Origin of the sequence: Streptomyces sp. NPDC048643, assembly GCF_040650615.1 — a bacterium.
Taxonomy (GTDB): domain Bacteria; phylum Actinomycetota; class Actinomycetes; order Streptomycetales; family Streptomycetaceae; genus Streptomyces.
Genome location: NZ_JBEZHO010000015.1, coordinates 1 through 55,178, shown reverse-complemented (window position 1 = coordinate 55,178; position 55,178 = coordinate 1). Strand labels below are relative to the sequence as shown.

General features: G+C 71.7%; 56 protein-coding genes and 2 tRNA genes (1 of these 58 running past the window's edge). 21 read left to right on the top strand and 37 right to left on the bottom strand.

Going from position 1 to position 55,178, the window contains the following annotated elements; all coding sequences use genetic code 11:
- Positions 1 to 1,316, top strand: partial view of a S41 family peptidase gene (locus tag AB0C62_RS17395; protein WP_362973958.1) — the 3' portion only. The gene continues 1,957 nt to the left of window position 1, outside the view; the window shows 1,316 of its 3,273 coding nt (coding positions 1,958–3,273); its start codon lies off the left edge, out of view; it ends in the stop codon at positions 1,314 to 1,316.
- Between the two features lie 103 nt (positions 1,317 to 1,419).
- Here the strand turns inward: AB0C62_RS17395 and AB0C62_RS17390 are convergent, their stop codons facing one another.
- The 4 genes from AB0C62_RS17390 to AB0C62_RS17375 all read right to left on the bottom strand — a co-directional run bounded on the left by AB0C62_RS17390 (position 1,420) and on the right by AB0C62_RS17375 (position 5,102).
- Positions 1,420 to 1,605, bottom strand: a complete 186-nt coding sequence (locus tag AB0C62_RS17390; RefSeq protein ID WP_267051063.1) for a hypothetical protein — start codon at positions 1,603 to 1,605, stop codon at positions 1,420 to 1,422.
- A 148-nt stretch (positions 1,606 to 1,753) separates the two neighbouring features.
- On the bottom strand, positions 1,754 to 2,638 hold the full coding sequence (locus tag AB0C62_RS17385; RefSeq protein WP_164374025.1) for an SDR family oxidoreductase: 885 nt from the start codon (positions 2,636 to 2,638) through the stop codon (positions 1,754 to 1,756).
- Positions 2,635 to 3,573, bottom strand: a complete 939-nt coding sequence (locus tag AB0C62_RS17380) for an alpha/beta hydrolase (protein ID WP_362973955.1) — start codon at positions 3,571 to 3,573, stop codon at positions 2,635 to 2,637. The genes AB0C62_RS17385 and AB0C62_RS17380 overlap by 4 nt, the downstream gene beginning before the upstream one ends.
- Positions 3,570 to 5,102 (bottom strand): NAD(P)/FAD-dependent oxidoreductase, encoded by a 1,533-nt coding sequence (locus tag AB0C62_RS17375; RefSeq protein WP_362973953.1) that lies wholly within the window; start codon positions 5,100 to 5,102, stop codon positions 3,570 to 3,572. Before AB0C62_RS17375 ends, AB0C62_RS17380 begins: the two co-directional genes overlap by 4 nt.
- A 298-nt stretch (positions 5,103 to 5,400) precedes the next feature.
- On the opposite strand from AB0C62_RS17375, the gene AB0C62_RS17370 reads away from it, so the two are divergent.
- Positions 5,401 to 6,033, top strand: a complete 633-nt coding sequence (locus AB0C62_RS17370) for a MerR family transcriptional regulator (protein ID WP_362974137.1) — start codon at positions 5,401 to 5,403, stop codon at positions 6,031 to 6,033.
- 62 nt (positions 6,034 to 6,095) lie between these two features.
- On the opposite strand, the gene AB0C62_RS17365 is transcribed toward AB0C62_RS17370, so the two are convergent.
- A complete protein-coding gene (locus AB0C62_RS17365) occupies positions 6,096 to 6,899 on the bottom strand; it encodes an exodeoxyribonuclease III (protein ID WP_362973951.1) in 804 nt (267 codons plus the stop codon).
- A gap of 138 nt (positions 6,900 to 7,037) precedes the next feature.
- On the opposite strand from AB0C62_RS17365, the gene AB0C62_RS17360 reads away from it, so the two are divergent.
- A complete protein-coding gene (locus tag AB0C62_RS17360; RefSeq protein ID WP_362973949.1) occupies positions 7,038 to 7,514 on the top strand; it encodes a GNAT family N-acetyltransferase in 477 nt (158 codons plus the stop codon).
- Between the two features lie 135 nt (positions 7,515 to 7,649).
- Here the strand turns inward: AB0C62_RS17360 and AB0C62_RS17355 are convergent.
- From AB0C62_RS17355 to galU, 7 genes are all read right to left on the bottom strand, one after another.
- Positions 7,650 to 7,723 (bottom strand) — tRNA-Ala (locus AB0C62_RS17355).
- A 97-nt stretch (positions 7,724 to 7,820) separates the two neighbouring features.
- Positions 7,821 to 9,083 (bottom strand): gephyrin-like molybdotransferase receptor GlpR, encoded by a 1,263-nt coding sequence (glpR, locus tag AB0C62_RS17350; RefSeq protein WP_362973947.1) that lies wholly within the window; start codon positions 9,081 to 9,083, stop codon positions 7,821 to 7,823.
- A 173-nt stretch (positions 9,084 to 9,256) separates the two neighbouring features.
- On the bottom strand, positions 9,257 to 9,946 hold the full coding sequence (locus AB0C62_RS17345) for a GNAT family protein (protein WP_362974135.1): 690 nt from the start codon (positions 9,944 to 9,946) through the stop codon (positions 9,257 to 9,259).
- Positions 9,943 to 10,476, bottom strand: coding sequence for a MogA/MoaB family molybdenum cofactor biosynthesis protein (locus AB0C62_RS17340; RefSeq protein ID WP_362973945.1), 534 nt, complete (start codon positions 10,474 to 10,476; stop codon positions 9,943 to 9,945). The genes AB0C62_RS17345 and AB0C62_RS17340 overlap by 4 nt, the downstream gene beginning before the upstream one ends.
- On the bottom strand, positions 10,473 to 10,985 hold the full coding sequence (gene moaC / locus AB0C62_RS17335) for a cyclic pyranopterin monophosphate synthase MoaC (protein ID WP_362973943.1): 513 nt from the start codon (positions 10,983 to 10,985) through the stop codon (positions 10,473 to 10,475). Before moaC ends, AB0C62_RS17340 begins: the two co-directional genes overlap by 4 nt.
- A 161-nt stretch (positions 10,986 to 11,146) precedes the next feature.
- Positions 11,147 to 12,469: a gephyrin-like molybdotransferase Glp gene (gene glp, locus AB0C62_RS17330; protein ID WP_266614426.1), complete on the bottom strand. Its 1,323-nt coding sequence runs from the start codon at positions 12,467 to 12,469 to the stop codon at positions 11,147 to 11,149.
- A 5-nt stretch (positions 12,470 to 12,474) separates the two neighbouring features.
- A complete protein-coding gene (gene galU / locus AB0C62_RS17325; protein ID WP_362973941.1) occupies positions 12,475 to 13,377 on the bottom strand; it encodes a UTP--glucose-1-phosphate uridylyltransferase GalU in 903 nt (300 codons plus the stop codon).
- A 133-nt stretch (positions 13,378 to 13,510) separates the two neighbouring features.
- Here galU and AB0C62_RS17320 point away from each other — a divergent pair, with 133 nt between their 5' ends.
- Positions 13,511 to 14,086, top strand: coding sequence for a 5-formyltetrahydrofolate cyclo-ligase (locus tag AB0C62_RS17320; protein ID WP_362973939.1), 576 nt, complete (start codon positions 13,511 to 13,513; stop codon positions 14,084 to 14,086).
- Positions 14,087 to 14,186: 100 nt separating this feature from the next.
- On the opposite strand, the gene AB0C62_RS17315 is transcribed toward AB0C62_RS17320, so the two are convergent.
- Entirely contained in the window at positions 14,187 to 16,943 is a 2,757-nt protein-coding gene (locus AB0C62_RS17315) for a penicillin acylase family protein (RefSeq protein ID WP_362973937.1), read from the bottom strand.
- A 199-nt stretch (positions 16,944 to 17,142) separates the two neighbouring features.
- Between AB0C62_RS17315 and AB0C62_RS17310 the strand changes: the two genes are divergently transcribed.
- From AB0C62_RS17310 to mscL, 6 genes are all read left to right on the top strand, one after another.
- Positions 17,143 to 18,738, top strand: a complete 1,596-nt coding sequence (locus AB0C62_RS17310) for a potassium/proton antiporter (protein WP_362973935.1) — start codon at positions 17,143 to 17,145, stop codon at positions 18,736 to 18,738.
- 262 nt (positions 18,739 to 19,000) lie between these two features.
- Complete coding sequence (locus tag AB0C62_RS17305) at positions 19,001 to 20,263, top strand: MFS transporter (protein WP_362973933.1); 1,263 nt, start codon at positions 19,001 to 19,003, stop codon at positions 20,261 to 20,263.
- Between the two features lie 68 nt (positions 20,264 to 20,331).
- A complete protein-coding gene (locus tag AB0C62_RS17300; protein WP_362973931.1) occupies positions 20,332 to 20,655 on the top strand; it encodes an FmdB family zinc ribbon protein in 324 nt (107 codons plus the stop codon).
- A 139-nt stretch (positions 20,656 to 20,794) separates the two neighbouring features.
- Positions 20,795 to 21,673, top strand: a complete 879-nt coding sequence (locus tag AB0C62_RS17295) for an S-methyl-5'-thioadenosine phosphorylase (RefSeq protein WP_362973929.1) — start codon at positions 20,795 to 20,797, stop codon at positions 21,671 to 21,673.
- Positions 21,674 to 22,059: 386 nt separating this feature from the next.
- Positions 22,060 to 22,695 carry a hypothetical protein gene (locus AB0C62_RS17290; protein ID WP_362974133.1) on the top strand — a complete coding sequence of 212 codons (636 nt, stop codon included), beginning with the start codon at positions 22,060 to 22,062 and terminating at the stop codon, positions 22,693 to 22,695.
- Positions 22,696 to 22,809: 114 nt separating this feature from the next.
- Positions 22,810 to 23,280 carry a large conductance mechanosensitive channel protein MscL gene (gene mscL / locus AB0C62_RS17285; protein WP_362973927.1) on the top strand — a complete coding sequence of 157 codons (471 nt, stop codon included), beginning with the start codon at positions 22,810 to 22,812 and terminating at the stop codon, positions 23,278 to 23,280.
- A gap of 22 nt (positions 23,281 to 23,302) precedes the next feature.
- Here the strand turns inward: mscL and AB0C62_RS17280 are convergent, their stop codons facing one another.
- Positions 23,303 to 23,485, bottom strand: a complete 183-nt coding sequence (locus AB0C62_RS17280) for a hypothetical protein (protein ID WP_081217781.1) — start codon at positions 23,483 to 23,485, stop codon at positions 23,303 to 23,305.
- 124 nt (positions 23,486 to 23,609) lie between these two features.
- Here AB0C62_RS17280 and AB0C62_RS17275 point away from each other — a divergent pair, with 124 nt between their 5' ends.
- The 4 genes from AB0C62_RS17275 to AB0C62_RS17260 all read left to right on the top strand — a co-directional run bounded on the left by AB0C62_RS17275 (position 23,610) and on the right by AB0C62_RS17260 (position 28,233).
- Positions 23,610 to 24,833, top strand: a complete 1,224-nt coding sequence (locus AB0C62_RS17275) for a low temperature requirement protein A (protein ID WP_362973925.1) — start codon at positions 23,610 to 23,612, stop codon at positions 24,831 to 24,833.
- Positions 24,834 to 24,896: 63 nt separating this feature from the next.
- Positions 24,897 to 25,925, top strand: coding sequence for a P1 family peptidase (locus AB0C62_RS17270; protein ID WP_362973923.1), 1,029 nt, complete (start codon positions 24,897 to 24,899; stop codon positions 25,923 to 25,925).
- Positions 25,926 to 26,150: 225 nt separating this feature from the next.
- Positions 26,151 to 27,326 (top strand): Ig-like domain-containing protein, encoded by a 1,176-nt coding sequence (locus AB0C62_RS17265; protein WP_362974131.1) that lies wholly within the window; start codon positions 26,151 to 26,153, stop codon positions 27,324 to 27,326.
- Positions 27,327 to 27,483: 157 nt separating this feature from the next.
- Positions 27,484 to 28,233 carry a DUF6227 family protein gene (locus AB0C62_RS17260; RefSeq protein WP_362973921.1) on the top strand — a complete coding sequence of 250 codons (750 nt, stop codon included), beginning with the start codon at positions 27,484 to 27,486 and terminating at the stop codon, positions 28,231 to 28,233.
- A 54-nt stretch (positions 28,234 to 28,287) separates the two neighbouring features.
- Here the strand turns inward: AB0C62_RS17260 and AB0C62_RS17255 are convergent, their stop codons facing one another.
- The 5 genes from AB0C62_RS17255 to AB0C62_RS17235 form a co-directional block, all read right to left on the bottom strand.
- Positions 28,288 to 28,545, bottom strand: coding sequence for a hypothetical protein (locus tag AB0C62_RS17255; protein ID WP_362973919.1), 258 nt, complete (start codon positions 28,543 to 28,545; stop codon positions 28,288 to 28,290).
- 109 nt (positions 28,546 to 28,654) lie between these two features.
- Positions 28,655 to 30,826, bottom strand: a complete 2,172-nt coding sequence (locus AB0C62_RS17250; RefSeq protein ID WP_362973917.1) for a fructose-specific PTS transporter subunit EIIC — start codon at positions 30,824 to 30,826, stop codon at positions 28,655 to 28,657.
- A gap of 112 nt (positions 30,827 to 30,938) precedes the next feature.
- Entirely contained in the window at positions 30,939 to 31,892 is a 954-nt protein-coding gene (gene pfkB / locus AB0C62_RS17245; RefSeq protein WP_362973915.1) for a 1-phosphofructokinase, read from the bottom strand.
- Between the two features lie 117 nt (positions 31,893 to 32,009).
- On the bottom strand, positions 32,010 to 32,771 hold the full coding sequence (locus AB0C62_RS17240; RefSeq protein WP_362973913.1) for a DeoR/GlpR family DNA-binding transcription regulator: 762 nt from the start codon (positions 32,769 to 32,771) through the stop codon (positions 32,010 to 32,012).
- 260 nt (positions 32,772 to 33,031) lie between these two features.
- A complete protein-coding gene (locus AB0C62_RS17235) occupies positions 33,032 to 34,585 on the bottom strand; it encodes an MFS transporter (protein ID WP_362973911.1) in 1,554 nt (517 codons plus the stop codon).
- Positions 34,586 to 34,647: 62 nt separating this feature from the next.
- On the opposite strand from AB0C62_RS17235, the gene AB0C62_RS17230 reads away from it, so the two are divergent.
- The gene (locus tag AB0C62_RS17230) at positions 34,648 to 35,622 is read left to right on the top strand and encodes a YafY family protein (protein ID WP_362973909.1); all 975 of its coding nucleotides are present in this window, start codon (positions 34,648 to 34,650) and stop codon (positions 35,620 to 35,622) included.
- A gap of 48 nt (positions 35,623 to 35,670) precedes the next feature.
- Here the strand turns inward: AB0C62_RS17230 and AB0C62_RS17225 are convergent, their stop codons facing one another.
- Together AB0C62_RS17225 and AB0C62_RS17220 are read right to left on the bottom strand one after the other, a co-directional pair.
- Complete coding sequence (locus AB0C62_RS17225) at positions 35,671 to 36,327, bottom strand: TetR family transcriptional regulator (RefSeq protein ID WP_362974129.1); 657 nt, start codon at positions 36,325 to 36,327, stop codon at positions 35,671 to 35,673.
- A gap of 629 nt (positions 36,328 to 36,956) precedes the next feature.
- Positions 36,957 to 37,955: a sigma-70 family RNA polymerase sigma factor gene (locus AB0C62_RS17220; protein ID WP_362973907.1), complete on the bottom strand. Its 999-nt coding sequence runs from the start codon at positions 37,953 to 37,955 to the stop codon at positions 36,957 to 36,959.
- 168 nt (positions 37,956 to 38,123) lie between these two features.
- On the opposite strand from AB0C62_RS17220, the gene AB0C62_RS17215 reads away from it, so the two are divergent.
- On the top strand, positions 38,124 to 38,648 hold the full coding sequence (locus AB0C62_RS17215; protein ID WP_362973905.1) for an N-acetyltransferase family protein: 525 nt from the start codon (positions 38,124 to 38,126) through the stop codon (positions 38,646 to 38,648).
- 114 nt (positions 38,649 to 38,762) lie between these two features.
- Here the strand turns inward: AB0C62_RS17215 and AB0C62_RS17210 are convergent, their stop codons facing one another.
- Positions 38,763 to 39,569, bottom strand: a complete 807-nt coding sequence (locus AB0C62_RS17210) for a class III extradiol ring-cleavage dioxygenase (protein WP_362973903.1) — start codon at positions 39,567 to 39,569, stop codon at positions 38,763 to 38,765.
- A gap of 142 nt (positions 39,570 to 39,711) precedes the next feature.
- On the opposite strand from AB0C62_RS17210, the gene AB0C62_RS17205 reads away from it, so the two are divergent.
- Complete coding sequence (locus tag AB0C62_RS17205; RefSeq protein WP_362973901.1) at positions 39,712 to 40,221, top strand: MarR family transcriptional regulator; 510 nt, start codon at positions 39,712 to 39,714, stop codon at positions 40,219 to 40,221.
- 146 nt (positions 40,222 to 40,367) lie between these two features.
- Here AB0C62_RS17205 and AB0C62_RS17200 read toward each other — a convergent pair whose 3' ends face one another.
- Complete coding sequence (locus AB0C62_RS17200; RefSeq protein WP_362973899.1) at positions 40,368 to 41,912, bottom strand: MFS transporter; 1,545 nt, start codon at positions 41,910 to 41,912, stop codon at positions 40,368 to 40,370.
- Positions 41,913 to 42,189: 277 nt separating this feature from the next.
- Positions 42,190 to 42,837, bottom strand: coding sequence for a TetR/AcrR family transcriptional regulator (locus tag AB0C62_RS17195; RefSeq protein WP_362973897.1), 648 nt, complete (start codon positions 42,835 to 42,837; stop codon positions 42,190 to 42,192).
- A gap of 487 nt (positions 42,838 to 43,324) precedes the next feature.
- Here AB0C62_RS17195 and AB0C62_RS17190 point away from each other — a divergent pair, with 487 nt between their 5' ends.
- The 4 genes from AB0C62_RS17190 (at position 43,325) to AB0C62_RS17175 (ending at position 47,936) form a co-directional block, all read left to right on the top strand.
- Entirely contained in the window at positions 43,325 to 44,599 is a 1,275-nt protein-coding gene (locus AB0C62_RS17190) for a M6 family metalloprotease domain-containing protein (RefSeq protein ID WP_362973895.1), read from the top strand.
- 152 nt (positions 44,600 to 44,751) lie between these two features.
- Positions 44,752 to 46,794, top strand: a complete 2,043-nt coding sequence (locus tag AB0C62_RS17185; RefSeq protein WP_362973893.1) for an IclR family transcriptional regulator C-terminal domain-containing protein — start codon at positions 44,752 to 44,754, stop codon at positions 46,792 to 46,794.
- A 167-nt stretch (positions 46,795 to 46,961) separates the two neighbouring features.
- On the top strand, positions 46,962 to 47,678 hold the full coding sequence (locus tag AB0C62_RS17180) for a ScbR family autoregulator-binding transcription factor (RefSeq protein WP_362973891.1): 717 nt from the start codon (positions 46,962 to 46,964) through the stop codon (positions 47,676 to 47,678).
- A gap of 185 nt (positions 47,679 to 47,863) precedes the next feature.
- Positions 47,864 to 47,936, top strand: a tRNA-Arg gene (locus tag AB0C62_RS17175).
- Positions 47,937 to 48,007: 71 nt separating this feature from the next.
- Here the strand turns inward: AB0C62_RS17175 and AB0C62_RS17170 are convergent.
- The 13 genes from AB0C62_RS17170 to AB0C62_RS17110 all read right to left on the bottom strand — a co-directional run.
- Entirely contained in the window at positions 48,008 to 49,159 is a 1,152-nt protein-coding gene (locus AB0C62_RS17170) for a site-specific integrase (protein WP_362973889.1), read from the bottom strand.
- A complete protein-coding gene (locus AB0C62_RS17165) occupies positions 49,159 to 49,347 on the bottom strand; it encodes a helix-turn-helix domain-containing protein (RefSeq protein WP_362973887.1) in 189 nt (62 codons plus the stop codon). Before AB0C62_RS17165 ends, AB0C62_RS17170 begins: the two co-directional genes overlap by 1 nt.
- Positions 49,344 to 50,726 (bottom strand): replication initiator protein RepSA, encoded by a 1,383-nt coding sequence (repSA, locus tag AB0C62_RS17160; RefSeq protein WP_362973885.1) that lies wholly within the window; start codon positions 50,724 to 50,726, stop codon positions 49,344 to 49,346. Before repSA ends, AB0C62_RS17165 begins: the two co-directional genes overlap by 4 nt.
- On the bottom strand, positions 50,723 to 50,926 hold the full coding sequence (locus AB0C62_RS17155; RefSeq protein ID WP_362973883.1) for a hypothetical protein: 204 nt from the start codon (positions 50,924 to 50,926) through the stop codon (positions 50,723 to 50,725). The genes repSA and AB0C62_RS17155 overlap by 4 nt, the downstream gene beginning before the upstream one ends.
- Entirely contained in the window at positions 50,926 to 51,111 is a 186-nt protein-coding gene (locus AB0C62_RS17150; RefSeq protein WP_351486175.1) for a hypothetical protein, read from the bottom strand. The genes AB0C62_RS17155 and AB0C62_RS17150 overlap by 1 nt, the downstream gene beginning before the upstream one ends.
- A 90-nt stretch (positions 51,112 to 51,201) precedes the next feature.
- Positions 51,202 to 51,759 carry a GGDEF domain-containing protein gene (locus AB0C62_RS17145; RefSeq protein WP_362973881.1) on the bottom strand — a complete coding sequence of 186 codons (558 nt, stop codon included), beginning with the start codon at positions 51,757 to 51,759 and terminating at the stop codon, positions 51,202 to 51,204.
- An 89-nt stretch (positions 51,760 to 51,848) separates the two neighbouring features.
- Positions 51,849 to 52,157 (bottom strand): SpdD-like protein, encoded by a 309-nt coding sequence (locus AB0C62_RS17140; protein WP_362973879.1) that lies wholly within the window; start codon positions 52,155 to 52,157, stop codon positions 51,849 to 51,851.
- Between the two features lie 23 nt (positions 52,158 to 52,180).
- The gene (locus AB0C62_RS17135) at positions 52,181 to 52,336 is read right to left on the bottom strand and encodes a hypothetical protein (RefSeq protein ID WP_190034180.1); all 156 of its coding nucleotides are present in this window, start codon (positions 52,334 to 52,336) and stop codon (positions 52,181 to 52,183) included.
- 10 nt (positions 52,337 to 52,346) lie between these two features.
- Positions 52,347 to 52,538, bottom strand: a complete 192-nt coding sequence (locus AB0C62_RS17130; RefSeq protein WP_190034181.1) for a mobile element transfer protein — start codon at positions 52,536 to 52,538, stop codon at positions 52,347 to 52,349.
- 18 nt (positions 52,539 to 52,556) lie between these two features.
- Positions 52,557 to 53,219 (bottom strand): DUF2637 domain-containing protein, encoded by a 663-nt coding sequence (locus AB0C62_RS17125; RefSeq protein WP_362973876.1) that lies wholly within the window; start codon positions 53,217 to 53,219, stop codon positions 52,557 to 52,559.
- The gene (locus tag AB0C62_RS17120; protein WP_362973874.1) at positions 53,219 to 53,410 is read right to left on the bottom strand and encodes a hypothetical protein; all 192 of its coding nucleotides are present in this window, start codon (positions 53,408 to 53,410) and stop codon (positions 53,219 to 53,221) included. Before AB0C62_RS17120 ends, AB0C62_RS17125 begins: the two co-directional genes overlap by 1 nt.
- Before the next feature lie 79 nt (positions 53,411 to 53,489).
- On the bottom strand, positions 53,490 to 54,845 hold the full coding sequence (locus AB0C62_RS17115; protein WP_362973872.1) for an FtsK/SpoIIIE domain-containing protein: 1,356 nt from the start codon (positions 54,843 to 54,845) through the stop codon (positions 53,490 to 53,492).
- 2 nt (positions 54,846 to 54,847) lie between these two features.
- Positions 54,848 to 55,178: hypothetical protein (locus AB0C62_RS17110; protein ID WP_362973870.1), on the bottom strand; the 331-nt coding region annotated here is incomplete at its 5' end.

The window sequence follows — 55,178 nt, the reverse complement described above, 5'->3', positions numbered from 1 at the left end:
ACCTGCGCGCCGTCCCCGCCACCGAGTCCGGCGACAGCGACTCCACCGTCTGGATCGACCTGCGCCGCATCCTGCACGAGGTCGACCCGCCCGCCGAGTGGCGCCAGGCCTACGACGAGGCCGGCCGCATCACCCGCGCCTACTTCTGGGACCCGGACATGTGCGGCATCGACTGGGACGCGGTGCTCGCGCAGTACCGCCCGCTGGTCGAACGGGTCGCCTCCCCCGACGAGTTCGCCGACCTGCTGCGCGAGGTCCTCGGCGAACTGGGCACCTCGCACGCCTACGTCAGCGCCGCCCGCCGCAACGAGGGCCCCGCCCACTACCAGCGCTGGCAGGGCCTGTTGGGCGCCAACCTCGTCCGCCGCGACGGGAACTGGATGCTCAAGCGGATCCTGCCCGGCGACTCCTCCGACTCCAAGGCGCGCTCCCCGCTGGCGGGCACCGGCATCCGCGTGGGCGCCGTTCTCACCCACGTCGACGGACGCCCGGTGGACCCGGTCACCGGCCCCTACCCCCTGCTCGCCGGCGCGGGCGGCACCACCGTGGAACTGACCTTCCGGCCGGCCGAGGGCGAGGGCCGCTCCCGCCGGGTCGCGGTGGTCCCGCTGATCGACGAACGCCCGCTGCGCTACCAGGACTGGGTGGCCAAACGCCGCCAGGTGGTGCGGGAGTTGAGCGGCGGCCACTGCGGCTATCTGCACATCCCGGACCTCGGCGGCTCGGGCTGGGCCCAGTTCAACCGCGACCTGCGGATGGAGGTCTCCCGCCCGGCCCTCATCATCGACGTGCGGGGCAACGCGGGCGGCCACATCAGCGAGCTGGTCGTCGAGAAACTGACCCGCACCATCCTCGGCTGGGACCTCACCCGCAACGCCCAGCCCGTCTCGTACGCCTCCAACGCCCCCCGCGGCCCGATCGTGGCCCTCGCCGACGAGGCGACCTCCTCCGACGGCGACATGATCACCGCCGCGTTCAAACTGCTGAAGCTCGGCCCCGTGGTGGGGCAGCGGACCTGGGGCGGTGTCGTCGGCATGACCGGCCGGCACCGGCTCGGCGACGGCACCGTCATCACGGTGCCGATGAACGCCGCCTGGTTCGACGCCTACGGCTGGTCCGTCGAGAACCACGGCGTCGCCCCCGACCTGGAGATCCTGCGCACCCCGCTCGACTGGGCGGAGGGCCGCCACGCCCAGCTCGACGACGCCATCCAGCTCTCCCTGGACCTGCTGCGCAGCCAGCCGGCCGCGTCCCCGCCGGACTACTCGAACGTCCCGGACCGGACGCGCCCGCAGCTCCCTCCGCGCCCGGACTGACAGCGCCGACAGCGCCCGTTCCGACGGCAGCCGGCGGGCCGACAGCAGAGCGGGGTGCCCTCCGTGCGGAGGGCACCCCGACTCATGCAGAACGGAAGGCCGATCAGGCGTCGAAGTCCTGGTCGAAGCGGTCCTGCGCCTCCTGCCGGGCACGGTCCGTGGCCGGCATGGCGTGGTCGCGCTCCTGCGGGGAACGCTCGCTCGCCTCGTCACGCGCGGCGCCCGGCTTGCCCTTGGCCTTCTGCTGAAGACGCTCGGCCTTGTCCTTGAACTGGTCCTGCATGCCCATGAGATTCACTCCCGTAGTGGGTGAGGGGGGTCGGCCCGATCCCGTCGATCCCGTTGCGAGGGACGGGTGTTCGGGCCTCGATCAGACTGACACGCAGGGACGTACCGCGCATTTCGATCAGTCACGCTCCGTGAGACCCCCCGGTGAATCAGGGTGCCGACGCCTCCCGCTCCTGCTCGTCGGCCGCTCCGCCGGCCCCGACGAGCCCCGTCCGCACGGTGCCGAGCCGCGGCTCGAACCGCCGCATCTCCCGCTGCCCGACGGCGCCGATGATCCCGGGCAGATACCCGCGGATGCCCTGCATCCCGCGCAGCCACCACTGCGCGTACACATGGCTGGAGCGGCGCTCGATCCCCGCCACGATCCGGTCGACGGCCGGACCCAGCGGATACGTCTTGTTCGACGGCCACGGCAGCCGCTGCCGCAGCTCCCGCATCACCTCGTCCTGGTCGGCGCCCCGCACCATGTCCGTGTCCGTCCACGACAGGTACCCGACGCCCACCCGGACGCCCTTGTAGCCGACCTCGGCCCGCAGGCTGTGCGCGTACGCCTCCACACCCGACTTGGACGCGCAGTACGCCGTCATCATCGGAGCCGGCGTGATCGCCGCCAGCGAGGCGATCTGGAGCAGGTAACCGCGGCTCTCCATCAGCACCGGCAGGAACGCCCGCGCCGTCACCGCCGACCCGATCAGGTTCACCTCGATCACCCGCCGCCAGGCGACCGGGTCGGAGTCCAGGAACGGACCCCCGCTCGCCACCCCGGCGTTGGCGACGACGATGTCGACCTTGCCGAACCGCTGCTTGACCTCCTGGGCGACCCGCGCCATCGCCTCGTGGTCGGTGACGTCGGCGTACCAGTGGTCGCTCTCGCTGTGCAGCCGCTCCGAGACCTGCTTCAGCGCGTCCGCCTCCAGGCCGACCAGGGCGATCTTCGCCCCGCGCGCGGAGAGCTTGCGCGCGAGCAGCTCCCCGACGCCGCGCGCCGCCCCCGTGACGACCGCGACCTGTCCTTCGAGACTCACCTTGCTCATGCGCCCTCCTTGATCTCTTCGATCTTCCCGGCGGTCTGCGTGTACGTCGTGACGAGTTCCCGGATCCGGGCGGTCACGAGCTCCGGCGCCTCGATCGGCGTCATGTGCCCGACCCCCGCGAGTTCGGTGCTGCCGACGCAGTTCGGCAGGGCCGCCACCAGGGCCCGCGCGTGCACGACCGGGGTCAGCCGGTCCGCCGTCCCCGCGATCACCGCCGTCGGCACCCGCAACTCCCGTACGCCGTGGTCGAGATCGAGCGACTCCAGGACCGCCGACCAGGCGTGCCGCACGGTCCGCGGGCAGGCGTGCACGATCCGCGCGCAGGCGTCCACCATCAGCGGGGACGAACCGGCGCCCATGGTCGCGTACTTGAGGATCCGGCGGGCGACCGGTGTGACGGGCCCGAGCGGCGCGCGGGAGCCGAGCACGGCTCCGGTGACCCGCGTCCGGAGCCGGCCGGCCCGCAGCGGGACGACCCGCGACTCGGCGACCAGCCGGGTGCTCCCCGTGCTGCACAGCAGCGCCGCCGCCGCGTGCTCCGTGAAACGGGGCCGGGTGGACGCCGCCATCAGCGTCATCCCGCCCATCGAGTGCCCCACGAGCACCGCCTTCTCGCCCGGCGCCAGCGTGGCCGCGAGCACCGCCTCCAGGTCGTCGGCGAGCGCGTCCGTGCTGCACAGCTCGCTCGCCGGGCTGCGCCCGTGACCGCGCTGGTCGTAGGCGACGACTCGGTGGTCGACGGCGAGGTCCCGGATCTGCGCCGCCCAGAAGGCCGTGGAACAGGTCCAGCCGTGCGCCAGGACCACGGCGGGCGCGCCCTCGGGGCCGTGCACCTCGACGTGCAGGGTCGCGCCGTCCGCGGAGTGCGCGACCAGTTCCCGTACGGGCGGGGGCGGCGCGTACACCCCGTGCGCGTCGTGCGTCAGCCGGCTCACGCCTCCGCCACCGCCTTCTTCGTGCGGGTACTCGTCACCGCGGGTCCGGGTGCGGGCTCCGCCGCCCGCACCACCTCGTACTCCGCGAGGTCGACCCGGCGCGTGGCGCCCCGGAACTCCGTCGTGGTGCCGGGCCACACGGTCGTGTTGACGCCGTTGGCGTCGAGGTACCAGCTGGTGCAGCCGCCGGTGTTCCACACGGTGCGCTTCATCCGCTCCTGCACGCGGTCGTTCCAGGCGTCCACGGCCGCGGGCCGCGCGTCGAGCGCCACGCGCCCGCCGAGGACGTCCAACTGCCGTACGAAGTCGGCCATGTAGTTCAGCTGGGACTCGATCATCAGGATCATCGAGGAGTTCCCGAGCCCGGTGTTGGGCCCGATGATCGTCATCCAGTTGGGGAAGCCGGCCGCGGTCGCGCCGCGCAGCGACTTCATGCCGTCCTTCCACGCCTCGGCCAGCGTCCGGCCGTCCGCCCCGACGACGCGGTCGGCGATCGGCATGTCCGTGACGTGGAAGCCGGTCCCGAAGACGATCGCGTCGGCCTCGGCCCTGCTGCCGTCGGCGGCGACCAGCGTGGAGCCCTCGATCCGGGTGAGGCCGGAGGCCACGACGTCCACGTTCGGCTTCGTGAGCGCCGGATAGTAGGCGTTCGACAGCAGGATGCGCTTGCAGCCGATCCGGTAGTCGGGCGTCAGTTTCGCGCGCAGCGCCGGGTCCTTCACGGCGCGCGCGATGTTCCGCTTGGCCAGCCGCTCGACCAGGCCGAGTTCGTCGGGCCGCTTGGTGAACGCCTGCACCTGCAGTTCCCGGATGCCCCAGAGCAGTCCGCGCCGGGCCTGCGTGGTGAAGGGCAGCTGCCGGTGCAGCCACCGCTCGGCGCCGGTGATCGCCCGGTCGACGCGCGGCATCACCCACGGCGGGGTGCGCTGGAACAGGGTGAGCCGGGAGACGTCCGGCTGGATCGCCGGCACGATCTGGATGGCGGAGGCCCCGGTGCCGATCATGGCGACGCGCTTGCCGCGCAGGTCGTAGTCGTGGTCCCAGCGGGCGGAGTGGAACACCTCGCCGGTGAACGTGTCGATCCCGGGGATCTCGGGGATCTTGGGGTCGGACAGCGGCCCGGTCGCGGAGACCACGAGGTCCGCCGTGAGATAGCCGCTGCTCGTCTCGATCCCCCAGCGCAGCTTCTCCGCATCCCAGGTCATCATCTGCACCTCGGAGTTGAACCGCAGGTGCGGGCGCAGCCGGAAGACGTCGGCCACGTGTTCCAGGTAGGCCCGGATGTGCTCCTGGCCCGAGAAGGTGCGCGGCCACTCGGGGTTGGGCGCGAACGAGAACGAGTACAGGTGCGACGGCACGTCACAGGCGCACCCCGGGTAGCTGTTGTCCCGCCAGGTGCCGCCCACGCTGTCGGCCCGTTCCAGGACGACGAAGTCGGTGATGCCCTCGCGGCGCAGCCGCACCGCGGCCCCCAGCCCGCCGAACCCGGACCCGATCACCGCCACCCGTACATGCTCGTGCTCGGTCATCCCGACGCCTCCCTGGTCCGCACGACTCTGCCAGTGAACACTGGCGCAATCGGAGCGTAGAACAGCTTCGTACTGATGGGTAGGGGTCGGGGACGGGAAAGTTACCGGGGGTACGACGTAGGGTGCGCAGGTGGCCGAGGGATCAGGAAAGCGGGGCGCCGGGGCGCGAGCGCGGGGCGCGCGGACGCCGGGGAGCGGTGCGCGCGGCGTCGGCCCACGGGCGCGCGCGACCCGCGAACAGGGCCCGGGCCCGCTCGCCGACACCGGCCTCCCGGACCCCGGCGGGCACGAGTACCGCATGGAGGAACTGGCCGAGAAGGCCGGCATCACCGTGCGCACCCTGCGCTTCTACCGGGAACGCAAGCTCATACCGCCGCCCCGGCGCGAGGGCCGCATCGCCTGGTACGACGACACCCACCTGGCCCGCCTGCGCACCATCTCGGCACTCCTGGAACGCGGCCACACCCTCAACGGCATCGCGGAGCTGGCCGAGGCCTTCGACCACGGGCGCGACGTGGGCGAGCTGCTCGGCCTCGGCGAGCCGACCGAGGAGACCCCGGTCCGCCTCTCCCCCGAGGAACTGGCCGACGTCTTCGCCGGGCAGGCGACCCCGGAGAACCTCGCCGCCGCGCTCGACCTCGGCTATCTCGGCACGGACGGCGGCGAGATCGTCCACATCAGCCGCCGCCTGCTGGACGTCTCGGCCGCGCTGGTCCGCGAGGGCATCCCGCTCGCCGACGTCCTGCGGGCGGCCCGCCGTGTGCGCGACCACACCGACGCCCTCGCCGAACTCTTCACCACCCTGGTCCTCACCGAGGACCGCACCCCCCAGGACCTCCACCGCCTGCGCCCCCTCGCGAAGAGCGTGGTGGAAGCGGAACTGTCGATGGCCCTGGACCGCCGGCTGCGGGGCAACGACCACCAGGACTGAGGCACGTCGGGCGCCCGCACCCCGGCGATCGGGACGCGGGACGCCACCCGGCGCCGCCCGGCTCAGAGGTCGTAGACGACCGTCACCGGCGCGTGGTCGGACCAGCGCTCCTCGTGCGTGGCGGCGCGCTCCACGAACCCCTTGACCGCCTTGCCCGCGAGCCCCGGTGTGCAGACATGAAGATCGATCCTCCACCCTGAATCATTGTCGAAGGCCCGCCCCCGGTACGACCACCACGAGTAGGGCCCCTCGGTGTCCGGGTGCAGGGCGCGGACGACGTCCACGTAGCCGCCGTCGGACGGGTCGAGGACCTGGCCCAGCCAGGCACGCTCCTCGGGCAGGAAGCCGGAGTTCTTGCGGTTGGCGCGCCAGTTCTTGAGGTCGGCCTCCTGGTGGGCGATGTTCCAGTCGCCGCAGACGACGACCTCGCGCCCGTCGGCGGCGGCCCGCTCCCTGAGCCCCTTGAGGTGGCCGAGGAACTCCGCCATGAAGCGGATCTTCTCGTCCTGCCGCTCGGTGCCGACCTCGCCCGAGGGAAGATAGAGGCTCGCCACGGTGACGCCGGGCAGGTCCACCTCGACGTAGCGGCCGGAGGCGTCGAACTCCTCGGACCCGAAGCCGACGCGGACGGCGTCCGGCTCGCGGCGTGTGTAAAGGGACACACCGGCGCGCCCCTTGGCGGCGGCGGGGGCGTGCACGACGTGCCAGCCCTCGGGCGCGCGCACCTCCTCGGGGAGCTGCCCGGGCTCGGCCCGCACCTCCTGGAGGCACAGCACGTCCGCGGAGGTCTCCGCGAGCCACCCCACGAAACCCTTCTTCGCGGCGGCCCGGAGCCCGTTCACATTCACAGAGGTCACAGTCAGCACCCGGGCACGATACTGAACCGGTGGGCCCGACCCGAACTCGATCACCCGCCCGGCCGGACGGGAGGCACCGTTCGTGCCGGTCCCGCACGACGCGTCACCACTCCATCACCCACACCGCATAGATGTACGGTATTCCGCATGAACATCCGCCAGGTCCCCTTCGACCATCCCGACGCCGTCAAGCTCAACGACCAGGTGCAGGGCGAGTACGCCGAGCGCTACGGCGACGGCGGCGACGCCACGCACCTCGACGCGTGGATGTTCGCCCCGCCCGTGGGCCTCTACCTGATCGCGTACGACGAGCGGGACCGGCCGGTGGCGACGGGCGGCTGGCGCACCCAGGACGAGAACGCCGAGGCCTACTCGGACGGCGACGCCGAACTCAAGCGCATGTACGTGGTCCCCGAGGCCCGCGGTCTCGGTCTGGCCCGGCGCGTCCTGGCCGCCCTGGAGGAGGACGCCCGTGCGGCGGGCCGCGTCCGCATGGTCCTGGAGACCGGCGCCAAACAGCCCGAGGCGGTGTCCCTCTACGCGTCGAGCGGCTATGCCCCGTGCGCGAAGTTCGGCTACTACCGCTTCCACGACCTGAGCCTCTGCTACGCCAAGGCCCTCTAGGACCCGGCGTCCGGATCGGGCGCCGACCGGAGCGGGCCTCCAGGGGCCCGCTCCACGGCGGGAGTTGTCCGCGTCACGGTGCGGACATGGCAAGAGCCCCAGCCGGATCTCTCCGGCTGGGGCTCTTGGCTGCGGTGGACCTGTGGGGATTTGAACCCCAGACCCCCTCGATGCGAACGAGGTGCGCTACCAGACTGCGCCACAGGCCCTTGCAACGAGTGAAACTCTAGCATCCCGATCGCGGTGCTTGGAAATCCGTTCCTGGCTGGTCAGCCGGGCCCTCCCGGGCGCCGGTCGGCCGGCTTCTCACTCGTTGGCCGCACGCGGCCGTTCGCCGTCCTCGTACTGGTCGAAGAGCGGGGTGCGGCCGCGCTCGCGGGCGCGTCGCGCCGACGCGGCCCGGCGCGCGTCGCTGCGGCCGTCGTCCGCCGCCTCCGCGCAGTCGTCGTCGCACTCGGGGTTCTCCTCGGCCGGTTCGGCCTCGTGGGCGCTCGGCTCGACGGAGCTGGACCGCGCGGAACTCCAGGCGTCCGGCGCCCCGAGGTCGACGTCGGAGGTGGCCCGCGGCGCGACGGGCGCGGTCACGTACGTCGGCAGGGGAACCGGCACCGGGTCCCAGCTGTCGCCCTGTCGGGGGCCACGCTGACGCTCGCGCTGCTGGTCGACCCACTCGGCGTGGTCCGTCTGCTCGACAAGGGCGCGACGGTCCGCGGCGAGCGCGGAGAGCCCGGTGTCGGTGTCGGCCCCTGGGCCTTCCTCCGGTTCGTCCACCGCGAGGTCGGCGGCCGCCCGGCGGCGGGGCTGACGCTCCCGCAGCCGCTGCGCGGCGACCTCGGCCCGGCGGCGGTCCATGACGTAGGTGAAGCGCCGACGCTCCTGGGCCCGCAGGTACACGATGTAGGAGCTGAGCATCACGGCCGGCACGGCGGGCGCCCAGAGAAGCCCGAGGCCGCCGACGGCCGCGACGATCGCGCCGAACGTGAAGGCGAGGAAGAGCATGACCGTCGTACGCCGGCGGCGCGCGAGGACCTTGACGCGCCGGGCCCGCGCTTCGGCTTCCGCCGAGAGCGCCCGCCGCACGCCGGGTGCGCGGCCCGCCGCGGACGACGTGGCCTGCTGGGGCGCGGACTTGGCCGGGTGTCTCGGCGCGGACGCGGACGACTGCTGCGGTACGGGCCGGGCCGGGCCCGGTGTCTCGTACGTCCGGCCGCCGGGGGTCTGTTCCGCCTGGGCCGGCTCCGGTTGCTGCACCCGCTCCTGGACCTGTGGCCGGTGCTGGACCGCCGTCTGGGGCCGGGTCGGGGGCATGGCGAAGGCCCGGACGTCCACCGAATCGGTGGCGTCGTCCGGATCGGCGTCGGGCTCCCCCTCGTCGGCGGAGCGCGCCCGCAGGTCCTTGGCGTATCGGCGCTCCATGCCCGCCCGTCCGGACAGCAGCCGGATGGCGGTGCTGAAGCGTTCCGTCGGACGGGCTTCGTTCAGCTCGTCCTGCCTACGGAGCCACATCGGCACCAAGTAGGCGGCCCAGGCCCCGACGATGACTGCGTAGATGAGGCCGCTGCTGCTCACGCCTCACACGGTAGAGGGGTTTGTGTGAGGCCATCTGCCAATTGCGCCGGTGTGTCGCACGATCTGGCTGATATTTCGAGCTTTTTTTGTGACCGATGCGATCAGCAGGCCACCGGGAGCGCGAAATTAATGCCCCGAGCTGATCGCTCAGCGATCAATTTCGAACACCTATTTCATTTACCGGCGTTGCCCGGCGCGCTCGGGTTCTGCGATCCCGACTGATCCGGTCCCAGCTGTTCCGGCCTGGTCTGGACCGATCGGCCGCGCCGCCAGCGGGTGAGCAGTCCTTCGGGCACTTCCTCCGCGGTGAGCGCGAAGACGAGATGGTCCCGCCACGCGCCGTCGATGTGGAGATAGCGCGGGCGAAGCCCTTCCTCGCGGAATCCGAGTTTCTCCACGACCCTTCGGCTGGGCCGGTTCTCGGGGCGAATACAGACTTCGACGCGGTGCAGTCCGACCGTACGGAAGCAGTGGTCGGTCACCAGCGCCACCGCCGTCGGCATCACTCCGCGGCCCGCGACCGACTGGTCCACCCAGTAGCCGACGTGCCCCGAGCACATCGAGCCCCAGGTGATCCCGGCGACGGTCAACTGACCGACGAGCCGCCCCTGGTACTCGATCACGAAGGGCAGCATCCGACCCGCGTTGGCCTCGGCCCGCAGGTGCCGGACCATCTGACGGTAGGTCGGCCGGTGCGCGATCGGGCCGCTCGGTGTGGGCGGCGGAATGGTCGCCTCCCAGGGCCGCAGCCAGTCGCGGTTGCGCCGGTTGACCTCACGCCACGTCCGCTGGTCGCGCAGCCTTATCGGCCGGAGGACGACGTCGCCGTCCACCAGCTCGACGGGCCAGGATGGGCTGTTCAGCACGCACCCCCACTGCCGCTGGGTCTGAGGTGGTCGCCGCCGCGGAGCTGGTCGACGGCGTGGACGAGAAGGGGCTCCAGGACGGCCAGGCCGTCCTTCACCCCGCCGGGGGAACCCGGCAGGTTCACGATCAGTGTCCCCCGGGCGACGCCGGCCAGCCCGCGGGAGAGCGCCGCGGTCGGCACCTTCTCCCGGCCGAACGCCCTGATGGCCTCGGGAATGCCCGGGATCTCGTGGTCGAGCACCCGCAGCGTCGCCTCGGGGGTGCGGTCGGTCGGCGAGATTCCGGTGCCGCCGGTGGTCACGATGACGTCGTAGCCCGCCTCGACACCGGCGCGCAGCGCGGCCTCCACGGGGTCACCGTCCGGCACGACCTTCGGCCCCTCGACCGCGAAGCCGAAGGAGGAGAGTCCGGCGGCGATCAACGGGCCGCCCCGGTCCTCGTAGACACCTGCGGAGGCGCGGTTGGAGGCGGTGACCACCAGGGCTCGGTAGGCCCGCTCGGCGGCCGGGCCGGTGCCGGCGCTCATGTCCGGCTCCAGTCGCCGGACTTCCCGCCCGTCTTCTCTTCCACCCGTACGTCCGTGATGACCGCTCCCTTGTCGACGGCCTTCACCATGTCGATCACGGTGAGGGCCGCGACACTGACCGCCGTGAGGGCTTCCATCTCGACGCCGGTGCGGTCGGTCGTCCTGACGGTGGCGACGATCTCGACGGCGTCGTCCGCGACCGACAGGTCGACCGTGACGCCCGACACGGACAGCGGGTGGCACAGCGGGATCAGGTCCGGGGTGCGCTTGGCTCCCATGATCCCGGCGATGCGGGCGGTGGCGAGGGCGTCACCCTTGGGAACTCCCTCGCCGCGCAGCAGCTCGACGACGCCGGGCGAGACCAGGACACGGCCGCTGGCGCGCGCGGTGCGCGCGGTCACGTCCTTCCCGGACACGTCGACCATACGGGCGGCGCCCGCCTCGTCGATGTGCGTCAGTCGGTCCTGCACGGGGGGTCCGGAGGTGTCCCCCCGGGACGGAACAGTCATGTGCGTGGGCGCTCCCGGTCAGGGCCCGTCGCGGTGCGGCGCGTGGGCCTGGTGTGCGCGACACGTTACCGCCCGGTCGTCCGCCGCCACGCCTCCGTGATGAGCGTGCGCCCCTCTCGTGACCCGGCGGTGCGTCGGCGGGCGGCCCGGCTCCCGGCCGATCAGCCGAGCAGGACGACCTCGACCTCGGTGCCGGGCTCGACCGAGGTGGCGCTCTCGGGGACGACGATCAGCGCGTCGGCGTGCGCGAGGGCCGCGACCAGGTGGGATCCGGCGCCGCCGACGGGAGTCACCGTGCCGTCCGCGTAGGTGCCGCGCAGGAACTGGCGGCGGCCCTCGGGCGAGGTCAGCGCCTTGTCCGCGGCGAGGGTGGCCCGGGTGGTGGGCCGGTGGACGTCCTTCAGGCCCGCGAGCGTGCGGATGGCGGGGCGCACGAAGAGCTCGAAGGAGACGTACGACGACACGGGGTTGCCCGGGAGCGCGAGCAGCGGGGTGTGGTCGGGGCCGATGGAGCCGAAGCCCTGGGGCTTGCCGGGCTGCATGGCGAGCTTGCGGAAGTCGATGCCGCCGCCGGCCTCGTCCTCGTCGCCCACCGAGGACAGCGCTTCCTTGACGACGTCGTAGGCGCCGACGCTCACGCCGCCGGTGGTGACGACGAGGTCGGCGCGGATGAGCTGGTCCTCGATGGTGGCGCGCAGGGTCTCGGCGTCGTCGGCGACCGCGCCCACGCGGTAGGCGATGGCGCCGGCGTCGCGGGCGGCCGCGTACAGGGCGAAGCTGTTCGAGTCGTAGATCTGGCCGGTGCCCAACGCCTCGCCGGGCTGGGCGAGTTCGCTGCCGGTGGAGAGGACGACCACGCGCGGGCGGGGCCGTACGCGCACGGTGGCGCGGCCGATCGCGGCGAGCAGGCCGATCTGCGGCGGGCCGAGGATCGTGCCCGCTTCGAGGGCGCGGTCGCCCGCCTTCACGTCGCTGCCGGCGGCGCGCACGTGCGCGCGTGCCTCGGCGGCGCGGTGGATGTGCACCTGTCCGAAGGCGCCCTCGGGGGAGGCGCTGTGCGCGCGCATCCCGGTGACCGGGCCCTCTCCGAGGCCTCCGTCCGTCCACTCGACGGGGACGACGGCCTCGGCGCCGGGCGGCAGCGGGGCACCGGTCATGATGCGGACGGCCTGGCCGGGGCCCACGTAGGGCGCCTCGGCCTGGCCGGCCGCGACATCGCCGACGACCGTCAGGACCGCCGGGTACTCCTCGCTCGCGCCCGCGACGTCCGCGACCCGGACCGCGTACCCGTCCATCGAGCTGTTGTCGAAGGGCGGCAGGGACACCGGCACCGTGACGTCCTCGACCAGGACGCAGCCCTGGGCGTCGAGGAGTTGCAGCTCGATGGGTTCGAGGGGGCGGACGGTGCCGAGGATGTCCTCCAGGTGGTCGTCCACCGACCAGAGGTGATCCTGGCCGGCGGTGCGGGTCGCGGCGCTGCTCAAAGTCCCTACATCTCCTCGGCTACGTACCTTCGAAGCCAGGTCCGGAAGTCCGGTCCCAGGTCTTCACGTTCGCACGCGAGTCTGACAATGGCACGCAGGTAGTCGCCACGGTCGCCGGTGTCATAGCGGCGGCCCTTGAAGACGACGCCGTGCACGGGGCCGCCGACCTTCTCGTCGGAGGCGAGCTGCTGGAGGGCGTCGGTGAGCTGGATCTCGCCGCCGCGGCCGGGCTCGGTCTTGCGCAGTATGTCGAAGATGTGGGGGTCGAGGACGTAGCGCCCGATGATGGCGTAGTTGCTGGGAGCGTCGGCCGCGTCGGGCTTCTCGACCAGGCCCGTCACCTTCACGAGGTCGCCCTCGCCGGTGGGTTCGACGGCGGCGCATCCGTAGAGGTGGATCTGCTCGGGCGCCACCTCCATGAGGGCGATGACGCTGCCGCCGTGCTGCTCCTGGACCTCGACCATGCGGGCCAGCAGGGGGTCGCGCGGGTCGATCAGGTCGTCGCCGAGGAGGACGGCGAAGGGTTCGTGGCCGACGTGCGGGGCCGCGCACAGGACGGCGTGACCGAGTCCCTTGGGGTCGCCCTGGCGCACGTAGTGCATGGTCGCGAGGTCGCTGGACTCCTGGACCTTGGCGAGCCGGCCGGCGTCGCCCTTCTTCTGGAGCGCCGATTCGAGCTCGTAGTTGCGGTCGAAGTGGTCTTCCAGCGGGCGCTTGTTGCGGCCCGTGATCATCAGGACGTCGTCAAGACCCGCCGACGCGGCCTCTTCGACCACGTACTGGATCGCCGGCTTGTCGACGACCGGCAGCATCTCCTTGGGAGTGGCTTTGGTGGCCGGCAGGAACCGGGTGCCTAGGCCTGCCGCGGGGATGACAGCCTTACTGATCCTGGGGTGTGACTCAGTCATGCCCGTAACCATATCCGGTGGCTATGTGCTGAATCTGTGGCTCCGGTTAATTCGCTCTCATATGAGCGCATTGAGAAGAGTACGGGAGCGACCTGTGAGCCACCTGGGACCCGAACCGGACCCTACGAAGCGAATGTTGCGCCGAGGGTTCCTGTCGGTGAGAACCGGGTTGACGGACGATGACGTGCGGAAGTCCGCCGCGGCGCTCGCCGTTCGGGCCCTGGAACTCCCCGAACTGGCGCACGCGCGCTCGGTGGCGGCGTACGTCTCCGTGGGGAGCGAGCCCGGCACCCTCGCACTCCTGGACGCGCTCCACGCGCGCGGGGTGCGGGTGCTGCTGCCGGTCCTGCTGCCGGACAACGACCTGGACTGGGGCGTGTACGAGGGGGCCGGTTCCCTCGCACCGGTCCGGCACGGCACGAGAATGGCCCTTCAGGAGCCCGTGGGTGCGCGGTTGGGCCCGGAGGCCGTCGGGGGCGCGGACGTGGTCCTGCTGCCCGGTCTCGCCGTCGACGGGCGCGGAATGCGGCTGGGCCGCGGCGGGGGTTCCTACGACCGCGTCCTGGCCCGCCTGGAGCGGGCGGAGGCCGATCCCGCGCTGGTGGTGCTCCTGTACGACACCGAAGTCGTCGAGCGGGTACCGGCGGAGGCCCACGACCGGCCCGTCCACGCGGTGGTGACCCCTTCCGGGGTGCGCCGCTTCCGCTGACCCGCGCCCGGAACGCGAAGTGGCCCTCCACGCGTGCGTGGAGGGCCACTTCGGCCGGACCCGGAGGCGAGGCGTCACGCCCCGCCGGTCTCCGCCGCTGTCACGGTTCGAGGACGAGGGTGTCGCTCGTCCTCTTGTCGACGGCCTTCTCCGAGAAGGCCCAGGGCAGGAGTTCGCCCTTGGCCCACAGATCCGTCTGATCCGTGTAGTGCGCGCTGTACGCGTGCCCGCTGGCTCCCGACAGGTTGATCCACTTCGACTTGTCGAGGTCGCCGAGGTTCACGACCATCCGCATCGAGGGAACCCACACCACTCCGTAGCCGCCCGCCGCGTTCCAGCCGGTCGCGTTGACCGTCGCCTCGCCGCCGCCGAGCTTCCAGGGGCCGCGGTTGAGCATGTACTGGAGGAAACGGGGGCCTTCGGTACCGAGGGTCTGGTTCTTCAGGAACAGGCGGTGCAGCCGGCCCCAGCTCCAGGTGTCGATGTCCTTGCCGAGCTTGGCGGTCAGCTCCCAGCGGGCGTCCCGCAGAGCGCGGCCGAACAGCTCGTCACGGGTGTCCGTCGCCTTCTGGGTGCGCGTCTTGGGCAGCTTCCACCAGTCGTTCTTCTCATCGTTGATGATCTTGCGGACGACCTCGAACCACCGGTCGCCGCCGTCCGGCTGCGCCTGGTCCGCGTCGCGCTCGCCGCACTCGCGCACCTTCTGGTCCTCGTCCGCGGGACCCGTGGTGTCGACCCGGTCGACGTTCAGGCACTGGCCCTTGACCCGCAGTTCCTTGGGCAGCTTGTTGCCGAAGGCGAGCTTGAGGATGTTGCGCCAGGTGGCGTTGAAGTAGGCGGCCGCCGCGGAGTCGGAGTCCTGGGTGTAGTCCCAGCCCTCCAGGAGCTTCTGCGCCTCGCGCACGTCCTTGTCGGCCACGTCGATCTTGAGCAGCTTCGGCACGATCAGCTTGGCGATCTCGCTGCTGTTGTCGAGCTGCATCTGCCGCATGTCGTCGGTGGAGATCTTGCCGCCGCCGTTGATCTTCGACTCGATCAGGTCGTTGATCCGCTGGCTGCGGGTGCCGTAACCCCAGTCCGTGGTGAGCGTGTAGGGGTACTTGTCCTTGTCGACGACCGCCTGGTTCGCGGTGACGATGTAGCCACGCTTCGGGTTGTACTCGTAGGGCAGCGCGGACTGCTTGATGTAGCCGGTCCAGCGGTACTTGGACTCCCAGCCGGGCGAGGGGAGCGAACCGTCGTCACCCTCGGCGCGCGTCGGGATCTTCCCCGGCAGCTGGTAGCCGATGTTGCCCTCGGTGTCGGCGTACACGAGGTTCTGCGAGGGCACGTCGAAGGACGTGGAGGCCTTGCGGAACTCGGTCCAGTCCGAGGCCTTGTCCATCTCGAAGACGGCGTCCATCGACTTGCCGGGGTTCAGCGCGGTCCAGCGCAGCGCGATGGCGTAGCCGTCCCCGCGGTCGGGCGCCCCGGCGTCGACGCCGGCCTTCTTGCCGACCTTGACGAGTTCGTCGTCACGGTCGGAGAGCAGCGGCATGCCGTCCTCGGTCGAGCGGACCACGATCGTCTTGCTCGCCCCGCCCGCGACCTTGATGGTCTCCTTGCGGGTGGTGAAGGGCAGCACCTTGTCGTCGTACTCGTAGCCCTCGCCGGTGATCTTCTCCAGGTAGAGGTCGGTGACGTCGACCCCGGAGTTGGTCATGCCCCAGGCGATGTCCTGGTTGTGGCCGATGACCACGCCGGGCATCCCCGCGAAGGTGTAGCCGGCGACGTCGTACTGACACTTGGCGGAGAGCGTCGTGCAGTGCAGGCCCATCTGGTACCAGACCGAGGGCAGCGAGGCCGACAGGTGCGGGTCGTTGGCGAGCAGCGGCTTGCCGGTGATGGTGTGGCTGCCCGAGACGACCCAGGAGTTGGAGCCGATGCCGTTGCCGTTGACGCCGACGGCGGTGGGCACGTTGTCGAGCACGTCGTAGAGGCCCGACAGCTGGCTCTGGAACCCGGAGGGCGCCTCGGTGTTGCCCGTGAGCCCCGTGCCCGCCGTGGACGTCGAGCCCGCGGCGGTGCCGGTCGGCGAGTACGCCCCGGTGACGCCGTCGTACGCGCCCTCCTGGACGATCGCCTTGTTCCGGCTGTACGGGTACTCCGGGTACAGGTCGGCGATCTGCTTCGGGCCGAGCCGGCTCGTCATCAGCGAGCGGTCGATCTCGTCCTGCATGTTGCCGCGCAGGTCCCAGGCCATCGCCTTGAGCCAGGCCACGGAGTCGACCGGGGTCCACTGCTGGGGCGTGTAGTCGTTGCTGAAGCCGAGGGCGGCGTACTCCAGGGAGATGTCCTTGCCGTCCTTGCCCTTCAGGTAGGCGTTGACTCCCTTGGCGTACGCCTGGAGGTACTTCTTCGTGGAGGCCGACAGCTTGGTGTCGTACTCCTTCTGTGCCACCCGGTTCCAGCCCAGGGTGCGCAGGAACTCGTCGTTCTCGACCTGGCCCTTGCCGAACATCTCGGACAGCCGGCCCGAGGTCATGTGGCGGCGCACGTCCATCTCGTAGAACCGGTCCTGCGCCTGGACGAAGCCCTGGGCCATGAACAGGTCCTCGTCGGACGAGGCGTAGACCTGGGGGATGCCGTTGCCGTCGCGCTTCACGTCCACCGGGCCCGACAGACCGTCGAGCTTTATGGAGCCCTTGGTCTGCGGGAAGGACGCGCGCACGGTGCTGACCCCCCAGTACCCGCCGAAGGCGATGCCCCCGATGACGGCAAGAACCAGGACAATCAAGAACAGTCGGGCTTTGCGCCCCTTCTTCCTGCCGGACTTGCCGGGCTTTTGGCCGGAAGAGGCGGTGGTGTTGGGGGGCATCGCTGTCCTTGCTGTCCTAACGCGAGCGGCAGGCGGTCCTGGAGTGCTGGAGCAACCATAGGCGCAGGGCCCACCGCGCCTTGACGCGGAGTGGGGAACCGGGAAGCACGAGCGTTCGATCTTGCCTCCCGGAACGTCAAGAAAGCGTCAAGAGTTAGGTAAGGTAACGAAGTACTTGCACTGAAGTACCCGGCTTCCGGTGCTCGGATCCGCACTCGTCCCGACGGGAGCGGATCGGCGAGAAAGGAAACAGCCCCTGACTGTCCACCACCTCAACCAGCTCCTGCTCGTGTGCGCGCTCGTCCTGCTCGTCGCCGTGGCGGCGGTCCGGATCTCCTCACGCAGCGGGCTCCCCACCCTGCTCGTGTACCTGGGGATCGGCGTCGCCATGGGCCAGGACGGCGTCGGCGACGTCCACTTCAACAGCGCCGAACTGACCCAGGTCATCGGATACGCGGCCCTGGTCGTGATCCTGGCCGAGGGCGGACTCGGCACGAAGTGGAAGGAGATCAAGCCGGCCCTCCCGGCGGCCTCCTCGCTGGCACTGGTGGGTGTCGCGGTGAGTGTCGGTGTCACCGCGACGGCGGCGCACTACCTGATCGACCTGGACTGGCGGCAGGCCCTCATCGTCGGGGCGGTGGTGTCCTCGACGGACGCCGCGGCGGTCTTCTCCGTCCTGCGGAAGATCCCGCTCCCCGCGCGCGTGACGGGCATCCTGGAGGCCGAGTCCGGCTTCAACGACGCCCCGGTGGTCATCCTCGTCGTCGCCTTCTCCACCGCCGGACCGGTGGAGCACTGGTACGCGCTGGTCGGTGAGATAGCCCTGGAACTCGCGATCGGCGCCGCCATCGGGATCGCGGTCGGCTGGCTCGGCTCCTTCGGGCTGCGGCACGTGGCACTGCCCGCCTCCGGCCTCTACCCGATCGCCGTCATGGCCATCGCCGTCGTCGCCTACGCCGCCGGAGCCCTCGCGCACGGCAGCGGATTCCTCGCCGTCTACCTCGCCTCCATGCTGCTCGGCAACGCGAAGCTCCCGCACTGGCCCGCCACCCGCGGCTTCGCCGAGGGACTCGGCTGGATCGCCCAGATCGGCATGTTCGTCCTGCTCGGCCTGCTGGTGACGCCGCACGAGATGGGCGACGACATCGTGCCCGCGCTCCTCGTCGGCCTGGTCCTGACGATGGTGGCGCGTCCCCTCAGCGTCATCGTCAGCCTGGCGCCCTTCCGCATGCCCTGGCAGGAGCAGACCCTGCTCTCCTGGGCGGGCCTGCGCGGCGCCGTACCCATCATCCTGGCGACCATCCCCATGGTGAACGGCGTCTCGGACAGCCGGCGCATCTTCAACATCGTCTTCGTCCTGGTCGTCGTCTACACCCTCATCCAGGGCCCCACGCTGCCCTGGCTGGCCCGCAAACTCCGGCTCGGAGCGCCCCCCGGCGCCGCCGACCTGGGCATCGAGTCGGCTCCCCTGGAGCGGCTGCGCGGCCACCTGCTGTCGGTCTCCATCCCGGAGGGGTCCCGGATGCACGGCGTCGAGGTGGGCGAACTGCGCATGCCTCCGGGCGCCGCGGTGACCCTCGTCGTCCGCGAGGGGAAGTCCTTCGTGCCGATGCCCACGACGGTGCTGCGACTCGGCGACGAGCTGCTGGTGGTGGCCACCGACCCGGTCCGGGACGCCGCCGAGAAGCGGCTCCGCGCGGTGGGCCAGGGCGGCAAGCTGGCCGGCTGGCTGGGCACCGGCGAGGTCGCCACCGAGAACCAGCGCGGTCACACGGCGCACCAAAAGGGCCTTTAACGGGACAACCGGGGATGGCGGGCATTCCCAGGCGAACGCTGCCACGGTGCTCGCTTTCACAGGCGAGGGGATGCCCGACCCCTGTACGATGAAGGCACACCTAGATCGGACCAACTCTGCCTGACGCAGAGCTGGCGCGACCGTATGGCGGCCGTCACGCCCTCCTGCCGAGGACGCCGGTATCTACCGCAGATCCGCGCAAGAGGACAGCTCTCGGCGCCCCCGCACGGGCGCGCTACCAGGCGGCAGAAAGGCACGGGCCGTGGCATCCACGGTCACCTCCCGTCCTGGATACGGACAGCTGCTGCGCACCCGCGGCGCCTGGACGTTCCTGCTCCCCGGATTCGCCGCACGGCAGCCGTTCGCCATGCTGACGATCTCCATCGTGCTGCTCGTGCAGCACACCACCGGCTCGTACGGAGCGGCCGGTGCCGTCGCCGCCGTGACCGGCGTCGCCATGGCCCTGTTCGCGCCCTTCACCGGCCGGCTGGCCGACCGCCACGGACAGCGGGCCGTCCTGCTGCCCGGCGTCCTCGTGCACGCCGTGGCGGGCCTCTCCCTGACCGCGCTGGCACTGGCGGACGCCCCGCTGTGGGCACTCTTCGCCGCCGCCGTGCCCACCGGCGCCTCGGTGCCGCAGGTCGGCCCCATGGTGCGGGCCCGCTGGGGCGTGAAGCTCCAGGGCTCCCCCCTCATGACCACCGCGGCGGCCTTCGAGTCCGTCACGGACGAGCTGACCTTCGTCTTCGGGCCGCTGCTCGCCACCGCCCTGTGCACGGCCGTCAACCCCGCCGCGGGCCTGCTCACGGAGGCCTCACTGACGCTCGTCGGCGGCCTGCTGTTCGCCGCCCAGCGGAGCACCCAGCCCTCCGTCGCCGCCGACCGGCACACGCGCGTGGACCACGGTTCCGCGCTGCGCGTCCCCGGAGTGCGCGTCCTCATCGTGACGTTCCTGGGCATCGGCTCCGTCTTCGGAGGCATGCAGGTCTCCCTGGCCGCCTTCAGCGAGTCGATCGGCGAGCCCGGCCTGAACGGCGTCCTGTACGGCGTCTTCGCGGCGGGCAACATGGTCTCCGGCATCGTCTGCGGCGCCATCGCCTGGAAGGTCGCCCCGCGGCGCCGGCTCGTCATCGGGTACGCCGCCCTCGCGCTGACCGCTTCCGGACTGTGGGCCGCGCACTCCGTGATCGTGCTCTCCGGAATCGGACTCCTGGTCGGCATGTGTATCGCCCCGGCCCTGATCACCGGCTACACCCTGGTCGAGAGCCTGGTCCCGCAGGGCGCCCGCACCGAGGCCTTCACCTGGCTCACCGGCGCGGTCGCGCTCGGCCAGGCGGCGGCTGTCACGGTCGCCGGTCAGCTGGAGGACCACGCCTGGGACGGCGCCGGCTTCCTGGTGCCGATGGCCGGTACGGTCCTTGCGCTGGCGACACTCCTGACCCTGCGGTCACGCCTCACCACGAGCGCCCCGAGCCGGACGGTCGCACGTGGCGTCGGTCACCGAGTGCCGGTGACAGTGGACTGATCCCGCGGAATACGTCACTATGGACCGTCGTTAGCACTCACTGAGTGAGAGTGCCAGGAGGAAGACAAGTGCCGACCTACCAGTACCAGTGCACCGAGTGTGGCGAGGGCCTCGAGGCGGTGCAGAAGTTCACCGACGATGCCCTGACCGAGTGCCCCAACTGCGGTGGACGCCTGAAGAAGGTGTTCTCGGCCGTCGGCATTGTCTTCAAGGGCTCCGGCTTCTACCGCAATGACAGCCGCGGCTCCTCGTCGAGCAGTGCGCCCGCGTCCAAGCCGTCGACGTCCACCGCGGCGTCGTCCGACTCGAAGTCGACGTCCAGCTCGTCGTCCTCGTCGTCCTCGGACTCGAAGTCGTCGGGCTCCGGCTCGGCCGGCAGCTCCGCCGCCTAGGACCTCTCCGGCCGGCCAGGGCGACCGCCCCGGCCCCGCGAGGCCTCCCAAGGCTCGTTCACGCCCGACCCCGTCGCCCTACGACGACGGGGTCTTCGGCGTTTCTCCGGCCCGGACGACAGGCCCTAGGGTGCGGTCCATGGCGAATACGGACAACCCACAGAGCCCGGCCGGAGCGCAGGCGGCGGGCCGGGCCGAGATCGGTGTCATCGGCGGCTCGGGCTTCTACTCCTTCCTCGACGACGTGACCGAACTCCAGGTCGACACCCCCTACGGGCCGCCCAGCGACTCCCTGTTCCTCGGCGAGATCGCCGGCAGGCGGGTCGCCTTCCTCCCCCGCCACGGTCGCGGCCACCATCTCCCGCCGCACCGCATCAACTACCGGGCCAACCTGTGGGCGCTGCGCTCCGTCGGCGCGCGTCAGATCCTCGGTCCGTGCGCCGTGGGCGGTCTGCGCCAGGAGTACGGGCCCGGAACCCTGCTCGTGCCGGACCAGTTCGTTGACCGGACGAAGTCGCGGGCCCAGTCCTACTTCGACGGGCTGCCGCTGCCGGACGGCTCGGTGCCGAACGTGGTGCATGTGTCCCTCGCCGACCCCTACTGCCCCGTCGGCCGCAAGGCCGCCCTGGAGGCCGCGCGCGGCCGGAACTGGGAGCCGGTGGACGGCGGCACGCTCGTCGTCGTGGAGGGTCCCCGCTTCTCCACCCGGGCCGAGTCCCTCTGGCACCAGGCACAGGGCTGGTCGGTGGTCGGCATGACCGGTCACCCGGAGGCGGCGCTCGCCCGCGAACTGGAGCTCTGCTACACGTCGTTGACGCTGGTGACCGACCTGGACGCGGGCGCCGAGAGCGGCGAGGGCGTCTCCCACGACGACGTGCTGAAGGTGTTCGCGGCGAACGTGGACCGGCTGCGGGGCGTGCTCTTCGACGCGGTCGCGGGGCTCCCGGAGAACGGCACACGGGACTGCCTGTGCACGACTGCCCTGGGCGGGATGGACCCCGGGTTCGACCTGCCGTAGGCGCACTCCGCTCGGGACTTCGGGGCGGGTCCTGCCGGGGTGCCGTTACGGAGCCGGGGCACCGGATCCCGGGGCGCCGGGGCGGTGACGTGCGGGAGGCTCACGGGCTGTGCCGCCGGTGAGCCTCCACGTCGGCGGCGGCGGTGAGTCTCCTGGTCGGTGGCGGCGCGGGGTGGGGCGGGGCGGGGCGAGGCGGAACCTCCCGTTCGGGTGAGGGAGTTGTCCACAATCCGTCGACGGTCCACCGGCTCCGGCGGGCTTCGCCGCGAGGCCTCATCGTGGGATCGCAAGCCGGTCCCTCGTCACAGGTGGTGGTCTCCATGGCTCAGTACACCCGCCCCGCTCAGTACACCCCGCAGGCCCTACTCCCGCGGCAGCCGCAGCAGGTGGCATCGCTTCATCCGCGGTCACAGCAACCAGCGCCGTCGCCACGCCCAAGCCCACACCCACACCCGCACGCTTCGCAGGCACAGCAGACGGGACTCGACCGCCCACCCGGCGCGGACGCTCCGCCGACGTGCGCCGTGCCGCTCTTCGCGCCGGTCCACGTGCGCGGCGGGCGGTACCGGCTGCGGCGCCTCGTCAGGCACCGGCGGCGGGCGATCGCCGCGGGCCTGGCGATGACGGCCGCCGCTCTCGTGGCGGCCGGCCCGCAGGACGCCGAAGGGGCGCGCGGACATCCGGCGCCCGCTCCGCCGGCCGGATCGGTGACCGCCTCCGCCACCGGCCCCGACCCGGCGCGCGCGGACGGGACGCGCCCCGTCCGGACCGTGACGGCCCCCGTGCGGATCGCCGACGGCGCGACGGTCGGGCTGCTGCACCCCGGCGACCGCGTGGACGTGGTGGCCGCCGACAGCGGCGGCGCGGTGCGGGTGGTGGCGACCGATGCGAGGGTCACCGAGGTGCCGGACGTCGGCGCCACCGAGACCGGGGCGCTGGTGGTCCTCGCCGTGCCCCGCCCGACGGCCGTGCGACTGGCCGGCGCGGGCACGACGTCACGGCTGGCGGTGACGTTGCGATGAGGGGAGGAACCGTGTCAAGTCCCTCGTTGGAGCGACCCAATTGGACACCCCCGGCAGGCCCTGCCGTAGGTTTCGGAGCTGCTTGTTCCACGACTTGTGCAGAGGGGCCTCCTGGTGAGCGAGAAGCAACAGCCCGGCGTCTGGGAGGGCTTCAAGGCCTTCCTGATGCGCGGCAACGTCATCGACCTGGCCGTCGCGGTGGTCATCGGCGCGGCCTTCACCAACATCGTCAACTCCGTGGTGAAGGGCATCATCAACCCCGTGGTCGGGGCGATCGGGACGAAGAACCTCGACAACTACAGCTCGTGCCTGAAGCACCCGTGTCGCGGCACCGGCGACACCGCCGAGGGCATCCGCATCATGTGGGGTTCGGTGCTGGGCGCCACGCTCAGCTTCGTGATCACGGCCGCCGTCGTGTACTTCCTGATGGTGATGCCAATGGCCAAGTTCCTGGCCCGGCAGGCCGCCCGCCAGAGGGCGAAGGAGAACACCAAGGAGGTCATGGACGTGACCGAGCTGGAGGTGCTCAAGGAGATCCGCGACGCGCTGGTCGCCCAGCGGGGCAACGGCCACCGCGAAGGCTGACGGCGGGGCTCCAGGGCCGCGCTCAGATGTGGTGGGGCGGCTTCTCGTCGAGGAAGCGCTTCAGGTCGGCGGCACTGTCACCGGTGCTGTCGGCCTGCTCTCCCCACCCACGGTCCGTGTCGTCCGAGGACTGCTGGCTCAGCGGGTCGTCGAAGACCAGCGCCGGCTTCGGATCGCGCGGTTCGGAGGCGGGGGCGGTACTCATGCCTCCAGAGTACGTCGCGGGTGGCGGGGGCCCGGCCCGACGCCGTCCGGGGGACTTCGGCGCCACGGCCACCGGTGACCTCCTTCACACGAATTCGCGCCGCTTTTCTGCTGTGCTTGGCCGCATGACCTCCCGTTCCACTCCCGAGCCCACCGCGGCGGCACGCCCCGCGGGCCGACGGCCCCTGCGCAGAATGACCGCCCGCGGGCGCGACGAGGCGCACCGGGTGGCGTCACCGCTGGAGCTCTTCTTCGACCTGTGTTTCGTGGTGGCCATCTCCCAGGCCGGCGCCGAGCTGGTGCACGCCGTGGCGGAGGGGCACGCGGGCAAGGGCATCCTCAACTACGCGATGATCTTCTTCGCCATCTGGTGGGCGTGGATGAACTTCAGCTGGTTCGCGTCGGCCTACGACAACGACGACGTGCTCTACCGGGTCGTCACGCTGGTGCAGATCGCGGGCGTGCTGGTGCTCGCCGCCGGGGTGTCGAAGGCGTTCGAGAGCCATGACTTCCTGGTCGTCTGGATCGGCTACGTGATCATGCGGTTGGCGATGATCGCGCAGTGGCTGCGGGTCGCGCGGTCCACGCGGGGCGCCGAGAGAACGATGGCGTTGCGCTACGCGGGCGGTGTGCTGCTCTGCCAGGTCGGCTGGCTCGGCCTGCTGTTCACGCCCGAGGCGGCCCTCCCGTGGGTGTTCCTGGTCGTGGTGATCGCCGAGCTGTGCGTGCCGCTGTTCGCGGAGAAGGACTACTCCACGGCCTGGCACCCGCACCACATCTCCGAGCGCTACGGGCTGTTCACGATCATCGTGCTGGGCGAGACGATCGCCGCGGCCACGGTCGCGGTGAAGTCGGCGGTGGACGAGCACGACGCGCTGGGCGAGCTGCTGCCGATCGCCACGGGCGGGCTGCTGATCGTGTTCGCCGCCTGGTGGATCTACTTCGTGGTGCCGATCCACGGACACCTGCGGACCAGCGGCCAGGCGTTCCTGTGGGGGTACGGGCACTATCTGATCTTCGCGTCGGCCGCCGCGATCGGGGCCGGCCTGGAGGTCGCGGTCGAGCAGGCCGTCGGCACGGCACACATCTCGACCCTCGCCGCGTCCGCCGCGGTGACGCTGCCGACCGCGCTGTACTTCCTCGCCGTGTGGGTGCTGCACTCCCGCTACTTCAAGGTGGGCATCGCCCAGCAGCTCGTCCTGCCGACCACCGCCCTGCTGGTCATCCTGTGCACGTTCCTCGGCGACTGGGCGGTGCCCGCCGCAGGCATCGTCGCGGCATCGTCCGTGGCGGTGGGAGTGGTGCTGACGGCGCGGATGGCGGCGCGGGAGGCGACGGTGGACGCGTAGGCACACGGCAGCCGAGGTCCCCGGTGCGGCTGCCCGGGGCCGGGGCCGGGGAACACTGGGCGCATGACAGTTGACGCTCTGACGGATGTGGCCGGTCTGCGGGTCGGGCACGCGACGCGTACCGGCGACGGGTGGCTCACGGGGACGACGGTCGTGCTCACCCCCGAAGGCGGTGCGGTCGCCGCCGTGGACGTGCGGGGCGGCGGGCCCGGCACCAAGGAGACCGACGCGCTCGATCCCCGCAATCTCGTGCAGAAGGTCGAGGCGGTGGTGCTGACCGGCGGCAGCGCCTACGGGCTGGACGCGGCGTCGGGCGTGATGGCCTGGCTGGAGGAGCGCGGGCGCGGGGTTCGGGTGGGCCCCGACCCGCTGCACGTCGTACCGGTCGTGCCCGCGGCCTGCGTCTTCGACCTGGGCCGGGGCGGGGCCTTCCGGTGCCGGCCGGACGCCGCCACCGGACGGGCGGCGGTCGAGGCGGCCGACGCGAGCGAGCCGGGCGCCGGGGTGCCCGAGGGAGGGGTGGGCGCGGGAACGGGCGCGGTGCTCGGCGAGATCAAGGGCGGGGTCGGGACGGCGAGCGTCGTGCTGGAGTCCGGCATCACGGTCGGCGCGCTGGTGGTGGCCAACGCGGCGGGCTCGGCGGTGGAACCGGAGACGGGCGCGTTGTACGGGGAGTTGATGGCGGGACGTGCGGCGTGTCCGGCCGCGCCGGTGCACGAGGCCGCTCGGCGGCGGCTCGCGGAGACCGCCGCGAAGAACGCGCCGCCGCCGCTGAACACCACGCTGGCCGTGGTCGCGACCGACGCCGACCTGACGCGCGCGCAGGCGCAGAAGCTCGCGGGCACGGCGCACGACGGGATCGCCCGCGCCGTGCGGCCGGTGCACCTGCTGAACGACGGGGACACGGTGTTCGCGCTGGCGACGGGCGCCCGGCCGCTCGACGCCGGGAACCCGCTGGCGTTGAACGAGATCCTGGCGGCGGGCGCCGACCTGGTGACGCGCGCCATCGTGCGGGCCGTGCGCGCCGCCGGTTCGGTGGACGGACCGGGCGGGGCGTGGCCCTCGTACGAGGAGCTCTACGGAAGGGAGTAGGGGCTGATCCGGACGACGGGCCCGAGGGTCGTCCGGCCTTCGGGCCGGGCGATTGTCCTGGTTGTGTCACGTGACGGTCCCCGGCCCGAGTCGACGGGAACCCCTCCCGGCGCCGCTCGCTCTTTCTCCCCGTACCGCAGCGGACGCCGCAGCCGACGACAACGGGGAGCAGACGTGACAACGCCGAAGAGGACAGCACGCGCACTGGGGGCCTGTGCCGCCCTGATGATCGGCGCTCTCACCCTCACCGCCTGCGGCGGCGACGCCAGCGCCGACACCGCGGGGGGCAAGGACGGCAAGGGCGGCGGGAACTCCGCCCGGACGTCCACGGCGCGGATCGTCATCTCGGCGAAGGACGGCTCGACGAGCGCGTCCATCAACGCGACGGGCGTGAAGGTGAGCCACGGCCGGCTGACCGAGGTGAAGATGACGGTCGCCGGAACCGGGACGGCCGTGCCGGGGGCGATCACGGCGGACGGCGGTTCCTGGAAGCCGAAGGAGCAGCTGGAGCGGGGCACGAAGTACCAGATCTCGGCGACGGCGAAGGACGCCGACGGGCGGACCGCGGCGGCCAACTCGATCTTCACCACGGTCTCTTCGAGCAACAGCTTCATCGGGACGTACACGCCGGACGACGGGGCCACGGTGGGGGTCGGCATGCCGGTGTCGTTCACCTTCGACAAGGCGATCGGCGACAAGAGGACCGTCCAGTCGCACATCAAGGTCAGTTCCAGCAGCGGACAGCAGGTCGTGGGCCACTGGTTCGGGGCGCAGCGCCTCGACTTCCGGCCCGAGGAGTACTGGAAGGCCGGCTCCAAGGTCACGATGAGGATCGACCTGGACGGGGTCGAGGGCGCCAACGGCGTCTACGGGGTGCAGAAGAAGACCGTCACCTTCACCGTCGGCCGCTCCCAGGTCTCCACGGTCGACGTGAACACCCAGACGATGACGGTCGTGCGGGACGGGAAGACCGTCAAGAGCGTGCCGATCTCCGCGGGCAGCCCCGAGCACACCACGTACAACGGGCAGATGGTGATCTCGGAGAAGTTCGCGCGGACGCGGATGAACGGTTCGACAGTCGGGTACGGCGGCGAGTACGACATCCCGGACGTGCCGCACGCGATGCGTCTGACGTCGTCGGGGACGTTCATCCACGGCAACTACTGGTACAGCCGCGGGAACGCGCCGTTCGGCCGGCAGGGCACCAGTCACGGCTGTGTCGGTCTCGCCGACGAGCAGGGCACGCAGGGCGACACCCCCGCCAAGTGGTTCTTCGACAACTCGCTCGTCGGGGACGTCGTGACGGTCAGGAACTCTCCCGACAAGACGGTCGCGCCGGACAACGGGCTCAACGGCTGGAACATGTCGTGGAGTGCCTGGACCGCCGGAAGTGCCGTCTGACGAGGGCCTTTTGAGGGCCGGGCGGGCCGCGCGGGAACTCCCCGCGCGGCCCGCCCGTTTTCCGTCCGCACGTTTTCTCGGTTCGCGGACATGATGTCCGACCGAGGGGCTACGGTATGCACCCACAAGGTGACATGCAGCAACGCCGGGAGAAACCTTGAGCGTTCCGTACGAGACAGCAGCGTACGAACCACCCGAGTCGCCCGAGTCTCCGGAGGAGCATCTCGAAAGGCTTCTGGGCCGCGCCCTGAACTCGTTCGAGCTGCCCGACGAGACGATACGGCTTCTCGACTGCGCGCTGGCGCACGACAGCTCGTTGCACTCCGCGCACCACAGCGCCGGCCTGCACCGGGAGACCTACCGGCACACGTGGCTGCTCTCCGACGGCTCCGCCGTCACCCTGTGGGAGCTGGTACACAACACGGCGGTCGGCCGCGACGCACAGCACGAGGTGTACATCGACGAGGAGGAGGTGCGCGCGGCCACGGCCCGGCTCTCCCTCCCGCCGGACGCACCGGACTTCGAACTGCCCGCGTTCGTGCAGTTGTCGTCGATCCCCGAGCCGCGGCACACATACGTGCCCGACGCCTCCGCCGATCACGCGCGCCGGCTCCTGCGGCGCGCGGAGAACACGGACGGGCCGGACGCCGAGCTCTCGGCGCTGCTGCTGCGGGAGGCGTTCGCGCACCAGATCACCCAGGCCTTCGGCCGCCCCGGACGCACCGGGCAGGCGGGGTTGTCCTTCTCGCTGTACGAGCACGCGTTCCTGCTGCGGGACGGACAGGAGATCTCCCTGTGGGAGGTCGAGCACACGGCGACACCGGACCGGCGGCACATGTGCGAGGTGTACGCGACGGAGGACGCGGCGCGGGACGCCATGGAGCGGCGCGCCGCCCGGCTCGGCTGACCCGACCAGGCTGCCCCACTCGGCCGACCTGGCGCGCGGCCTCGCGGACCCGCCCTACGGACGGCTGTCGCTGAACTGCCGTACCAGGCGCGCGAAGGCGACGCGTTCCTCGGGGGTCAGGTCCACGGATTCCGTGTCGGGGCCGTGGCGGCGCTGACCGGGCAGCGCCCGGAGCGCTTCGCCGGGGTGCGGCGCCATGGCGACGGAAGGCCCGCCGCGCAGCAGGCGGGCCAGGCCGACGACCCAGACGACGGTCGCCAGCGCGAGGAACGCCACGCCGGTCAGCTGGAGGATCGACACGTGCTCGGGCATGCGCCCCAGTAGACACCACGGTCCGGGACTTTGACCCCGGACCGTGACGCATCTCGCAGAAGCGGTGAACACCTCACAGCTGCCCCAAAGGGGCACCGTGACAGGCGGTTCAGGCCGCGACCGGCTCCTTCGAACCGGCCGGGGACGCCGCGGTGGCGCCGGTGCTCTCGGCGTCGGCGCCCGACTCAGACCGCTTGCGCAGGCCCTTCAGGACGACGACCAGAGCGGTGGTGACGCCGACACCGGCGGCGACGGCGATCAGGTAGAGGAACGGGTTGCCGATCAGCGGGACCACGAAGATGCCGCCGTGCGGGGCGCGCAGCGTGGCGCCGAACGTCATCGACAGGGCACCGGTGACGGCTCCGCCCGCCATCGCGGAGGGGATGACGCGCAGCGGGTCGGCGGCGGCGAAGGGGATCGCGCCCTCGGTGATGAAGGAGGCGCCCAGCACCCAGGCGGCCTTGCCGTTCTCGCGCTCGGTCGGGGTGAAGAGGCGGGCGCGCACGGTCGTCGCGAGGGCCATCGCCAGCGGCGGGACCATGCCCGCCGCCATCACGGCCGCCATGATCTTCATCGCCGAGTCGCCGGGGTTCGCGACGGCGATCCCGGCGGTGGCGAACGTGTAGGCGACCTTGTTGACCGGGCCGCCGAGGTCGAAGCACATCATCAGGCCGAGCAGGGCGCCGAGCAGGACGGCGTTCGCGCCGGTGAGGTCGTTCAGCCAGTCGGTCATGCCCTTCTGGGCGGACGCGATGGGCTTGCCGATCACCACGAACATCAGGAACCCGACGATCGCCGAGGAGATCAGCGGGATCACCACCACCGGCATGATGCCGCGCACCGCCGCCGGGATGCGGACCTTCTGGATCGCCATCACCACGCCGCCGGCGATCAGGCCCGCCGCGAGGCCGCCGAGGAAGCCCGCGTTGATGGTGAGGGCGATCGAGCCGCCGACGAAGCCGGGGACGAGGCCGGGCCGGTCCGCCATGCCGTAGGCGATGTAGCCGGCCAGGACCGGGATCAGGAAGTTGAAGGCGACGCCGCCGATCTGGAACAGCAGCGCGCCCCAGCTGTCCGCCTGGGTCCACACGAAGTGGTCCATGACGGACGGTGCCTTGTTGACCTGCCAGCCACCGATCGCGAAGCCGAGGGCGATGAGCAGACCGCCTGCGGCGACGAACGGGACCATGTAGCTCACCCCGGACATCAGCCAGGTACGGAGCCGTGTGCCGTAGCCCTCGCCGGCGTCACCGGTGCGTTCGACGGGCGTACCGGAGGCCGGGCCGGCGGCAGAGCCCGGCGCCGGTCCGGCGGTGACCTCGCCGCGGGCGGCCTTCTCCCGCACCTCGGCGACGAGTTCGGCGGGACGGTTGATGCCGGCCTTCACCCCGACGTCGACGGTCGGCTTCCCGGCGAAGCGCTCCTTCTCCCGTACGGGCACGTCGTGGGCGAGGATCACGCCGTCCGCCGCCGCGATCACCGCCGGGTCGAGGCGGGTGAAGCCGGCCGATCCCTGGGTCTCCACGACGAGTTCGGCCCCGGCCTCACGGCCCGCGTTCTCCAGGGACTCGGCCGCCATGTAGGTGTGCGCGATACCGGTGGGGCAGGAGGTGACGGCGACGACACGGAACGGGCGGCCGTCCGGAGCGGCGGTTGAGCCGGGCACCGGGGCCGGTCCGTCCTCGACGCTCGCACCCGGCACCGGGGCCGCGCCGCCCGGAGCGGCGCTCTCGGCGGAGGCCGCCGCCTCAGCCGCTCCCGTCCCCGCCTCCGCTGCCGCGGAGCCCTCCGGGTGCTCGGCGTTCTCGGCGCCTGCGGTGACGTCCGCGGGCGCCGGGGACCGGTCTGCGCGGATGAGCGCCGCCGCGGTCTCCGCGTCGTCCACGGCCCGCAGCGCGGCGGTGAACTCGCCGTTCGTCAACTGCCGGGCGAGGGCCGACAGGATGGTGAGGTGGGCGTCGTCCGCGCCCGCCGGAGCGGCGATCAGGAAGATCAGGTCGGCGGGTCCGTCCGGTGCGCCGAAGTCGATCCCGGCGGTCTTGCGTCCGAAGGCGAGCGTCGGTTCCGTGACGTGCTCGCTGCGGCAGTGCGGGATGCCGATGCCGCCGTCCAGGCCGGTCGGCATCTGGGCCTCGCGGGCGGCCACGTCGGCGAGGAACCCGTCCAGGTCGGTGACCCGGCCCAGGGCGGCCATGCGCTCGGCGAGGGCACGAGCCGCCGCCTCCTTGGTGTCGGCGGACAGGTCGAGATCGACCAGGTCCGCGGTGATCATCTCGCTCATCGCGGGCTCCTTCGCACGCGTATCGCCCGGGGGGAGTCATGGGCGGGAACGGAAGGGGGGACGGGGACAGAGGTGGGGACGGGGGTACGGGGTTCGGCGGGGGCGGGGACGGTCATGGCATCCGCTCCGTCAGGGGTCGGGACTCCGGGATCTCGGTCGTGACGGTCACGGCGTCCGGGGCGAGGTCGGCGGGGCCCGGCATCACGCTGCCGGGGAGCTGGACGGCGGCGGCACCGTGCGCGACCGCGGAGGCGAGGGCGTGCGGCCCGCTGCCGCCGGCGATCAGGAACCCGGCGAGCGAGGAGTCACCGGCGCCCACGTTGCTGCGTACGGAGTCGACGCGGGCGCTCCCGAACCAGGTGCCGGCGGCCTCGACGAGCACCTGCCCGTCGGCGCCCAGGCTCGCGAGCACGGCGCCCGCGCCCATCGCGCGCAGTTCCTCGGCCGCCTTCACCGCGTCGCCCACCGTGGCGAGGGGACGGCCGACGGCCGCGGCCAGTTCCTCGGCGTTGGGCTTCACCACGTCGGGCCGCTCGCGCAGCGCCGCGAGGAGCGCGGGGCCGGACGTGTCGAGGGCGATGCGGGCGCCCGCCGTGTGGGCCCGGGCGACGAGTTCGGCGTACCAGGACGGTGCGAGTCCGCGCGGCAGGCTGCCGCAGCAGGTGATCCAGCCGGTGTCGCCGGGGCGGTGGGCGCGGCGCACGGTCTCCAGCAGGAGTTCGGCCTCGGCGGCGGAGAGGTCGGGGCCCGGCGCGTTGATCTTCGTCAGGGTGCCGTCCGGTTCGGCGACCGAGATGTTCGAGCGGGTGGCCCCGGCGACCGGGACCGGAGCGACCTCGATGCCCTGGGCGGCGAGGAGTTCGGCGACGAGCGCGCCGGGGGCGCCCCCGAGGGGCAGGACGGCGACCGTACGCCGTCCCGCGGCGGCGACCGCTCGCGAGACGTTCACACCCTTGCCGCCCGGGTCCACGCGCTCCCCGGTGGCCCGGATGACCTCGCCGCGGTCGAGCGACGGGACCTCGTAGGTGCGGTCCAGCGAGGGGTTGGGGGTGACGGTGAGGATCATGCGCTCTCGTTTCTCGGCACGTGGCGTGTGGCACGCGCTCTCGGCTCTCGGCTCTCGGCTCTCGGCTCTCGGCTCTCGGCACGATGTGCCGCACTCCGTGGGGTCCGACGACAGCCCTTAGACCCGGAGCACTTCGGTGCCGCCGCTCTCGACGGCGGAGGCGTCCTCGGGGTCGAGCCCGTCGTCGGTGATCAGCAGGTCCACCTCGGCGAGGTCGCCGAAGCGCGCGAAGTGTTCCTGGCCGCTCTTGGCGGAGTCCGCGAGCAGGACGACCCGGCGGGCGGCGTGCAGGGCGGCGCGCTTGACCGCGGCCTCCGCGAGGTCGGGCGTGGTCAGTCCGCTCGCGGGCGAGAAGCCGTTGGCGGCGACGAAGACGACGTCGGCGCGGATCTCGGCGTACGCGCGCAGCGCCCAGGCGTCCACCGCGGCACGGGTCCGGGTGCGTACGCGTCCGCCGACGAGGTGCAGTTGGACGCCGGGGTGGTCGGCGAGCCGGGCGGCGATCGGGAGGCTGTGGGTGACGACGGTGAGGGCGGCCTCCAGCGGCAGGGACGCGGCGAGCCGGGCCACCGTGGAGCCGGCGTCCAGGATCACCGTGCCGTCGTGCGGCAGTTCGGCGATCGCGGCCTCGGCGATACGGTCCTTCTGGTCGGCGGCGGTCGACTCGCGCTCGGCGAGGTCCGGCTCGAAGTCCAGGCGGCCCGCGGGGATCGCGCCGCCGTGCACCCGGCGCACCAGTCCGGCGCGGTCCAGCGCCTTCAGGTCCCGCCGGATGGTCTCCGCGGTGACCTGGAACGTGTCGGCCAGCGACAGGACGTCCACCCGGCCGCCGTCACGGGCGAGCCGCAGGATCTCCTGCTGCCGCTCCGGTGCGTACATGTCCGTTCGCCTCCGCCTGATGTCCGAACCTGTGGTTTCAGACGGAGGCTACGCGCCCATGACCGGGAAGTAAACAAGTTCGGGCCGAGTTCGGGCACGAACGGACATCGCGAGGGAGTCTGGGCCGGGTAGCCGGGCGACGGGATGAGCCGGACCGCACAGGCGTGGGGAGCTCACGGGAGAAGAGCCCGAAGGGGCCCGGCACCTGAAGTGACGGGCCCCTTCGGACGGTCGAGGCGGGCGTCAGCCCACTCGGCCGCTCAGCCGACGAGTTCCGGCTGCTTCGGGTCGGCGTCCCCGGTCACGACCGCGTCCTCCACGCCCTCCACGTGCTGGGCGGGCTTCCTGGGCAGCGCGAACATCACCAGGAAGATGACGACCAGGACCCCGGCGACCCAGCCCAGCGCGTGCTGGAAGGCGTTCACGAAGGCGGGACCGACCTGGGCGCGGGTCAGGCGGTCGCCGATCTCACCGAAGAAGACGACCGACACCAGGCCGAGGCCGAGCGCGTTGCCCATCTGCTGCACGGTGTTGATCAGGCCGGACGCCGAGCCCGCGTGCTCGCGGGGGACGTCGGAGAGCACGGCGTCCGTCAGCGGGGCGACGATGAAGCCCATGCCCGCGCCCATGACCACCAGGGGAAGGGCCATCTGCCATGAGGCGATGCCCATGCCGTACCGGTCGGCCTCCCAGATGTAGAGCAGGACGCCGAGCGCCATGAGCAGGGCGCCCGCCTGGAGCACCTTGCGTCCGAAGCGCGGGACGAGCAGCTGCACGGACATGCCGGCGGCGGCCGAGACGGCGATCGAGAACGGCACGCCGGTGAGGCCCGCCCGCAGCGCGCTCCAGCCGAGGCCCTCCTGCATGTACAGCGTCCAGACCAGGAAGAAGATGCCGAGCGCGATACCGAAGACGGTCTGCACGGCGATGCCCGCCGCGAAGCTCTTCACCTTGAACAGCGACAGCTCGACGAGCGGCGAACCGTCCTGCGCCGCCTTCCGCTTCTCGTACGCCACCAGCGCCGCGAACACGAGGGCGGAGCCGGCCATCGACAGGTAGCCCCACAGCGGCCAGCCCAGCTCACGGCCGCGGGTCAGCGGGTAGAGCAGCATCAGCAGGCCGAGGGTGACGAGGGCGACGCCGACCAGGTCGAGCTTGAGGGCGCGCGGGGCCTTGGACTCGCTGATGAAGCGGCGGCCGAGGATCAGCGCGACGATGCCGACGGGCAGGTTGATGAGGAAGATCGGCCGCCATTCCAGGCCGAACAGGTTCCACTCGGTGAGCAGGGCGCCGAGGAGGGGGCCCGAGACGGCGCCGAGGCCGACGATCGCGCCGAACAGGCCGAAGACCTTGCCGCGTTCGTGCGCGGGGAAGGTGGCGTGCACGATCGACAGCACCTGCGGCACCATCATCGCGGCCATGGCGCCCTGCAAAATGCGCGAGGCGACGAGCATCTCCGGGTTCACCGCGAAGCCGCACAGCGCGGACGCGACGGTGAAGCCCGCTATGCCGAGGAGGAAGAGCCGCTTGCGGCCGTGGATGTCACCGAGCCGCCCACCGGTGATGAGCCCCGCCGCGAACGCCAGCGCGTATCCGGCGGTGATCCACTGGATCTGGCTGAACGTGGCGCCCTCGTCCCGCTGGATCGACGGGATCGCGATGTTGACGATCGTGACGTCGACCAGGTCCATGAAGGCCGCGGTCATCACGATGGCGAGGGCGAACCAGCGTCGCCGGTCGGCCGCGGTACCGGCCGCCGGGCCGCCGGGAAGGTCTGAGGTCTCTGTCGCAGAGGACTCGGTGGAAGAGGTCATGCGAGCAAGCTAGGCCCCGATTAGGTCAGATCGTGTCCTAGTGGTGCGGCACCCTGGAGGGCATGACGACGGACACCCCGGCGCGACTCCTCCAGCTCCTCTCCCTCCTCCAGACGCCCCGTGAGTGGCCCGGCGGCGAGCTGTCCGAGCGGCTGGGGGTGTCCCGGCGCACGGTCCGCCGTGACATCGACCGGCTGCGCGAGCTGGGCTATCCGGTGCAGGCGAGCAAGGGCGCCGACGGCGGGTACCGGCTGGTGGCGGGCAAGGCGATGCCGCCGCTCGTCCTCGACGACGAGGAGGCGGTGGCGATCGCGGTGGGCCTGCGGGCCGGTGCCGGTCACGCGGTCGAGGGCGTGGACGAGGCGTCGGTGCGGGCGCTCGCCAAGCTGGAGCAGGTCCTGCCGTCCCGGCTGCGGCACCGTGTGTCCACGCTCCAGGCCGCGACGACACCGCTGACCAGCGGAGACGGCGCGAGCATCGCGCCCGAGACGCTGACCGTGATGGCGTCGAGCGTGGCGGGCCGGGAGCGGCTGCGGTTCGCCTACCGCTCGGGGGACGGGACCCCGTCGCGGCGGCTGACCGAGCCGTACCGACTGGTGTCCACCGGCCGCCGCTGGTACCTGGTGGCGTACGACCTCGACCGCGAGGACTGGCGTACGTTCCGCGTCGACCGGGTCACCGAACCCGTCGCGACCGGCGCCCGGTTCGCGCCGCGCGAGCTGCCGACCGGAAGCGCCGCCGAGTACCTGCGCCAGTCGGTGTACCGCCGCCAGGAGACGTACGGCTTCGACGTCACCTTCGCCGCACCGGCCGACTTCGTCACGGCGCGTCTGCCCGCCTGGCTCGGCGCCCCCGAACCGATCGACGAGCACACCTGCCGGCTCCGCGCCTCCTCCGGCGACTCCGTGGAGTGGCTGGCGGTACGGATAGCGATGGTCGACTGCGAGTTCACGGTCCATGAGCCTGGAGAACTGGTGCACTACGTACGGGACTTGGGTGCCCGTCTGAGCCGCGCGGCGGGCGGCGCCGGGGACTGACGCCGTACGGAGGGGACGCGAGGGCGGCTGCCCCGCGCGCCCCGCCCCTCACCCCGTTCGCATGCTCCACGGGAAGCCGTCCAGCGCTTCGAGGTTGCGCAGCGCGAGGGCGACCGGGCCGGCCGGTCCGTCGGAGGGGGCGTCGCCCGCCGCCCAGGCCTCGACGGCCACGCGGACGGCCGCGCTGGCCACGGCGGCCGTGAACCGCAGTCCCGCGTCGAGGTCGGCGACCGCGGGAGCCCCGGAGTCCTCCGCCGCCACCCGACCGGGCCCTTCGCCCGGAGTCCCCGCCTCGGTGGACTCCCCCGCCGTCCTCGCCGACAGCACCGCCGCGAGCGTCCGCTCCGCCGTCTGGCACGCCTCGCCCCAGACCCGCAGCAGAGCCGGGTTCGCCTCGGCCAGCCTCAGCAGGGAGCGGACCCAGTCGAGGGACTCGTACCGGACGCCGACTCCCGGGGTCAGGGTGGAGACGACCGCGTGCCGGAGCGCCTCGGGGACGGGCAGGCCGGCCGGTGCGCCGCGGACCGCCTCGGCCCAGCGCTGGGCGCCGGCGGCGAAGAGCGGGCCGAGCGACTCCTCCTTGGCCGCGAAGTAACGGTAGAAGGTGCGGGGTGCGATTCCGGCCGCGCGGGCGATGTCCTCCGCGCGGGTGGCCCGCAACCCGTTGCGCATGAAAAGACCCGCTGCGGCCCGGGCGATCTCCATACGGGTGGCCGCCTTGCGCCGCTCGACGAGCGAGGGCCCTTCCACGGCCGCACGCCCGGCGGGTTCGGAGGTGGTGTCGGAGCCCGCTCGGCCGGTCGAGGCGCGTGCCTCACGTTCACTACCGCTCACGAACGGCAGGCTATGCCGCTGTGGCAGAATCTGCCATCCGGGTCACCCCGGGGTTCAGGTCCGGGGTGGCCCGTCCCCATCCTGCCCGGAAACCCCACCAGGCATCCCACGGACCCCGGCTCGAAGCCTCGCTCGCCGGACCGCCCCCACGAAAGAGTGGAGCCGGGCCCCGGCGCCAGGGGGGGGAAGGCGCCGGAACCCGGCTCTGGGAGAGTCCCGGCGCGGGGGGGGGTGTGCGTCGGGACTCGGTTCTCGGGGGCGTCTCACGGCCGCCCGGACGGAGCCCTGAACCGTGGGCCCTGAAGTCTTGTTCCCTGAGCCCAGCAGGTTGAAGCGGTCTTACATGGCCATGTCTGGTCGACTTGTGGCCAACGTGGCACGCGTGCCCCTGCGCGAACCGGGCGAGCGGGGTCTCGTACCCCGTCCGCGAGTGAACCCGTACGGCGCACTCACGTCGCTCGCCCCGCTGGTCACGGACACGTCCCGCACCCTCGCACGGGTCACGCCGCCGCGTCGAATCCGGTGTCGCGCGCCAGCTTCTTCAGTTCGAGCAGGGCGTGCTTCTCGATCTGGCGGATGCGCTCACGGGTCAGACCGTGCTCCTTGCCGACCTCGGTCAGCGTGCGCTCCCGGCCGTCCTCGATGCCGTACCGCATCTTGATGATGGAGGCCGTGCGCTGGTCGAGGCGGCCGATCAGGTCGTCCAGCTCCTCGCTGCGCAGCAGGGTGAGGACGGACTGCTCGGGGGACACGGCCGAGGTGTCCTCCAGGAGGTCACCGAACTGGGTGTCGCCGTCGTCGTCCACCGCCATGTTCAGCGAGACCGGGTCACGGGCCCAGTCCAGGACGTCGCCCACGCGCTCCGGCGTCGAGCCGAGCTCCTTGGCGATCTCCGCGTGCTCGGGCTCCCGGCCGTTCTCACGGTTGAACTCGCGCTGCACGCGACGGATCCGGCCCAGCTCCTCGACCAGGTGGACGGGGAGGCGGATCGTGCGCGACTGGTCGGCTATGGAACGGGTGATGGCCTGCCGGATCCACCAGGTGGCGTACGTGGAGAACTTGAAGCCCTTGCGGTAGTCGAACTTCTCGACCGCGCGGACCAGGCCGGCGTTCCCCTCCTGGATCAGGTCGAGCAGGGGGAGGCCGCTGCGCGGGTAACGGCGCGCCACGGCCACGACCAGGCGGAGGTTCGAGCGGATGAACACGTCCTTCGCGCGCTCGCTGTCGGCGACCAGCGCCTCCAGCTCCGCGTGTGAGGCGTCCGCCTTGGCCTCCGCCTCGCCGTCGAGGATCTGCTGCGCGAACACACCCGCCTCGATGACCTGGGACAGCTCGACTTCCTTGGCGGCGTCGAGCAGCGGTGTACGCGCGATCTCGTCGAGGTACATGCCGACCAGGTCGCGATCGGCGATCTCGCCGCCAACGGCGCGAACACTGCGTGCCGCGTCGGTGGTCTCGCCGGTGGCGGACTTACGACGGGCGACGGCACGGGTTGCCATGCGTGCTCCCTTGCGATGGTGGGCTTGCGGGTGGTCCTGGACTTCCGTTCACCATTCCGGGTGCCCGGCATCCGAAGGAAACAACGACTGGAATCAGGACAGAATTCCCAAGGCGCCCCTGGATTTTTCTGATCATGCAGTACCCTGTCGCACCACACGGGAGGGCAGATGCCGTCGGAACGTACAGAGGTGCAGGTCAGGCCAGGAGTCGCCGCCGACCTCGACGCCCTCACCGGCCTCTACAACCACTTCGTGCGGGAGACGCCCGTCACATTCGACACGGTCACCTTCACGCCGGAGGAACGCCGGCCGTGGCTGCTCTCCCACCCTGAAGACGGACGGCACCGCCTGATGGTTGCCACGGACACGGACTCACAGGCGATTCTGGGGTACGCCACCTCCAGCGCCTTCCGCGTGAAGCCCGCGTACGAGACCTCGGTCGAGGTCACCGTGTACGTCGCCCCGGACGCCGGGGGCCGTGGCGTCGGCACGCTCCTCTACGCGTCCCTGTTCGCCGCGCTCGCGGCCGAGGACGTGCACCGGGCCTACGCCGGGATCGTGCCGCCCAACGAAGCGTCCGTGCGACTGCACGAACGCTTCGGATTCCACCACGTGGGCACCTATCGCGAGGTCGGCCGCAAGTTCGGCCGCTACTGGGACGTCGCCTGGTACGAGAAGGACCTCACCCCGTGACACCGGCCGGGGCCCCACACCCCGCCTCGTGACACCGGGCCGGAGCCGGGCACGGCCCCGGGCGCTCCCCCCACACCCCCGCATCCCGCATCCCGCATCCCGCATCCCGCACACTCAGCCGAACTGCACCGACCGCTTCGCCATTCCCAGCCAGAAACCGTCGATCACGGACCGCTGCCCGTCCGGTTCGCCGGTCGCGTCCGCCGCGCCCATGGTCACGAAGAGCGGGGCGAAGTGCTCGGTGCGCGGATGGGCGAGGCGGCCCGCCGGGGACTTGCGCTCGAAGTCGAGCAGCGCGTCCACGTCACCGGCCTCCAGCGCCCGGTGTCCCCAGTCGTCGAACTCGCTCGACCAGGTGGGCACTCCCCCGCCGGTGTGCCGCAGCGCCGCGAGGTTGTGGGTGAAGAAGCCGGAGCCGACGATCAGCACGCCCTCGTCGCGCAGCGGCGCCAGCCTGCGTCCGATCTCGAAGAGCCGGACCGGGTCGAGCGTCGGCAGGGAGACCTGCAGCACCGGGATGTCGGCCTCGGGGAACATCTCGACCAGCGGGACGTACGCGCCGTGGTCGAGCCCTCGGTCCGGGATGTCCTGCACCGGAGTGCCGGGCGCGCGCAGCAGTTTCCGTACGGACTCCGCGAGCCGCGGGGCGCCGGGGGCCGCGTAGGTCACCTGGTAGTAGTGCTCGGGGAAGCCCCAGAAGTCGTAGACCAGCGGGACCGTCTCGGTCGCGCCGAGGGCGAGCGGGGCCTCCTCCCAGTGCGCGGAGACCATGAGGATCGCCGTGGGGCGGGGCAGATCCGCGGACCAGGCGGCGAGCTGGCCGGGCCAGAGCGGGTCGTCGGCGAGCGGCGGGGCGCCGTGGCTCAGATAGAGGGCGGGCATGCGCTCCGGTGCGGGACGCTCCTCGGTGGCGGCGGACATGGCGGCTCCCTCCAGCGGGTTCGCGTTCGATCGTACGGCGCGATGCTTGATATTTGAAGCAGTTGCTTAAAGTCTCAAGTTCTTGGTCGAGGCTACGCCCGGTTTGTTTAATTTTCAAGAAGGGGCTCGTACAGTGGAGTACATGAACACGGCATCCGCTCCCGCTGAAGAGCCGCGCTGGCTCACCGACGAGGAACAGCGCATCTGGCGCGCGTACATGCACGCCACGACCCTCCTCGAGGACCATCTCGACCGCCAGCTCCAGCGCGACGCGGGCATGCCGCACATGTACTACGGCCTGCTCGTCCAGCTCGCCGAGGCCCCGCGCCGCCGGCTGCGGATGACCGAGCTGGCCATGAACGCGAAGATCACCCGGTCCCGCCTCTCGCACGCGGTCGCCCGGCTGGAGAAGAGCGGCTGGGTGCGGCGCGAGGACTGCCCGTCCGACAAGCGGGGTCAGTTCGCGGTGCTGACCGACGAGGGCTACGAGGTGCTGCGGCGTACCGCGCCGGGCCATGTGGCCGCCGTGCGTCAGGCGCTGTTCGACCGGCTCGGACCGGACCAGCAGAAGGCCTTCGGCGAGGCCATGCGGATCATCGCCGAGGGGCTCCAGCCGAAGGACGCGGGCGCGGACCTGCCCTGGCTCCGCTAGCGCCGCTCCAGGACGCGGGACTGCCCCGGCTCCCTGTGCTGGGAGCCGGGGCAGTCCCCGGAGTCGTACGGACGAGGCGTCCCCACCCCGCGTCCGTACGCGAAGTACCCGAAGTACCCGGAGCGAGCCGATGCGGGCCGGCGCCGTCAGTGGGCGATGACGGGCACCTTCAGCTCGTCCTCCGCGCCCTCGCCCGCACCGGAGACCACGCCCGCGTCCGGACGGCCGGTGTTGATGAGGGTGAAGGCGATGCCCGCGGCGAGCACGAGGATGCCGACGGCCAGCCAGATCGCGATGCTGTAGCCGTGCACCGCGCCCTGCGCCTGCACGAGCTTCTGCTGCGCGGGGGACGTGGCGCCGGCGATGTGGTCCGCGATGTACGCGGTCGTCGCCGAGGCCGCGAACGTGTTCAGCAGGGCCGTACCGATCGCGCCGCCGACCTGCTGCGAGGTGTTGACCATCGCGGAGGCGACACCGGCGTCACGCGGCTCGATGCCGTACGTGGCGAGCGACATGGCCGGCATGAACGCCGTACCCATGCCGAGGCCGAGGAGCAGCAGGCCCGGCAGCACCACGGTGGAGTACGAGGAGCCGATCTCCAGCTGGGTCAGGAGCAGCATGCCGACCGCGGCGACCAGGAAGCCGGGGCCCATCAGCAGACGCGGGGCGACCCGGGTCATCAGGCGGGCACCGATCTGCGTGGAGCCGGTGATCATGCCCGCGACCATCGGCAGGAAGGCGAAGCCGGTGGAGATGGGCGAGAAGCCCTTCACGATCTGCAGGTAGTAGGTCAGGAAGAGGAACGTGCCGAACATCGCGATGATCGCGAGACCGAGGGAGAGGTAGACGCCACCGCGGTTGCGCTCGGTGAGGACGCGCAGCGGCAGCAGCGGGGCCTTTACCTTGGACTCGGTGTAGACGAACGCGGCCAGCAGCAGCGCGGAGGCCACGAACAGGCCGAGGGTCACGGAGTCGCTCCAGCCGTCGGACTCGGCACGCGTGAAGCCGTAGACCAGGGAGACCAGTCCGAGGGTGGACAGGACGACGCCGGGGATGTCGAGCGGCGAACGGTTGCGGCCGCCCTTCGGCTCACGGATGACGAAGTACGCGCCCGCGGCCGCGATGATCGCGAAGGGGATGTTGACGAAGAAGGTCCAGCGCCAGTTCATGTACTCGGTGAGGACACCGCCGAGGATGAAGCCGACGGCGCCACCGCCACCGGCGATCGCACCGTAGATGCCGAACGCCTTGGCGCGCTCCTTGGCGTCGGTGAACATGACGGCGAGGAGCGAGAGGGCGGCGGGCGCGAGCAGCGCGCCGAAGACACCCTGCAGGGCACGGGCGCCGAACATCATCGCGCCGCTCTGGGACGCGCCGCCGAGGGCGGAGGCGAGGGCGAAGCCGACGAGGCCGACGACGAAGGCGCGCTTGCGGCCCCAGATGTCGGCGATCCGCCCGCCGAAGAGCAGAAGACCGCCGAAGGCGAGGGCGTAGGCCGTGACGACCCACTGCCGGTTGCCGTCGGTGATGCCGAGGTCCTGCTGGGCGGAGGGCAGCGCGATGTTCACGATCGTCGCGTCGAGCACCACCATCAGCTGGGCGAGCGCGATGAAGATGAGCGCTTTCCAGCGATTGCTGTGCGCGTCGGACTCCTGGTCCAAGACTGCTTTGGTCGTTGCTGTTTCAGACATGGGGGTACCCACTCCGGGACTTCGTAGCGAAAAAATCCAGTGAAACCAGTGAAAAGGGACGGCTCGTCGACGGTGACGGCCGCATGCGTGGCACGGCCCGTCACGCGTGACGACGGCCGGGTGCCGAGCGCCTGACGCGCGTCGCGCGGGATGAGGGCTCGGTGCGCGCGGGCGCCGCGCGGTCGGTTGTGAGGTCGAGGGCGATGTTCAGATTCGAGTTCGGGTCACGAGGGCCGAGGGCGAGTACGGTCGCGGGTCGCGCGCCGGGTCCCGGCGGTCAGCAGCCTCGTCGCAGTTCCTCCACGGTGGCGGCCACTCCGGGCAGTTCGGAGCGGGCCGGAGCCCGCATACCGTCCAGGAACAGCTGCAGATGACGGTGCACGAAACGGTCGATGCCCTGGCACGCGGTGCCCGGCAGCGGCCTGGTGAGCTGACTGACGGCGATCATGAGATCGCCCAGCTCGACGTCGGGGCGCAGCTGTCCGGCCTCGCGGGCGCGGGCCATCAGCCGCTCGATCAGGTCGGTGATCCGGTCGCGCGCGGCGACCAGGTCGGGGTGGTGCTGGTCGAAGCCCTCGGCGAGCATCGGGCACAGGGCGCCGATCCGCTCGTCGGCGGCGAAGTGCACGAAGCCGCTCAGCGACTCGAAGGCGTCGCCGCCCCGGGCCAGCGCTTCCTCTACCCACTCCGAGGTGCGGTCCATCACCGAGCAGACGACCTCGCGGGCGAGGGCGTCGCGGTCGGGGAAGTTGCGGTACACCGTGGCGTTGCCGACGCCGGCCCGGCGGGCGATCTCGTCGAACGGCACCTCGGGCCCGAACTCGACGAACATCTCGCTGGCGGCGGTGACGATCCGCTCCCGGTTGCGCAGGGCGTCGGCACGGGGCCTGGCCACTTTGCGCTGCACGGGGGGTGCGGTCTGCACGGTGTACTCCTCGAAGCATCTCGGTGTCGGATCGCGATCCGGGGATTCGGTCCCCGTTTCGCTCGGACGTATGGCTAAACGGGGAAACGATCCCCGGTTATTTCCCCTTGACTGAAGAAGATGATGTGACCTGGGTCACATCATCGGAACAGGTTGCCGGAGGGGCATCGGCACCCCGGGAACAGAGGGCTCCCCGGCCCGCTTCCGTGCCCTTCGCCCCGGCCGGCGCTGCCCCGGGGCGCACCAGGACATCCCGGGAGAGGTGCGTTGCCGGTTCGCCCCGCTCCCGCGCCGGAGCCCGCCGGGGATCGCACCTCCAGCCCCGCCCGGACGCGAGCCCATCAGCTCACTCCGCCCCCTTTCGAAGCCCGCCGGGGGATGAACCCGATCGGGCTCATCCAGCGCGCGCCCGGCGCGTCGGCCACTCAGGGTGATCGAAAGGGTGCAGTCGGAGACCGGCGGCTGCCGCGGAGCGAAGGGCCCCTGTATGCAGCCGTCCAGCCGCCGGATACGCCCGCGCCGTCTGGCCGCGCTCGCCACGGTGACCGTCCTGACGCTGGCCGCCAGCACCTCGGCCGGCAGCGGGCATCTGACGGCGGGCTCGGCGACGGCGGGCTCCGTGCCACTGGCCCGCTCCACGGCACTGGGCCCCTGCATGATCAACGGTCCGGCGGGCATCCAGATGGGCGAAGGCATCCCGACGGCCCCCGGCTACGCCCGCTCCACCGGCACGGTCCGGGCGCTCACCCTGATGGTCGACTTCTCCGACGCGCCCGGAAAGGGCAGCGCGCTCGACCGGTACGGCGAGTTCTTCCCGAAGACGCAGGAATGGTTCCGCACCGGCTCCTACGGCCGCCTCGACTACCGCCCCGAGGCCCCCATCCGGCACTGGCTGCGGATGCCCAAGACGTTCAAGGACTACGGCATAGAACGCGGCGCGCCCTTCGACCCCGGGTACCGCGAACTGGTCCAGGACATCGTGGCCGCAGCCGACCCCGAGGTCGACTTCCGCTCGTACGACATCCTGAACGTGCTGGTCACACCCAACGCCGGACCCTCCGCGCTGGACACCGTGCTGTCCGTGACGTTCGCCGGCAACACCGAGGCTCCGGTCGCCGACGGCGTCCCGGTCTCCAACGCGTCCTTCGTCTACAGCCGCCAGGACGACGGCTCCGGCTCGTACGCCGACACCGGCTACCGCGTCCTGCCGCACGAGAACGGCCACACCTTCGGCCTGCCCGACCTGTACACGCAGGCGGGCGGCGGGTCCGTCGGACACTGGGACATCATGAGCGAGGACTGGGGGGCCGACAACGACCTCCTGGGCTGGCACAAGTGGAAGCTCGGCTGGCTCGACGACGCCCAGATCCGCTGCGCGGCGGCGCCCGGGACCACCGAGTACGCGCTGACCCCGCTGGAGCGGCGCGGCGGCGCCAAACTCGTCGTCGTCCCCCTCGGCCCCAAGAGCGGCTACGTCCTCGAACTGCGCACCCGCGCCGGCAACGACTCCGCCGTGTGCCGCCCCGGCATCCTCGTCTACAAGGTCGACACGGACGTGGACACCGGGAACGGGCCGGTCACGGTGACCGACGCGCACCGCGACAGCGGGGGCTGCACCCGCTCCCCGAACGTGCACGCCGAGCTCTCCGACGCGCCCTTCTCCGCCGGCGAGACGTTCAAGGACCCGAAGGCCGGACTCACCGTCCGGGTCGCGGACGCGGACACCGAGGGGAAGTATCGGGTGTACGTGACGCGCCGCTGACGTCACCACCGACGGCCGGACCAGCCGCCGTGCGCCCGCCGGGACGGGTGCGCGCGACCGGCCGGCCCGCCCCGCCGGTCGGGCACGCACTACCGTGGCTCGTCTGAGATCCGCCACACGGTGACTCTTCCGAGAGCCGCAACGGAGAGCCCATGTCATCGAATGCCACGCCGTCGAACACCACGCCGCCGCGGGCGACGCCACCGAACGCGGCCCGGCCGTGCACCACGCCGCCGCACGGTTCGGCGGCAGGCGCCGCGGACGTCTCCGTGAACGTCCCGGAGAACACCCCCGCTCGCCCGACCCCCTCGGCGAGCGGACCCGGCGGCCCGGCGGAGGTCTCCGGGGACGCCCCGGCAGGTGTTCCCGCGGAGGCGGGTGTTCCCACGGAGGCGGTCACGCCGCTGATCCGGGGGATCGCGGTGCTGCGGCGGCTGACCTCGGCGGACGGGTCGTCCAGCCTGAGCGGCCTCGAACGCTCCACCGGCCTCGCCCGGTCCACCGTCGACCGGATCACGGCGACCCTCGCGCGCATGGGATACGTACGCCTCGACGGCCGCGACGCCGTCCTGACCCCCCGGCTGATGGAACTCGGCAACGCCTACCTCGCGGCCCTGCGGCTCCCCCGCCTGCTGGGCGCGCAGGCCGACGCGCTCGCCGACGCGCTGGACGAGTCGGTGTCGCTCGCCGTCGGGGACCGCGACGGCATCCGCTTCGTCCACCAGGCGACCCGGCGCCGCGCGATGTCCCTCAGCTTCCGCATCGGCGACCTGCTCCCCGCCGAACGCACCGCTCCGGGACCGCTGTTCGCGTCCGAGTGGAACGAGGAGGAGTGGACCCACTGGCGCCGCCGCCGGGCGACCGACCCGGAGGACCGCGGCTTCCCCGCCGTACCGGCCCGCAGCAGGCCGTACACGGAGGAGAACGACGGGCCGTACGCACAGGGGCCGAAGAGGCCGTATACGGAGGGGGCCGGGAGGCCGTACGTGGGGGACGGGAGGCCGTATCCGGGGGACGGCGGGACGCCCCACCCGGAGAAGGCCACGCCCGGCACCCTCCCGTCGAACCAACTCCCCGCGGTGGGAGACGACTTCGAGGATCGGGCGGCCGAGGCGGGCAGGCTGGGCTGGGCGTCGGACGACCAGCTGATCGAGCCGGGACTGGTCGCCGTCTCGATGCCGGTGCGCGAGGGGGGCCGGATCGCCTGCGTGGTGAACGTGGTGAGCCACACCAGCCGGCACAGCGCGGCCGACCTGCGCGAGACCCTGCTGCCCCGCCTGCGGACCGCGGTGGCCGCCATGGAAAGGGAGTTGACGCCGGAACGCCCGACCCCGCTCCCGGTCCACGCGGGGCACGCCGACCCGGTCCGGCCGACGCCCTCGGGCCTCGCCGACTGGACCAGCGCCTCCAAGCACGAACTGGGGCGGGAGTTCGTCGAGTCGCTGGCCCGCGGCCTGACTGTGATCACCGCGTTCGGCGAGGGCCGCGCCGAACTCACCCTCACCGCGGTGGCCCAGGCGACGGGACTCGCCCGCGCGACCGCCCGCCGCGCCCTGATCACGCTGGAACACCTCGGATACGTCACCGCGCACGACCGCGTCTTCCGGCTCACCCCGCGCGTGCTGGGCCTCGGCTACCCGCCCCTCTCCCGGACGACGCTCCCCGAGATCGCGGCGCCCCACCTGAGCGAACTCTCCCAACGGCTGCACGACTCGGTGTCCCTCGCGGTGCTGACCGGCGACGAGATCCAGTACACCGGCCGCGTCTCCACCAGCCGCGTCATGAGCGTCAACATCACCGTCGGCACCCGCCTGCCCGCGTACGCCACCGCGCTGGGCCGCGTGATTCTGGCCGATCTTCCGGAGGGACAGGCTCCGCTGCCACCGGAGTTGAACCCCCTGACCCCGCGGACCATCACGGACCCGGAGCGCCTGAGGGCGGAACTCGACCGTGTACGGGAGTCCGGATACGCGCTGGTGGAGGGCGAGTTGGAGCAGGGGCTGCGGTCCATCGCCGTTCCGGTGCGGGACCGCGACGGGCGGGTCGTGGCCGCGGTGAACGTCGCCATGCACAGCACGCGCCGCACCGCGGAGTCGTGCGTCCGCGATGTCCTGCCCGACCTGCACGCGACGGCGACACGCATCGAGGAGGACCTGCGTATCGCGGGCTCCTTCCGACAGGTACCGCTGAACTAGCGGGCCCTCGCGACCCGGTGGCGTGAAGGTGATCGGTGAGGGACGGCCTCGTTGACAGATCCAAAAGGGAATTCCTAGCGTCGGCCGCGGCAGACAGAGGCGGCTGACCGACAGACGACAGGAGCCCGGGTGATCGCATCGTGGGTCGTGGTGAGGCAGGAGCCGTGGTGAGGCAGGAGAGGTCCGAACGAACCCGGCGCAACCTCGTCGGCGCGGCGTCGACGGTGTTCGACCAGTCCGGCTACGAACGCGCCACCCTGTCGGCGATCAGCGAGCGCGCGCAGGTCACCAAGGGCGCCCTGTCCTTCCACTTCGCCGCCAAGGCCGACCTGGCGCGGGCGGTCCAGGCGGACGCCTGCGCGGTGTCGGGGGCGGCGCTCGCGGAGATCGCGCGGCGCGAGACCCCGGCCTTCGAGATCGCCACCGCGATGACCCACACCGTCGTACGGCTCGTGGAGAGCGACGCCCTCGTCCGCGCCGGCGCCCGCCTCACCCAGGAGATCCGCACCCCGGACGACCCGGCGCTCCACGTCCATCTCAACTGGCTGGGCGCGCTGCACGGGGCGCTGCGCCGGGCGAAGGCCGACGGCTCGCTGCTCAGCAACGTCGACGTCCCGGCGGCGGCGTCGCTGCTCCTCTCCCTGATCACGGGCACGACGACGCTCCCGCACCTCACCGGCCGCGGCCCGAACCCGGCGTACTGGGGCCACCGCCCGCCCCGGGACACGGGCGACAGGCCGCTCCGGACGGGAGTCCGACCCCGCGAGGAGGGCGACCGGCCGCGTGAAGAGGGCGACCGACCCCGCGAGACGGGAGACCAGTGGCTGACCCGCACGCTCCACCTGATCCGCCCGGCCCTCTCCCACCCCCGGACCGCCCCTTGACCCGCCCGCTCTCTCCCCCTGAACCGAACGTCCACCGACCGATCCGGACCCACGCAGGCTCAGCACCCACTCGCGCCGCTCGACTCAGACCGGGGCCCACCTGCGCCAACCTGCGCAAACGGGAACCTTCCCAGCCCCCAGCCCACATCCGCTAGGCTAGCCACCGGATCGCACACGATCCGCACGCCTTCGTAGCTCAGGGGATAGAGCACCGCTCTCCTAAAGCGGGTGTCGCAGGTTCGAATCCTGCCGGGGGCACAAGGGAAAAGGCCACCTAGGAACGTTCCTAGGTGGCCTTTGACATCCACTTCTGACATCAACGAGCACGGTCACTGACGACCGGGCCGCTTCCTGAGCAGCCGGTCCATGTGACTCATGGCCTCGCGCTGGGTGTCCTGCACGACGTGCGTGTACACGTCCATGGTGATGCTGATCTGCGAGTGGCCAAGGATCTCCATCACGACGCGGGGCGCGACTCCGGCCGCCGTGAGCAAGGTGGCGGTGCCGTGCCGGGCGTCATGCAGTCGGATCACGCGAAGGCCGGCGGACTCGGCGACTCGGGTGAAGGAGCGGTAGACGTTCCGCGGCTCGACCTGGCGGCCGGTGCGGGTGGTGAAGACGTAGCCCGACTCGTGCCACTGCTCCCCCGCCTTGCTCTGTGCCGCCGACTGCCGCATCCGGTGCCAGCGCAACGGGGCGATGCAGAGAGCGGGCAACGGGACGACCCGGCGACGGCGGCTCTTGGGATCGTCGTCGTAGAGGGCGCCGCGACGGCGCTGGGTCTGCTGCCGGACGTAGAGGACCCGGTTATCGAGATCGAGGTCCGACCACCGGAGGCCGATGATCTCGCCCCGCCGGAGCCCCATGGCGATGGCGAGCACGAAGGCCGCGTAGAGCGGATCTCGGCGGGAGACCGCAAGGAAGTCCAGCGTCTCGTCCAGCGTCCAGGGGTTCAACTCCCTGTTGTCCGTGCGCGGCGGCTCTACGAGCTTGGCGACGTTACGTGCGATCAGCTCCTCGCGGCAGGCCGAGGACAGAGCGGAACGCAGCACGCGGTGAGATTCCTTGGCCGTTGCCGCGGTGGTCTCCTTCTCCATCCGAATGAGAAAGCGACGGACGTCCGCGACTCCGAAGGATTCGAGCCGCTTCGAACCGAGCAGCGGCACGAGGTAGAGCCGAACGTGCGCCTCGTACTTGTCGTACGTGCTGAGTTTCCGCCGGGGCCTGATCACGTTCTCCAGCCAGTACGGCAGCCACTCCGAGAGCTTGGCCGACCGGGTGGGCACGGGCACGCCCTGGTCGACCTTGGCGAGCAGCTCGCGCCGTTTGGTGTCGCACTCTGCCCACGTCTTGCCGTAGGCGAACTTGCGGGCCCGAGTGCCGTCCGGTTGGAGGACGTAGACGGCGCACTGAAAGCGTCCGTCCTTGCGCTTGGTGATCGTGCCCGCTCCGTTGGGGTTGCGCTTGCGCTGTCCGGCCATCAGGCAGCCTCCTCGATCTGGCCGAGGATGAAGTCCCGTACTGCGTCGGCGGGGATCCGGCGCGCGCCGTCGATCTTTATCGATATCAGGCGGTGCGAGCGGATCAGGTCGTAGACCTTCGAGCGTCCGAGCTTGAGCCGTGCCATGACGTCGGGCACGGTCAGCAGCTCAGTGGTGGCGGTGGTCATGCTGCGACTCCTTCCGGGGCGAGTTGGTCGCGTAGTGCTTCGCGGGCGGTCTCGCGGTTGTGCTGGAGGTCGCGGGCGATGGTGGCGGCGAGGGCGGATTCGCCGGGGGTGTGGCCGTGGCCGGCGTACTGCCAGTCGGCCAGGACGAGGACGGTGTCCGGCTCGCGGTCGTCCAGGCCGAGGGCTTGGCGTTCCTGTGCGGCGCGGAAGTCGGCGCGGGCCTGGCGGAGTTCGCCGAGGGTGGTGGAGTAGCGGCGGGACTTGGAGGAGAAGTGGCCGCGGAACCCGAGCATGTGAGCCCAGGCCCACAGGCGCCGTTCCGGGTAGAGCGGATCGAGGTGCTTGCACGCCTCAATGAGTCGGCGAGTGTGGTCGGGGATCTGGTGGCGGTCGAGTTCGGCGAGTTCGCCGATGCGTCGGTCGAGGCTGCCGGTGTTCTCGGCGGCTTTGGTGGCGTACTTCGCGACGTAGGAGGCGACTGCCTGCTCGGTGATGTCGGAGCCGTCTCCGAACGCCTTCACGGGGCGCACGTCGAGCTGCTTTCCCCACCGGAAGGTGCGAGCGGGCTCGTCCTGGACGGCCGGGACGGAGACCGAGGTGTAGGGGTGCGCCGCAGCAGCCTGGATCGCGTCGGCGAGAAGGCCGGCGCTCGCCCAGGACGGGGGCGGGACGTCGGGTCCGTCCGGTCCGTCGAGGCGGATGACGGCGTGGAAGTGGAGGGCACCGCGCTTTTGGAACTCGGCGACCTTGCCGTAGGAGAGCCGGGCCGACTCCTTCAACTCCCGCTGCGACAGGCCAGCGCGGGCAGCGAGTTCGCGACGGAGCCGGTTGGTGAAGCGCTGCCAGAGTTCGCCCGCGTGGTTGTTGAAGAGGACAGCTCCCGCGTAGTCGTAGGTGGCCGGGTCGAGTGCAGTGCCGAGGGTGGGGTCGTCGGCGGGGTGGCGGGTGCCGCAGCGGCAGATGCCTCGGTCGGGGCGGTTGTGGACGGGGCCGAAGGACGGTGCGGTGAGCGTGGCGAAGACCCTGGGGTGATCGCGGACGGTGGGCGGGATGTCGCGGCGGTCGTCGCCCGCCAGGCCAGCGCGGATCAGGTGGTAGGTGTCGCCCGCGTACGTCCAGGCGCAGGAGGGGCAGCGGGAGGCCCGGCGGTTGCCGCACGCGACCCGCAGTCGTCCGCCGGGCTCGGATTCGGTCGAGTAGTGGTGGAGGGTCTCGCCGGTGATCTTGTCCTTGCTGAGGGTCCAGCCGGTGAGGTGGATGGGGTCAGCGCAGCCGCCGGTGCGGCGGATCTGCTCGTGCCAGCGGTCGAAGTCGTCGGCCGAAGCCACCCTCAGCAGATCGCCGAGGGTGGTCGGGTCGAACTGGGTTGCGAGGCTCAACGGCGCCATCCCCGCTTCTGGGGGGTGCTGGCATCGCTGCTGGTCGCCTCGGTGGAGGAGCGGCCGGCGGGGGTTCCCTTCGCGGCGCGGTCCTTGTCGTGCAGGTGGTGTGCCTTGGCGATCTTCTTCAGGCGGTCGTAGTCGCCGTCGATCGGGTCCGGCGGGATGCGGTCGACTCCTCGGCTCCAGTTGCGGGGCATCAGACGCTCACCGCCTGGCGCACGGCGGGGCGGGTGGTGGTGCCGGTGCCGTGGCAGGCCGGGCAGTGGGCGGTGATGGTCCGCAGGTGTCCACGGCGGTCGCGGCCGCCGAGGGTGACGGCGGCGGAGGCGAAGCCGTCGCAGTTGGGGCAGATCCGGGACCGGGCTCGGGTGCGGTGCGTCATGCTGAGAGTTCCTTTCGATTGCGGTTGGAAGGGGCCGGACCGTCCGGGCGGCGGCGATGCTTGGCGGCTTGTGCGTCGCCCGGAGGCCGGTCAGGCGGAGGCGGGGCGTTGCCCGCGGCGGGTGGCGCGTCCCTTGGCCGCATACATGGCGGCGTCGGCAGCGGCCAGGGCGTCGGGGAGCGTGCGGGTGGGCAGGTCGGCAAGGCGGCACGAGCCCAACGAGGCGGCGAGCGGCAGCGTCTGCCCGGCGTGGAGGAAGGGCCGGTGCAGATCGCGGCTCAAGTCCTCCAGCTGGGGCCCGGCGAGGGGATCGACGACGGCGACGAACTCGTCGCCTCCGAGCCGTCCCGCGATGCCGTGCCGACCGCACCAGTTGGTGAGGCGGGCGCCAGTCGCGGCGAGGGCGGAGTCCCCGGCGGCGTGGCCGTAGGAGTCGTTGAGGGTCTTGAAGCCGTCCAGGTCGACCAAGACGACGACCGCGTCCGAGTGCCGGCGGATGAATCGGATGGTGCGGGCGGTCCATCCGGCCCGGGTGTGCAGGCCGGTGAGTGGGTCGCGGCGGGCGGCGGCGAGGCGGTGGGCGAGGAGCCCGGAGTGGGTGGCCCAGCCGACTAACGGCACGACGGCGGTGAGCGCTTGGGTGTCCACGGTTCTCCTTCTGCGGCGGTTGGAAGGGGCGCGTGGGCCGTCCGGACGGCGGCGATGCTTGGCGGCTTGTGGCGCCGTCCAGAGGCCGGTCAGCGGCGCCTGTTCTCGGAGGTGATCAGCGAGTGGATGACCAGGGCGCAGATGGCGACGGACGCACCCGTGATGGCGACCGCGAGGAGCATGGAGACCAGGACGGCGCCGACGACCAGGACCACGGCCGTCCCTCCACCGACGAGGGCGATCACGGCGCCGGGGGTGAGCTGGATAGTCGGCCGGGCCGATGTCGGCGCCGGCGTGGAGGCGGGGGCGGCCTGGATGACGCTGGTCGGCTCGACGACGGCGGGCGGGGCGACGCGGCCGGTGGGCTGCGGCATGGTCGGGACCTTGGGGCGGAGCATGGTGGATCTCCCTTCGAGGGCGGCTACTTGACGGCGGTGTCGATGACGGGGGCGAGCAGGCTGTCGGCGAGGAGGTAGCCGCCGAGGAGGAGGACGGCGACGAGCCACCAGGGCGGGCGGATGAGCTTGACGCCGAGCGAGCCGACGACGATCAGGGCGAGCCAGAGCGGAACTTGCACGGGTGTCTCCTCAGCGGGCGGGGCAGCGGTGGGTGCGGGCGGCGAGCTGGGCGGCGGTCTGGCTGGAGTAGTCGGCGGACCAGCCGCAGTGGTCGTTGGTGCACACGGCGGCGTGCTTGGTGTGGCCGTGGCGGTCGCGGTGGGTGCCGATCTGCACGGGGCCGATCCGCATCAGGGAGTGGAAGTTGTCGCGGGCAGGCATGGCGGTTCTCCCTTCAGGTCAGGTGAGTTGGGCGGCGATGGCGTCGGCAAGCTGGGGCGGGACGCCGAGGCGTGCGCGCAGGGTGTCGGTGTCGATCGGGGAGCCGGTGCGCGTGTGGTGGTCGGCGGCGAGCTTGCGGGCGTGGTCGACCAGCGCGGCCGGGACCGGCGGAGGCGGTGAAGCCGGGGCAGCGGCGGCGAGCGCCGGGGTGTTCTCGACTACGGGGAGCGGCGCCGGGTCGGGGGCGGATTCCTGCTCCACCTCTGGCGCCGGAACCGGTGCTGCGGGTGCCGGCCGAAGGGGCTCGGGTTCCTCGGACGTGTGGGAGTGGGCGAGGAGTGTGCCGCCGAGGAAGGCGAGCGCCGGCCACCCCGCGATGCCGAAGCGCAGCCAGGCCGGGGGATGAGCGAGGTCGAGGAACCCGGCGGTGGCGACGTTCGCGCCGAGCGAGGCCACCAGGGCGATGAGGAACCAGCACCAGGCCAGCCGCGACGGACCGTCCGAGCGGAGCCGACGCCAGGCAGCGACGAGGAGCAGGTCGACGCTGATCGGGTAGGCCCAGGCCTTCCAGCCGTCCTGCCCGGCGGCATCGGCCAGGTCGTGGAGATGGGCGAAGGACAGGGCACCGGCGATGACGGCCTGGACGAGGACGGCGTCGACGCGGAACGCAGGGCGAGCCATCACGCCCTACCGGGGAAGTCGGGGTCGTAGCCCGGCGGGAACATGCCGGGCGGCGGCTCGGGCAGCGATGCGGCCAGGCACGGGCCGATGGTGTCGATGAACGCGTCGTCGGCACCGGGCATGTCCGCGTAGAGGGCCAGTGCTCCGAGCATCAGCACGGTGCGGTGGAAGTCCTCGATGTGTTCGCACATGGGGATCGGTCTCCCTTCAGGCATGGAGGGGGTAGGGACCTGGCGCGAGACGGTCACGCCGGCCGAGGAGCGGGAGGTGTCAGGCGGTCGCGGGAGCGGTCTTGGCGAGCGGCTCGGAGGCCGGGGCCAGGGACCCGACGACGGGCCGGAAGGGCGCGAGCGCGGGGACGTCCGGGGTGCGGTCGGCGTACCGGTTGCAGATGTTCACGGCCTGGCGCAGTGAGGTGTGCGGGGCGCGGATACGGGCCCAGCCGCCGGAGGAGTCGCCGGTCACGGCGATGCCGGGGGTCTCGGTGGGGATCTGGATGGCGGCGAGGACGGCGTCGGGAGCGATGTCGCCGAAGGCCATGTTGGCGGAGGATTCGTCGTTAACGCGGTGGGCGGTGCGGCCGGTGAGCTGGGCCCGCAGCATCGTGATGCCCTTGCCGAGTTCGGAGCCGAAGCGCTGCCCGCAGATCTCCAGATAGATGCCGGCGGCCCGGCCGAGCTGGGCGAGCCGGACCAGGGCGGTGATGATCCGGTCCCGCCGCTTCTCCTCGTCCTTGGAGGCGAACAGGGCCAGTTCGGCGACCTCGTCCACCAAGACCACGATCGGGACCGGGCGCAGGTGGTCGGGGAGGTCCCAGATGTCGGAGGCGATCTCCGCGTCCGGGACGTTCACCGTGATCCGCTGCTCAGCCCGGATCAGTTGGTAGACGTCTCCCATGTGAGTGACGAGGGCTTCTAGCAGGTCGAGGGCAGCGTCCGGGTTGTCAGCGAGCGCGGAGAACCGGCGGGCCAGCGGGAAGAGTTCGACGCCCTGCTTGCAGTCGATGCCGACCAGCGCGACGTCCAGCGGTGCGAGTCCGACGACCAGGTTGCGTTGGAAGACGGATTTCCCGGACTCCGTGGCCCCGAGGATCAGACCGTGCGGGACGGCCCGGTAGTCCCGGTAGTGCACCGCCCCGTCTTCGCGCAGGGCGACCGGGACGCGCATCGGAGCGGGATCGGTCTTGGCGGGCATGTGGACTCGCTTGAGGACGTCGTAGCCCGTCATCCGCACCTCGACCACACCCGAGCGCAGCTCACGTGAGGTCACGCCGTACATGGCGAAAGAGTGGCGCAACCGGTCTGTGGCGGCTGAGACGTCGAAGGCGTCCTGTCCGGGGCGGAGTTTGAGGCGGAGGACCAGTCCGGTCCGGGTGGGGCGCAGGCGCAGGATGCGCGGGGCGCGGGACTCCGGAATGGGTCGGTTGGCGATGCGGGCGAGGGCCAGGCGCCAGCGCGAGGGCGGGACAGTCAGCCTGCACGCGTCCATCACCGAGGTGTAGTTGACCAGCACCCGCCCGATGGCGAAGGCGGCACCGAAGGCCAGCCAGTACCAGGCGGGGCGCCGCCACCGCAGGATCACTGCGGCAGCGACGACGAGCACCAGCGCGACGGCTAAGACCTTCATGATCAGGCCGCCTTGGACGCCGAGCCAGCGGCGGCGAGCGAGGTGACGGCGACCGCGCGGAAGGCGATCCCGTGCCGCTTCTGGCCGTTGAACTCGTTCTCCCACGCCGAGGCGACCAGGCCCGTGAGCGCGACGGGAGTGCCCATGGCCAGGTCCTCGGAGACGCCCGGCGCCGGAACGGTGAGCTTGAGGATCTCCACCTCATCCGGCGTGGAGAACATGACCTCCACCGTCATCAGGGTGACGCCGTCCTTATCGAGGGCGATCTCACCGGTTCGGCGGTCCTTGACCTTCGGCTGCGGAGCCTTGGCGACCATCACGGCCGCGTTCGTG

Excerpts from the sequence above, each read along its gene's own strand:
- AB0C62_RS17385 (WP_164374025.1), bottom strand. The coding sequence starts at position 2,638 with ATGAGCAAGGTGAGTCTCGAAGGACAGGTCGCGGTCGTCACGGGGGCG.
- AB0C62_RS17210 (WP_362973903.1), bottom strand. The coding sequence starts at position 39,569 with ATGTCCGCCGCCACCGAGGAGCGTCCCGCACCGGAGCGCATGCCCGCC.
- AB0C62_RS17185 (WP_362973893.1), top strand. The coding sequence starts at position 44,752 with ATGTCATCGAATGCCACGCCGTCGAACACCACGCCGCCGCGGGCGACG.
- AB0C62_RS17220 (WP_362973907.1), bottom strand. The coding sequence starts at position 37,955 with ATGGCAACCCGTGCCGTCGCCCGTCGTAAGTCCGCCACCGGCGAGACC.
- AB0C62_RS17315 (WP_362973937.1), bottom strand. The coding sequence starts at position 16,943 with ATGCCCCCCAACACCACCGCCTCTTCCGGCCAAAAGCCCGGCAAGTCC.
- AB0C62_RS17280 (WP_081217781.1), bottom strand. The coding sequence starts at position 23,485 with ATGAGTACCGCCCCCGCCTCCGAACCGCGCGATCCGAAGCCGGCGCTG.
- AB0C62_RS17320 (WP_362973939.1), top strand. The coding sequence starts at position 13,511 with ATGTTGCGCCGAGGGTTCCTGTCGGTGAGAACCGGGTTGACGGACGAT.
- AB0C62_RS17155 (WP_362973883.1), bottom strand. The coding sequence starts at position 50,926 with ATGCCCCGCAACTGGAGCCGAGGAGTCGACCGCATCCCGCCGGACCCG.
- AB0C62_RS17240 (WP_362973913.1), bottom strand. The coding sequence starts at position 32,771 with ATGTACGCACCGGAGCGGCAGCAGGAGATCCTGCGGCTCGCCCGTGAC.
- AB0C62_RS17170 (WP_362973889.1), bottom strand. The coding sequence starts at position 49,159 with ATGGCCGGACAGCGCAAGCGCAACCCCAACGGAGCGGGCACGATCACC.
- AB0C62_RS17190 (WP_362973895.1), top strand. The coding sequence starts at position 43,325 with ATGCAGCCGTCCAGCCGCCGGATACGCCCGCGCCGTCTGGCCGCGCTC.
- AB0C62_RS17230 (WP_362973909.1), top strand. The coding sequence starts at position 34,648 with ATGACGACGGACACCCCGGCGCGACTCCTCCAGCTCCTCTCCCTCCTC.
- AB0C62_RS17340 (WP_362973945.1), bottom strand. The coding sequence starts at position 10,476 with ATGAGCGCCGGCACCGGCCCGGCCGCCGAGCGGGCCTACCGAGCCCTG.
- AB0C62_RS17205 (WP_362973901.1), top strand. The coding sequence starts at position 39,712 with ATGAACACGGCATCCGCTCCCGCTGAAGAGCCGCGCTGGCTCACCGAC.
- AB0C62_RS17390 (WP_267051063.1), bottom strand. The coding sequence starts at position 1,605 with ATGGGCATGCAGGACCAGTTCAAGGACAAGGCCGAGCGTCTTCAGCAG.
- AB0C62_RS17215 (WP_362973905.1), top strand. The coding sequence starts at position 38,124 with ATGCCGTCGGAACGTACAGAGGTGCAGGTCAGGCCAGGAGTCGCCGCC.
- AB0C62_RS17270 (WP_362973923.1), top strand. The coding sequence starts at position 24,897 with ATGACAGTTGACGCTCTGACGGATGTGGCCGGTCTGCGGGTCGGGCAC.
- AB0C62_RS17370 (WP_362974137.1), top strand. The coding sequence starts at position 5,401 with ATGGAGGAACTGGCCGAGAAGGCCGGCATCACCGTGCGCACCCTGCGC.
- AB0C62_RS17140 (WP_362973879.1), bottom strand. The coding sequence starts at position 52,157 with ATGCTCCGCCCCAAGGTCCCGACCATGCCGCAGCCCACCGGCCGCGTC.
- AB0C62_RS17115 (WP_362973872.1), bottom strand. The coding sequence starts at position 54,845 with ATGAAGGTCTTAGCCGTCGCGCTGGTGCTCGTCGTCGCTGCCGCAGTG.
- AB0C62_RS17125 (WP_362973876.1), bottom strand. The coding sequence starts at position 53,219 with ATGGCTCGCCCTGCGTTCCGCGTCGACGCCGTCCTCGTCCAGGCCGTC.
- AB0C62_RS17250 (WP_362973917.1), bottom strand. The coding sequence starts at position 30,826 with ATGAGCGAGATGATCACCGCGGACCTGGTCGATCTCGACCTGTCCGCC.
- moaC (WP_362973943.1), bottom strand. The coding sequence starts at position 10,985 with ATGACTGTTCCGTCCCGGGGGGACACCTCCGGACCCCCCGTGCAGGAC.
- AB0C62_RS17120 (WP_362973874.1), bottom strand. The coding sequence starts at position 53,410 with ATGTGCGAACACATCGAGGACTTCCACCGCACCGTGCTGATGCTCGGA.
- AB0C62_RS17360 (WP_362973949.1), top strand. The coding sequence starts at position 7,038 with ATGAACATCCGCCAGGTCCCCTTCGACCATCCCGACGCCGTCAAGCTC.
- galU (WP_362973941.1), bottom strand. The coding sequence starts at position 13,377 with ATGACTGAGTCACACCCCAGGATCAGTAAGGCTGTCATCCCCGCGGCA.
- AB0C62_RS17375 (WP_362973953.1), bottom strand. The coding sequence starts at position 5,102 with ATGACCGAGCACGAGCATGTACGGGTGGCGGTGATCGGGTCCGGGTTC.
- AB0C62_RS17235 (WP_362973911.1), bottom strand. The coding sequence starts at position 34,585 with ATGACCTCTTCCACCGAGTCCTCTGCGACAGAGACCTCAGACCTTCCC.
- AB0C62_RS17255 (WP_362973919.1), bottom strand. The coding sequence starts at position 28,545 with ATGCCCGAGCACGTGTCGATCCTCCAGCTGACCGGCGTGGCGTTCCTC.
- AB0C62_RS17130 (WP_190034181.1), bottom strand. The coding sequence starts at position 52,538 with ATGCCTGCCCGCGACAACTTCCACTCCCTGATGCGGATCGGCCCCGTG.
- pfkB (WP_362973915.1), bottom strand. The coding sequence starts at position 31,892 with ATGATCCTCACCGTCACCCCCAACCCCTCGCTGGACCGCACCTACGAG.
- AB0C62_RS17275 (WP_362973925.1), top strand. The coding sequence starts at position 23,610 with ATGACCTCCCGTTCCACTCCCGAGCCCACCGCGGCGGCACGCCCCGCG.
- AB0C62_RS17150 (WP_351486175.1), bottom strand. The coding sequence starts at position 51,111 with ATGACGCACCGCACCCGAGCCCGGTCCCGGATCTGCCCCAACTGCGAC.
- AB0C62_RS17265 (WP_362974131.1), top strand. The coding sequence starts at position 26,151 with ATGATCGGCGCTCTCACCCTCACCGCCTGCGGCGGCGACGCCAGCGCC.
- AB0C62_RS17200 (WP_362973899.1), bottom strand. The coding sequence starts at position 41,912 with ATGTCTGAAACAGCAACGACCAAAGCAGTCTTGGACCAGGAGTCCGAC.
- AB0C62_RS17295 (WP_362973929.1), top strand. The coding sequence starts at position 20,795 with ATGGCGAATACGGACAACCCACAGAGCCCGGCCGGAGCGCAGGCGGCG.
- AB0C62_RS17165 (WP_362973887.1), bottom strand. The coding sequence starts at position 49,347 with ATGACCACCGCCACCACTGAGCTGCTGACCGTGCCCGACGTCATGGCA.
- AB0C62_RS17225 (WP_362974129.1), bottom strand. The coding sequence starts at position 36,327 with ATGGAGATCGCCCGGGCCGCAGCGGGTCTTTTCATGCGCAACGGGTTG.